A 56,692-nucleotide genomic window follows, 5' to 3' on the forward strand; every position below is an offset into this window, starting at 1 on the left:
AGCCCGCCCGCCCAGTCGTAGCTCTTCAGGTACGGGTCCGGCTTGATCGGGCCGGGGGAGGACCAGACCTCCTTGATCTGGCCGTCGGCCTGCACCAGGCCGATCCGCGCGGTCTTGGCCACGTGCTGGTTCTCGCCGTCGATGGTGGTGGTGCCCTCGGGCGCCTCGATCGTGATGCCGCCCGCGGCCTTGCGCACCGCCTCGACCTCGGTCGTGCCCGCCTTCTTCACCGCTTCGGCCCACAGGTGCACGGCGTTGTAGCCGGCCTCCATCGGGTCCGACGTCACCTTGTCCGCGCCGTACTTGGCCTTGAACGCCTTGACGAAAGCGTCGTTCGCGGGCGTCGTGGTGGTCTGGTAGTAGTTCCACGCCACCAGGTGCCCGGCGACGTTCTCCGGACCGATGCCCTTGACCTCCTCCTCGGCGACGCTCACCGACACCACCGGCGTGGTCTGCGGCGTGATGCCGGAACCGCGCAGCTGCTTGAAGAACGCCACGTTGCTGTCGCCGTTGAGGGTGTTGAACACCGCGTCGGGCTTGGCGTCGGCGATCTTGTTGACCAGCGTGCTGTACTCGGTGTGGCCCAGCGGCGTGTACTCCTCGCCCAGCACCTCGATGCCCTTGGCGGCGGCGTACGCCTTGATGATCTTGTTGGCGGTGCGCGGGAACACGTAGTCGCTGCCCACCAGGAACATCTTCTTCTTGCCCTGCGAGGCCAGGTAGTCCAGCGCGGGCACGATCTGCTGGTTCGTCGTCGCGCCGGTGTAGAAGATGTACGGCGAGCTCTCCAGGCCCTCGTACTGCACCGGGTACCACAGCAACGCCTTGTTGCGCTCGAACACCGGCAGCATCGCCTTGCGGCTGGCCGAGGTCCAGCCGCCGAACACCGTCGCCACCTTGTCCTGCGAGATCAGCTTCTGCGCCTTCTCGGCGAACGTGGGCCAGTCCGACGCGCCGTCCTCGGTGACCGGGACGACCTTCTTGCCCAGCACGCCGCCCTTGGCGTTGATCTCCTCGATGGCCAGCAGCTCCGCGTCGCGCACGGTCACCTCGCTGATGGCCATCGTGCCGCTCAACGAGTGCAGGATGCCGACCTTGATCTCGTCACCGGAGGCCCCCGCGGCGCCTCCCGGCTCGTCGACGCAGGCCGTGGCGAGCAGGGCGGGCAGCAGGAGGGCGAGCAGACCGCGCTGGAAGGTCCTGGGGCGGGGGGTTCTGGAACGCACCGGCGGCTCCTTTCGAGCAGGTGGAACCGAGAAGCTATGAACCGCGTGTTGCGTGCCGGGCGCGCAGGGTTACGTTCGTGTGGCCAAGTGCGCACGGTATGCACTTGTGACCTGGCCGGCTCACCTTGCGCGGTCGCCGTGTCATCCGTTCGGCCGCCGGTGTCGTCCGAAGGTGCGACATCGCCGGGCACCTTCGACCGACGACCGCGAACCGCCTCTCGTCCTACGTTCGGTGGCGAGCTGTCAGGGGGAGGAAGGTCATGGGTGGACGGATCGCGGCACTGGACGTGCTGCGCGGGGTGGCGATCCTGGGCACGTTCGGGACCAACGTGTGGGTCTTCACGCACCCGCAAGGGGTGCTGGGGTTCCTGGCCGGGTTCGGCGGGGGCGCGGGCGACACCGTGACGGCGTTGCTCCAGATGATTTCCAACGGCAAGTTCCTCGGGCTGTTGTCGATCCTGTTCGGGATCGGCCTGGCGATCCAGCACCGTTCCGCCGAACGGCGGGGGCTGCGCTGGCCCGGCTGGTACCTGTGGCGCTCGGCGCTGCTGTTGTTCGAGGGCTTGCTGCACTACGTGCTGGTCTTCGAGTTCGACGTGCTGATGTTCTACGCGGTGGTGTCCGTGCTGGTCGCCTTCCTCGTGGGCCGCAGCGCGCGTGTGCGGGTCGGCTGGATGGTCGCCACGGGCGCGCTGAACCTGGCGCTCGTCGGGTTGATCACGGTGGGGCTGCTGGTCGGTGACGCGACCGTCGGCGAGCCGGGGTTCGTGCCGTCCGGGGACGGCTGGTGGGACGGGGTGCGGGACCGGGTCGAGCACTTCGCGCTGTTCCGCGCCGAGGGGTTCCTGGTGCTGCCGTTGAGCACCCTGCTGTTCCTGGCCGGTGCGTGGCTGTTCGAGGCCGGGGCGTTGGAGGACTCCGCGCGGGGTGCGCGGATCCGGCGGCGGCTGGTGGTGTGGGGGTTGGGCGTCGGCGTGCCGCTCAACGTCGCCACCACGCTGGCCGGGCGGGAGTGGTTCGCCGTCGACCGGTACGTGTGCGCGCCGCTGGTCGCGTTCGGGCTGCTCGGCGCCATCACCGCGCTGGTGCACCGGGTGCGGGCCGAGGCCGGGCCGGTGCGCCGGGGTCTCACGGCGGTCGGCCGGTCGGCGTTGAGCTGCTACATCGCGCAGAACGTGCTCGCCTCCGCGCTGTGCTACCAGTGGGGACTCGGCCTGGCGCGACGGTGGGGGCACCTCGGCCCGTGGTTCACCGCCGGCGTGTGGCTGGTGGTCGCCGTGCTGCTGGTGGCGGGCGCGTCGTGGTGGATGCGGCGGTTCCAGCGTGGGCCCGTGGAGGCGCTGTGGGACAGGGCTTACCGTGCGCCACAACGACGTGCGGCGGCCAATACGCTGCGGGCATGAGTCCTCTCGACGTCGACACGAGGGTGCTGCGGTACTTCGTGGCCGTGGCCGAGCGGTTGAGCTTCACCGCGGCCGCGCGCGACCTGTACGTCTCGCAGCCCGCGTTGAGCAGGCAGGTCCGGCAGCTCGAGGCGGAGCTGGGCGTCGAGCTGTTCGTGCGGACCGGCCGGGAGATCCGGTTGACCGCGGCGGGCGGCGAGCTGCTGCCGCTGGCGCGCGCGGCGGTGGCCGGCTGGCGGGACGCGGTGCGGGTGGCGCGGTCGACGGCGGCGGCCGAGGCGAACGTGCTGCGGGTCGGGTTCGTCGCGTCGGGTGGGGGCAGCGTGGCGCGGCGGGCGCGGTCGGCGTTCGCCGCGCGGCGGCCCGACGTGACGATCGAGCCGAAGCGGTGCGACTGGGGCGGCGAGCCGGACGCCCTGCGGCAAGGGCTGGTCGACGTGGCGTTCGTGTGGCTGCCCGCGGACACCGACGGCCTGCGCGCCCGGGTGGTGGCGACCGAGCCGCGGTACGTCGCCCTGGCCCGCGACCACCCGTTGACGGCACGGGAGTCGCTGGTCATCGGGGACCTGCGCGACGAGCCGTTGATGTGGACGCGCAAGGCGCCGAAGCAGTGGGTGGACTGGTGGGCGGTGAACCCGCGGCCGGACGGCGGCGAACCCGTGTGGGGACCGGAGAACGACAACGCGGACGAGATGCTGGAGCACGTCGCGAGCGGTGCGGCGGTGTGCCTGGGACCCGAGTCCATGGCCGAGTACTACGCCCACCCCGACCTGGCGTGGCGGCCGGTCACGGACATCGAGCCGCTGCGGATCGCGGTCGCCTGGGCCGCGGAGCACCCGAGCCCGCTGGTGCGCGCGTTCGTGGAGACGACCGCGAGGGTGGGCGACCGGTAGCCGGTGCCGCGAAACGCTGTTGTCGTTCCGGTCGACGGACTGGGGGTGCCGTGGTGTCACAGCAGTAGCCGGTCGTGCGGGACGTGCCGGCCGACGCGACCGGGCGGTTCGCGGACCTCGTCCGGTCCGCCGGGCGCGCTCGCGACCCCCGACTGGACGGTGGCCGACACGACGGCGCACGTCGTGGCCATCGCCTCGATCTGCACCACCCTGCTCGCGCCCGACGGCGGCGAGGTGGCCGACCCGGCGCCGGCCGCGCGCATCCCCACCGTCACGGTGGAGACCGTCGTCGAGCTGAACGACCTGGCCCTGCGTCGCTTCACCCAGCGCGACCCGGTCGTGCTGGCGGCCGTGCTGCGGTCGATGGTCGACTCGGTGCTGGAGGTGACCGACGGGACCGACCCCGAGCGGACCGTGCCGTGGCTGGGCGCGTCCCGGGTGCCGGTCGCGGGCGTGCTCGCGCACCTGGTCAACGAACTGCTCGTGCACGGCAGGGACGTCGCCCGCGGCATCGGCGGCGTGCTCGACGGCCGACCGCCCGACGACCGCCGCACCGCCGTGGCGTTCCGCTCCCGCCACACCACCCCGGTGACGATCGTCCTGCACCGGGGCCGGGCCTGGGCCGAGGACCCCGGCGGCCCGGTCGACGTGCGCCTGGCGTTCGACCCGGCCGTGCTCAACCTGGTCCTGTTCGGCCGGGTGGGCCGGGTGCGCGCGGCGCTGACGGGGAAGCCGCGCGTCAGCGGGCGGCGGCCGTGGCTGCTGCCCGCCTTCCTGCGCACCGTCCGCCTGCCGACGAACTCCGTGCCCAGGTCGGCGGGTCAGCCGAGCGGCCGGACCCGCCAGACCCGGTCGTTGCCCTCGGAGGTCTTGTCGGAGTGCACCGCGTAGTCGGTCCCGTAGAGGTACTCGCCCTTCGCACCGCCGTCGGCGAGCGCGTACCGCCAGCCGCCCAGGGCGGGGATGCGGGTGAAGCGGGCGTTCCTGTCCGTGCACTCGATGTAGATGATGGTGTAGAGGTTGTCGTGGAAGTTCTTGGCACCGATGCACACGTCGTACGCGCGACTCTTGATCAGGTAGTACTTGTTCTCCGGTCGGAAGACGTCGTGGACCTGGGGTGCCGCGGCGGAACCGGTCAGGCAGGTCTTCATGTCGGGCGTGTAGTTGCCGGCCGCCGCCTTCTCCGGCGTGGCGCACTTGGACCGGCCGAAGTTGTAGAACTGGCCCACCTCGACCTGGTCGGCGGCGCCGGCGGGCGCGGTCAGGACGGACAGCAGCGCGACGGCCACCGCGCCGATCACGGTCCCTCGATCGAGCTTGCGCATCAGGCGGACCCCTTCCGTGCGTTTCCGCCGGGGTCGCCCGCTCCCGCGAGTCGAGACGTGCCGGGTGAGGGTTTCCCACGGTGGGATGACCCGGTGCACCCGCGCAGGTGGTGGCCGCGGCTGAGCCGGTGACCGACCGCCACGGGGTCGCCGGCTGACGCACGACCGCCCCGCCGAGGACGCGAGCCTCGGCGGGGCGGTCGTCACGCGATGTTCGTCACGGGTAGTTGACGACGTAACGCTGCTGCGTGGCCATGTTCGCCGCGCCGCCGATGCCGTTCACCACGTTGTCGATCGTGCCGACACCGCCGAGCGACACGGTGACGAGGTCGTGCAGCCGCACGCCCGACCGGTTGGGCACCTCGAAGCCGTTGGCCGTGTGGATGCTCGGGTCGGCCTGGTTGAACGAGTACACGCCCATGCCCCAGCCCTCGTGCGTGGTGACGTGGTCGGCCACGTTGTACCCCGCCCAGCCCGGCTGCGAGCCGTTCATCCACGACGCCTGGTTCGGCGGGTCGTACGGCAGCTCGTTCTGGAAGAAGTACGTGCGGCCGCCGTTGCCGTTCCACAGCACGTTGTACTGCTGGTAGTGCTCGACGAACAACCCGTACGCGGTCACGTTGTCGCCGTTGACGACCACGCCGTTGCGGCCGGTGTTGACCGTCCAGCCTACGCCCGCGCCGTGGTCGGCGCGCCACACCCACGTGTGGTCCACGATCACGTCATCGCTGTTGATCTCCAACGAGACCGTGGCCTTGCCCGCCTGCGAACCGCCCACGCGCAGGTACACGTCGTGCAGCGAGGTCGGGTTCGCCGCGTGCGAGGCCGCCGAGCCGGTCGGGCCGACCTGGAGCAGCACCGGGGAGTTCTGCACGCCGGCGTCGACCAGGAACCCGGCCAGCTTCACACCGTCCACATCGGACACCGCCAGCGCGGCCCTGCCCGTGTCGGGGGACAGCGTCGCCAGGCCGAGGCCCAGCACGACGGTGTTCGGCCGCGTCACGTTGATCGTGTCGCTGAGCCGGTGCACGCCCGGCGTCAGGAGCAGGTGCTTGCCCTGCGCCAGCGCGGCGTTGGTCGTCGCCACCGGGGTGCCCGGCTTGACGATGAAGAAGTCCGCCAGCGAGATCGACTGGCCGGCGGGCGTGCCCGCTTCCCAGCTCGTGCCGCGCGAGTTGGTGCGCAGCGCCGGGACGAACACCTTGTACTCGCCGTTCTCGAAGTACAGGAACGGCTTCTCGCGCACGACCGGCGTGGTGTCGACGGTGGTGTGAGAGGGGTTGGGGAAGTGCTGCGCGGGTGAGCCCGGCGAGCCGACGAACACCATGTTCCACACCGAGCCGTTCCAGCCGCCCGCGAGGTTGCTGTTGCGGGTCAGGAACTGCTGCTGCGAGCCGGACACCGTGACGCCGTCGATCTTGCTGTCCACGATGAGGCCGCCGGACGCCCAGCCGTCGCCGCCGTTCCACAGCTGGACCTGGCCGGACAGGTGCATGCGCCGGTAGGACGCGGCCTGCGACACCGCCCACCGCTCGATCTGGCCCGCGGGCAGGTTGACGAACAGGTTCTCGGCCTGGCGCCAGAAGTTCTGCGTGGCGTTGCCGAGGTTGTTCGGGTTGTCGCCCTGCTGCAACCAGTCGGCTTCGACGCGCACGTGGCCGTTGAGCCGCACGTCGTCCGGCCGCAGGCCCAGGCCGGCGACCTGGGTGTAGAAGCGGAGGTTGACGTCGGCGTCGTACACGCCCGGCTTGTACAGGATCGCGTACCGCTCCGGGCCGAACTGGTTGGTCTTCATCTGGGTGGAGATCTGGTCCAGTCGCGACTGCATCGCGGCGCGGTCGTAACCCGGGCCGTAGACGAGCACGTTCGGGCCGAAGTCGGGGTTGCGCGGGTCGGTCGGCGGTACGACCGGGCCGCCCGAGGTCTCGGTGTTGACTGCCAGCTCCCACAGTGAGTAGCCGTAGCCGGTGGCGCGTGCCGTGCCGTAGACCCGCAGGTAACGGCCGGTGCCCGTGACGGTCAAGGACTGCGTGCCGCCGGTGCCGGTGGTGGTGGAGTAGACGGTGTTCCAAGTGGACGCGTTGTCGGACAACTGCACCTGGAACGCCCGGCCGTACGCGGCTTCCCAGGTCAGCGTCACGCGGCACACCTGCTGCGTGGAGCCGAGGTCGACCTGGAGCCACTGGGGGTCGGCGAACGCGCTGGACCAGCGCGTGCCGGTGTTGCCGTCGACCGCGGCGGCGGCAGGGGTGCCGCCGTTCTCGACGGACGACGCGGTCGCCGGGCGGTTGAGCGCGGCGTTGGTCGTGCCGCACTCGGCGGCCTGCGCGGACTGGGTGATCACGGGGCTGAGCACCGCGGCGAGGCCGAGTGCCAGCGCGGCGGTCAGGACCCGTGACAGGGAACGGGGAGAGCTCATGGTCCTACCTGACGAGGTAAGGGGCGTGAGAAGGCCCGGAGCCGTGCCTCCGTGGCACCGGAGGCGCTGAGAGAGCGCTCTCTCGGAGCGTAACGCCGATGTTGCGAAGACGTCAACGACGGTTCAGGCGGCGGGTGCGGACAGGGGGTGCAGGGGTCACGAGGAGTCGCGCACGACCAGGGAAGGTTCGAAGATCACGGATTTCGGGCGCAGTCCCGGTTCTTCGACGTGGTCCAGCAACAACCGGGACATCCCGGCCGCCATGTCCTCGACCGGTTGCCGCACCGTGGTCAGGCGCGGGCGGCACGAGAGCGCCGGGCTGCTGTCGTCGAAACCCACCAGCGCCACGTCGTCCGGGATCCGGCGGCCGTGCTTTTGCAGCACCAGCAGCGCGCCTTGCGCCATCAGGTCGTTCGCGGCGAACACGCCGTCGAGGTCCGGGTGCTCGGCCAGCAGGCGTTCCATCGCGACCTCGCCGCTGGCCGAGGTGAAGCCGCCCTCGGCGATCGGGACGTACGGGAAACCGTGGCGCGCCATGGCGTCGCGGAAGCCCGTCAGCCGGTCCTGCGAGGCGGGCACGTCCAGCGGGCCGGTGATCGTCACGACGTGCTTGCGGCCGCGGTGGACGAGGTGGTCGGCGGCCAGCTTCGCGCCGGCCTGGTGGTCGAGGTCGACGTAGCTGATCGGGACGGGGCGGGCGGGGCGCGCGAACAGCACGGCGGGCAGTTCGGCTTGGACGAGGCGGGCCGGGAGCGGGTCCTCGGCGTGGGTGGAGACGAGCAGCGCGCCGTCCGCGCTGCCCTGGCGGAGGAAGGAGAGGACGTCCTCGCGGGCCGGTTCGGTGTCGGCGACCATCAGGACCGGGTGCACGCCGCGCGTGCGCAGGAAGCCCAGGACACCGCTCGCGACCCGGCCGAAGAAGGGGTCGGAGAAGACGCGTGCGGCGAACGTGTCCTCCTCGCCCGGGTCGCCCGCGCCGGAGACGACGAGCGCGACCGTGCCCGACCGCTTGGTGACGAGGGAGCGGGCGGCGCGGTTGGGCGCGTAGCCGGTCTTGGCGATGGCGGCGCGGACGACTTCCTGGATCTTGCGGTCGACGTTGCGGGTGCCGTTGATGACGCGGGAGACGGTGGCGCGGGACACGCCGGCGACCCGCGCCACGTCTTCCAACGTCGGCGGTGCGGTCGGCGGTCTGCTCATCCCCTCATTCTGCCACGGCCCGGAGAGCGCTCTCCCACGCGTGTCCTACGTTCAGAACGCGTGTGTCCTACGTTCGGGACCCTCGAGTTGAACGCTCAGGTGCGGTGGGTGCGGGTCCGGGGGGTGTAGGCCGGGGGCGGTTGGCTGTGCTTGCTTCCGGCTCGATTTGACATGGGGCCCTTACGGGCACTCCAGGCAGGCCAAAGCCGGCAGGCCCGGCGGGGAAGAGCGTCCCGCCAGGCCTGCCGGCTTCGACCAGCCTAAAGCACCCGAACCCATGTCAAATCGGGCCTCGGTGGGCTGGTTCCGGGTCCGTTGTGGGTGTTGGGGTGGGGGTGGTTTGGATTGTTAGGGGGGTGTTGGAGGAGGAGGGGCCGATGAGGAGGGTGAAGGGGCCCGGTTCGGTGGTCCAGCCCGTTGGGGTCCAGTGTTGGAAGGCGCGGGTGGGGATGGTGAGGTCGACGTCGGTCGTTTGGCCCGGGTTGGCGGTGGTGGTGGTCCAGGTGGCCAGCCAGCGGGATGGGCGGTCGATGGTGGTGGATTGGCGGGACACGTAGACCTGCACCACTTCGCGGCCGGGGCGGTTGCCCGTGTTGCGGAGGCGGACGCGGATGCCCGATTCGGTGGTGGTGGCGTCTTCGTAGGACCACGTCGTGTAGCCCAGGCCGTGGCCGAACCAGTAGGCCGGTGGGGTCGCGGAACGGTGCCACGCGCGGTAGCCCAGGTGGAGGCCCTCGGAGTAGTGGAGGGTGCCGTGGTGTGGTTGGACGGTCGAGACGGGGACGTCTTGTCCGGTGGCGGGCCAGGTGGTGGGGAGGCGGCCGCCCGGTTCGCGCACGCCGAAGAGGACGTCGGCCAGGCCGTGGCCCGCTTCCTGGCCCGGGAACCAGGTCAGCAGGACGGCGGACACCTCGTCGCGCCACGGCAGTTCCACCGGGCCGCCGGAGTTGACCACGACCACGGTCCGGTCGTTCACCGCGCGGATGGCGCGCACCAGGTCGTCCTGGCGTCCCGGCAGGGCCAGTGACGTCCGGTCGAAGCCCTCGCTCTCGATCTCGTCGGTGGTGCCCACGACGACCACGGCGACGTCGCTGGAGCGGGCCAGGTCGATGGCGCGGGACAGTTCGTCGGCGTCGCTCAGGCGTGGCGGGTCGGCGGCGAGGACGGTGGCCGTGCCGGTGTGTTCACGCAGTTCGCGGCGGGCGACGAGGTCGACGGTGGTGCCGGCTTCGAGGTGGGCGGTGGCCTGTCGGTGCGGCGGGGTCAGGTGGATGACGGCCGGGTCGTCGGTGTCGAGCGGGACGTCGGTGTCGATCAGGCGGACGCCCGCGACGTCGAGGGTGAGGCGGCCGAACCCGGCCACGGAGATCGTCCAGTCGCCGGTCACGTCGACGGTGAGCTCGCCGTGCAGCTCCACGGTGTGCGCGCGGTCGACCAGGGGGACTTCCAGGACGCGGCCGAGGAGGCGGTGGTCGGTGGTCAGCTCCGCGCCGTCGACGTCGAGGAGGCGGACCAGGAGGCCCGGTTCGCCGTGGTGCGGGTGGCGGCAGTTGGCGGTGGTCAGGGGAGCGGGGCGGTCCTGGAGGCGGACGCCGGGCGCGTGCACGACGGAGGCGACCTCGGCGATGCCCTCGACGAACGACACGACCGACTCGGGGTAGACGCCCGCGCTGCCGCCGCCCTGGATGCGGGTGGTGGCGGCGTTGGGGCCGAGGACGGCGACCTTCACGTCGGGTGACAGGGGGAGGACGCCGTCGTTGCGCAGCAGGACGGTGCTCGCGGCCACGGCTTCGCGCAGCAGGTCGTGCGGGGCTTCGACCTGCGGTGTCACGGGTGTGGAGCCGTTGAGCGCGCCGACCCGGGAGGCCAGGCGGAGCAGTCGTTCGAGCTTGAGGTCCAGCGCGCTCTCGGGCACCTCGCCGTTCTCGACGGCGGCGGCCAGGTCGTTCCACGGGCTCCGCGGGCCGGGCATGGCGAGGTCCTGGGCGGCCCGCGCGGACGGCGCGGTGGAGCGGACCGCGCCCCAGTCGGAGACGACCAGGCCGTCGAAGCCCCACGTGCCCTTCAGCGGTTCGTCCAACAGCGGGCTCTCCGACATGGTGACGCCGTTGACCCCGTTGTACGCCGACATCACCACCCACACGCCGGCGCGGACGGCGGCCTCGAACGGCACCAGGTAGACCTCGTGGAGGGTGCGTTCGTCCACCTCGGCGTTCAACGTCATGCGCTCGGTCTCGGAGTCGTTGGCCACGTAGTGCTTGGCCGTGGCCGCGACACCACCGCTCTGCACGCCGGTGATGTAGGCCGCGCCGATGCCCGCGGTCAGCACGGGGTCTTCGGAGAAGCACTCGAAGTGCCGACCGCCGAACGGCGTCCGGTGCAGGTTGAGCGTGGGCGCGAGCAGGACGTCCACGCCCTTGCGGCGCGCCTCGGCCGCCAGCAGGACGCCGAGCCGTCGCACGAGGTCGACGTCCCAGGTGGCGGCCAGCGCGGTGGGGGAGGGCAGGGCCAGTGACGTGCTGCGCTCGTCCCAGCCCTGGCCGCGCACCCCGATCGGGCCGTCGGACACCACGATCGACCGCAGCCCCACGTCGGGTTCGTCGTGCGTCCGCCAGCCCGTGGCACCGGTCAGCAGCCGAACCTTGCGCCTCACGTCCACACCGGGCCCCTTGTCTTGGAGAGCGCTCTCCCGTCAGCGTCGGGCTCGGCCGCCGGATCTGTCAAGGCGGTCAGGCGATGTCGACGCGGGGTGCGGGTTTGCGCGGGTCGGCGGCGCGGTCGAGGAGGGCGGCGACCGGGAGGGTGGCGGCGCCGACGGCGACGGCGTCCGGGCCCAGGCGGCCCAGCTCGATCGAGATCTGCTCGTACGGGTGCCGCAGCGCGTGGGCGCGGGTGGCGGCCACGATCCGGTCCAGCTGGTGCGACCCGAGGGCCAGGCCGGCCCAGCCGCCCAGCACGATCCGCTCCGGGTTGAACAGGTTGACCAGGTTCGCGATGCCCGCGCCCAGGTAGCCCGCGGTCTCCTCCAAGACGCGGGCGGCGGTCTTGGAGCGGGACGCGGAGTCGATCAACGCGGCCACGGTCGACTGCTCGTCGCCCGCGGCCAGTTCGCGCCCACGTGCCTTGCGGTACCGGTCGAGGATGCCCTCCGCGCCCACGTAAGCCTCCAGGCACCCCAGAGCACCGCACCGGCACGGCCTGCCGCCGTACACGATGGTCGTGTGCCCCCACTCGCCCGCCGAGCTGGTGGCACCGCGGTAGACCCCGCCGTCGGTCACCACGGCCGCGCCGACACCGGAGCCGATGAGGGCTATCACCACGTGCCGCGCGCCCCGGCCCGCGCCGAACCACATCTCCGCCTGGCCCTGCGTCTTGGCCCCGTTCTCCACGTACAGCGGCCACGCGGACTCCGACGCCGAGGCGACCAGCTCCTCCAGCCGCACGCCGTCCCACCCGATGGTCGGCGCGTGCACGACCGCGGTCGTGCCCTGCTCCACGGTCCCGGGCACGCCGATGCCGACGCCGAGCACGGTCGACGCCGGTACGCCCGCCGAGTCGACCACGTCCCGGACCGCCGCCGCGATCAACGAGGCCACGGCGGTGGGCGAGGACGGTGACAACGGGCGGTCGAACGCGGCCAGCTGGGTCAACGACAGGTCGAACAGCTCGACCTTGATCCCCGTCTCGCCCACGTCCACCCCGACCACGTGCCCGAACGCGGGGTTGACGCGCAGCAGCACGCGCGGCCGGCCGCCGTCGGAGTCCACCGAACCGGCCTCGACCACGAGCCCGTCGTCGACCAGCTCGCCGGTCACGTTGGACACCGTCGCCGCCGACAGCCCGGACCGCCGGGACAGCTCGTACCTGCTCAACGGCCCGTCGAAGAACAGCGTGGACAGCAGGGTCGAGCGGTTCTGCCGACGCAGGTCGCGGACGGTGGTGCGCTTCGGTGCCACGCCCCGACCTTAGTTTGCGACTTAAAATTAGCCTAAGTTTGTAACCTGTTCGTGATTGACGTGACTTGGCTCACCGGGGTTGAGTCTGCACCGACACGAGGACGCGCCCAGCGTCCCAGCCGCGATGGCACCCGCGGCCCGCACCACACGAGCGCTCGCCCTTCCCCCGCCCGACAAGGAGAACCCATGCGACTCAGGCGAACGTCCGCTCTCGCCGTCGCGGCAGCACTGCTGTTCTCGGCCGCCTGTTCCACCTCGAACCCCGGTGCGAACAGCACGAACGAAGGCGTGCTGAACGTGGGCATGCCGAATGGCCCGCAGACCGAGAACAACAACCCGTTCCTCAACACGTCGGCGGCCAGCTCGCTGGGCTACCGGCGGCTGATCTTCGAGCCGCTGGCCATGGTCAACGAGACCAAGCCGGCGGAGAAGCCCAAGCCGTGGCTGGCCACGGAGTGGGAGTGGTCGGACAACTACCACAAGTTGAGCCTGACCATCCGCGACGGGGCGACGTGGTCCGACGGCAAGCCGCTGACCGCCGAGGACGTGGCGTTCACCTTCGAGCTGCTGAAGAAGAACCCGGGCCTGAACGTCGACTCCGTGCCCTACGACGTGATCTCGTCGTCGGGCGACAAGGTCGACGTCGGCTTCCCCAAGTCGCAGTTCGTCAACCAGAAGAAGATCCTCGAGCAGCTGATCGTGCCCAAGCACATCTGGTCCACGATCGCCAACCCGAGCACGGACGCGGTCAAGACCCCCGTCGGCAGCGGTCCGTACACGCTCAAGTCGTTCACGCCGCAGACCGTGACGCTGACCGTGCGCGACTCGTACTGGCAGGAGCTGCCGAAGGTCAAGGAGGTCCGCTACACCTCCTACAGCGACAACAACGCGCAGACCACCGCCCTGGCGACCGGCGCGGCCGAGTGGAGCTTCGTGTTCATCCCGAACTACGAGGCCGTCTACACCTCCAAGGACCCCGAGCACTACAAGCTCTACTTCCCGCCGGTGCTCGGCATCCACGGCCTGTGGTTCAACACCAAGGTCGCGCCGTGGGACAACCCGGCCCTGCGCCGCGCGGTCAACATGGTGATCAACCGCGACGACATCTTCATGCAGGGCGAGGCGGGGTACTTCTACCCGAAGGTCGACAACATCACCGGCATCCCGACGCCCGCCGGTGACTCCTACATCGCGCCCGAGTTCCAGGGCAAGATCGTCACCGTCGACGTCGAGGCCGCGAAGAAGGAGCTGACCTCGGCCGGCTTCACCTTCGACGGCGACAAGCTCAAGGACCCGTCGGGTCAGCTCGTCACGCTGAAGATGACCGTGCCGTCCGGCTGGTCGGACTACGTGACGAACCTGGAGATCATCAAGGACAACGTGTCCAAGATCGGCATCGAGGCCACGGTCGACCTGCCCAACGCCGACGCGTGGAGCAAGGCGCTGGACACCGGTGACTTCCAGGCCGCGCTGCACTGGACCAACAACGGTCCGACGCCGTACGACATCTACGAGAACATCATGAACGGCGCGCTGTTCAAGCCGATCGGCGAGGGTGGCATCAACGGCAACTACGGCCGTTACGAGAACCCCGAGGCGACGACGCTGCTCAACGAGTACGCCAACGCCGCCGACGACACCGCCCGCAACGCGGCCCTGCACAAGCTCCAGCAGATCTTCGTGCGGGACATGCCGGTCGCCATCACCTCCGCGGCCAACGCGGGCGGCCAGTACAGCACCAAGAACTGGGTGGGCTGGCCCGACCAGTCCAACCAGTACGCGCCGCTGCAGCCCACGCTGGAGAACGCGCTCGACGTCGTCCTGCACCTGAAGCCGGCCGCATGACGACGAGCACCGCACCGTCGGCCTCCGGGACCACTGAGGTGGTCCTGGAGGCCGATGGCCTGACCAAGTACTTCCCGGTCCGCGAGCGCGGGCGAGAGCTGCTGTCGCGGACCACGCGCTCGGTGCGCGCGGTCGAGGACGTGACGCTGCGGTTGCACCGCGGCCGGGTCACCGCGCTGGTCGGCGAGTCCGGTTCGGGCAAGTCGACGGTGGCCCGGTTGCTGGCGCAGCTCTACCCTCGAACGTCGGGGGAGATCCGGCTGCACGGCGAACCGGTCGACGTCAAGGGCGGCAAGCGCTTCCGGGCGTACAGCAAGCGGGTCCAGATGATCTTCCAGGACCCGTTCGCCTCGCTGAACCCCGTGCACACCGTGCGCTACCACCTGACCCGCGCGTTGAAGATCCACGGCAACGCGGGCCGGACGCCGCAGGAGCTGGAGGACGCGCTCGCCGCCCTGCTCACCAGGGTGCAGCTCACCCCGCCGGAGCGGTACGTGGACAAGTTCCCGCACGAGCTGTCCGGCGGCCAGCGCCAGCGCGTGGCGATCGCGCGCGCCCTCGGCGCGGACCCCGAGGCGCTGCTGGCCGACGAGCCGGTGTCCATGCTGGACGTCTCGATCCGGCTCGGCGTGCTCAACCTGCTGCGCGACCTCAAGGAGCGCCTGCACCTGGCGATCCTCTACATCACGCACGACATCGCGTCGGCCCGCTACTTCGCCGACGAGACGTTCGTGATGTACGCCGGGCGCGTGGTCGAGGGCGGCGACAGCGAGACCGTCACCCAACGGCCCGCGCACCCGTACACGCAGCTGCTGATCGACTCCGCGCCCGACCCGGACCGGCCCGCCGTGCAGGAGAAGGACGGCGGCACGGGCGAGCCGCCGTCGCTGATCGACCCGCCCGAGGGCTGCCGGTTCAACCCCCGGTGCCCGCACGCGATGAAGGTCTGCGCGGAGAAGGTGCCGCCGCGCTTCGCCATCGGCGACGGTCCCGGCCACTTCGCCGCGTGCTGGCTCTACGGCGACGACCTGTCCGACGACGACAAGGTCCAGCTCCGCGGCGTGGAGGTGCGATGAGCTACCTCCTCAAGCGGATCGCGTTCTACCTGTTCACCGCGTGGGCCGCGATCACGATCAACTTCTTCATCCCGCGGGTCATCCCCGGCGACCCGGTGCAGGCGCTGATCACCCGGTCGCGCGGCCAGATGACCAGCGACGCCGTGCAGTCGCTCTACGTGCTGTTCGGGCTGGACAAGGACGCGAGCCTGGTCGAGCAGTACTTCACCTACCTGGGCCAGCTGCTGCGCGGCGACCTCGGCCTGTCGTTCACGTACTTCCCGTCGCCGGTGTCGCAGGTGCTCGGCGACGGCCTGCCGTGGACGCTGGGCCTGGTCGGGATCACCACCGTGCTGGGCTTCCTCATCGGCACGGCGCTGGGCACGGGCATCGGCTGGCGGCGCGGCTCGTGGGCCGACGCGCTGATCCCGGTGACCACGTTCGTGTCGTCCATCCCGTACTTCTGGCTCGGCCTGATCGCCATCGCGCTGCTGACCGGCCCGGACAGCTTCTTCCCGGCCTCCGGCGCCTACGACAACGGCCTGGTGCCCAACCCGGACCTGGAGTTCGTCGGCAGCGTGCTGCGGCACGGCCTGCTGCCCGCGTTCACCATCCTGATCTCGTCCATGGCGGGCTGGATCCTGTCGATGCGCAACATGATGGTCACGGTGGCCTCCGAGGACTACGTGACCGTCGCGCACGCCAAGGGCCTGTCCGACCGGCGCGTGATGGTGTCCTACGCGGCGCGCAACGCGTTGCTGCCCAACGTCTCCGGGTTCGCGCTGTCGCTGGGCTTCATCGTCGGTGGCACGCTGCTGGTCGAGATCGTGTTCTCCTACCCCGGCCTGGGCCTCCAGCTGTTCCAGGCCGTCGGAGCCAAGGACTACCCGCTCATGCAGGGCATCTTCCTGATCATCACGCTGTCCGTGCTGCTGGCGAACTTCCTCGCCGACGTGGCCTACCTCGCGCTCGACCCGCGCACCCGACGGGAGGGCTGAGCCGTGACCGTGGTTCCCACCACCGGGACGGCCACCCCGGTCGCCGCGCCGGTGAAGCGCCGCAGGCTGCGGTTCGTGGCCAACCCCAAGGCGACCACCGGCCTGGTGATCCTGGGCTTCTTCGCCCTGCTCGCGATCATCGGGCCGTGGATCGCGCCCTACGACCCCTCCGGGCGCGGCAACGACCTGCTCCAGGGCCCGTCGGCCGCGCACTGGTTCGGCACCACCCACCTCGGCCAGGACATCTTCAGCCAGGTCGTGGTCGGCACCCGCAGCGTCATGGTCGTCGGGTTCGTCGCGGGCCTGGTGGCGACGGTCCTGTCGATCCTGGTCGGCGTCACGTCCGGCTACCTGGCGGGCGCGGGCAGCGAGGTGCTGTCGGCGCTGTCCAACGTGTTCCTGGTGCTCCCCGCGCTGCCGCTGATGATCATCATCACGTCGACCCTGCCGGAGACCGGCACCCTCACCATCGCGCTGGTCATCGGCTTCACGTCGTGGGCCTGGGGCGCGCGGGTGCTGCGGGCGCAAACGCTGTCGCTGCGCGGGCGCGACTACGTGGAGGCCGCGCGGGCGACCGGCGAGAAGACGTGGCGGATCATCCTGTTCGAGATCCTGCCCAACCTCACCGCGGTCATCGCCTCCGGCTTCGTCGGCACGGTCATCTTCGCGGTGACGCTGGAGATCACGCTGGCGTTCATCGGCATCGGCGCGGGCGGCGACTGGAACTGGGGCACGGTCCTGTACTGGGCGCAGAGCCAGCAGGCCCTCGCGCAGGGCGCGTGGTGGTGGTTCGTGCCCGCGGGCCTGGCCATCGCCCTGCTGGGCACCGCGCTGTCGCTGGTGAACTTCGGCATCGACGAGTTCGTCAGCCCGCGGCTGCGCGGCGGGGGCAAGACGAACGTCAAGACCGCCGACGGCCACACGGTGCGGATGCGGGTCGGTTTCACGCCGGTGCTCGCGCACAAGACCCGGCCCGAGGGAAGGGAGACGCCGTGACCGACGCGGTGCTGGAGGTCCGCGGCCTCAACGTGGACTACGGCCTGGGCGACGACGCCGTGCACGCCGTCCGCGACGTGGACCTCACCCTGCACCGGGGCGAAGTCCTCGGCCTCGCGGGCGAGAGCGGCAGCGGCAAGTCGACGCTGGCCTACGGGCTGACCAGGCTCCTGCCGCCGCCGGGCGTGATCGCGGGCGGTGAGGTGCTCTACCACCCCGACGGCGGCGACCCGGTCGACGTGCTGCGGATGACCCTCCCGGAGCTGCGGAGGTTCCGCTGGGCCGAGACCGCGATCGTGTTCCAGGGCGCGATGAACTCGCTCAACCCGGTGCACCGGATCTCCACCCAGCTCACCGACGTGATCAAGGCGCACGACCCGCGCGGGTCGAGCGCGGCGCGCCTGGCCCGCGCCCGCGAGCTGCTGCGCCTGGTCGGCATCTCCGCCGACCGGCTGGACAGCTACCCGCACCAGCTCTCCGGCGGGATGCGGCAGCGCGTGATGATCGGCATGGCGCTGGCCCTGGAGCCCAAGGTCGTCATCATGGACGAGCCGACCACCGCGCTGGACGTGGTGGTGCAGCGGCAGATCCTGCGCCAGCTCGTCGAACTGCGCGAGCGGCTCGGGTTCTCGGTCGTGTTCATCACCCACGACCTGTCGCTGCTGGTCGAGTTCTCCGACCGGATCGCGATCATGTACGGCGGGCGCATCGTGGAGCAGGCGGACTCCGCCGACCTCTACCGCGACCCGCTGCACCCCTACAGCCACGGTCTGCTCAACTCGTTCCCCGCGCTGCGCGGGCCGAAGCGCGAGCTGACCGGCATCCCCGGCTCACCGCCGGACCTGCGCGCCATGCCCGCGGGGTGCTCGTTCCACCCGCGGTGCCCGCGCGCCCTGGAGCGCTGCGGTGCGGAGGTGCCGGTGCTCGGCAACCCCGCCGAGAAGAGGGACACCGCGCACGTCGCAGTGGGTCGACGCAGCCCCACCGACCGCACCGTGGCCTGTTGGCTGCACCCCGTTCACCACGACGGGCTCTGATCCCGTACACGACAACGGGATCCGAACTCCAGAGGAGATCAATGGACACCACGGCGCCGACCGTCGGGCTCGACCCCGCGATCGACACCCTGCCCGCCTCGTTCCGCTGGGGCGTGGCGACCTCCGCGTACCAGATCGAGGGGGCGCACGACGAGGACGGTCGCGGACCGTCCATCTGGGACACCTACTGCCGGACGCCCGGCATGGTGCACAACGGCGACAACGGTGACGTCGCGTGCGACCACTACCACCGGATGCCGGAGGACGTCGCGCTGATCGGCTCGCTCGGCGTGGACACCTACCGGTTCTCCGTGGCGTGGCCGCGCGTGCAGCCGGGCGGCAAGGGCCCGGCCAACGCGGCCGGCCTGGCGTTCTACGACCGCCTGGTGGACGAGTTGCTCGGCAAGGGCATCACCCCCTGGGTCACGCTCTACCACTGGGACCTGCCGCAGGAGCTGGAGGACGCGGGCGGCTGGCCGGCCCGCGACACCGCCCACCGGTTCGCCGACTACTCGATGCTCGTCTTCGACGCGCTGTCGGACCGGGTGCGCCACTGGACCACGCTGAACGAGCCGTGGTGCTCGGCGATGCTCGGCTACTACGAGGGCCGCCAAGCCCCTGGCAGGCAGGACTTCGGGGCGGCCATCCACGCCGTGCACCACCTGCTGCTCGGCCACGGCCTGGCCACGCAGCGGATGCGCGCGGTGGCCACCCGGCCGATGGAGTTCGGCATCACGCTGAACATGAGCCACGCGAGCCCGGCCACCGACAGCCCGGCCGACCGCGACGCGGCCCGCCGGGCGGACGGCTTGTCCCGCCGCATCTACCTCGACCCGCTGGTGCGCGGCCACTACCCGGCCGACGTGGTTGACGACCTGGCCGCGCGCGGGGTGGAGATCCCCGTGGAGCCGGGTGACCTGGAGATCATCAAGCAGCCCATCGACGTGCTGGGCGTGAACTACTACTCCAGCTCGAAGTTCTCCGGCGTGGACGAGGCGGGCAACACCGAGGACGCCGACGGCGTGCCGGTGTGCCGGGAGGTCCGCTACGGCCGCCCGGTGACCGCGATGGACTGGGAGATCGTGCCCGAGGGCTTCACCAACCTGCTGGTGCAGATCGGCGAGGAGTACCCGGGCGTGCCGATGGTCATCACGGAGAACGGCGCGGCGTTCGAGGACGAGGCCGACGAGACCGGGTTCGTGCGCGACGACGACCGCACCGCGTACCTGGAGTCGCACATCGCGGCCGTGGCCAAGGCCCGTTCGGCGGGCGCGGACGTGCGTGGCTACTTCGCGTGGTCGCTGATGGACAACTTCGAGTGGTCCTACGGCTACGACAAGCGGTTCGGCCTGGTGCACGTCGACTACGACACGCAGGTGCGGACCTTGAAGAGCAGCGCGTTGTGGTACCGGGACACGATCCGCCGCGTTCGCGGCAGCTGACCGGACGGACGAGGGGCGTGCCGGCGGGGTTCCGCGGCACGCCCCTCACCCGCGCGTCGTCGCCGGAGTGGCCGCACCCGGCGGCGCGACGACCGGAGGGCCGGGGGGAGCGCATCCCCCCGGCCCTCCGGCTTTCCCCGTCAGCGCCGGTAGACGCCGAACTCGTAGAGCGAGTAACCCCACCCGGTGCCGCGCTGAGTGGCGTGCAGGCGCACGTACCGGCCGGTGGCCGTGACGTCGATCGAGTCGACCCCGCCGTTGCCCGTCGTGGTGGCGTGCACCGACCGCCAGTTCGTGCCGTCGTCGGACACCTGGATCTCGTACGCCCGGCCGTACGCGCCCTCCCACACCAGTTGCACGTGCTGGAACGTGGTCACCGCGCCCAGGTCGACCCGCAACCACTGCGGGTCGGACCAGTCGGTGGCCCAGCGGGAGCCCGCGTTGCCGTCCACCGCGTTCGACGGCGGGAACGGCGCGCCGTCGCCCACCTGCTGGTAGGACGAGGCCGTGACGGGCTTGCCGAGGGCCACGTTCACGCCTGCCGGCTGCGGCGCGACGACCCGCACCGACTTCGTCTCGATGCCGATGTTGCCGCGGCCGTCCTCGGCCATCACGTACACCTTCCACACGCCGAGCCGGTCGGGCGCGGTCACGGTCAACCGGGTGCCGTCGACCCGCACGGGCGTGAACGCGAGCCCGCCGCTGTTGTCGACGTACTTGCTGTTGAACGCCGCCGACCAGGTGATCGGGTCGCCGTTGGGGTCGCTCACGGCCACGTCGACGTCCAGCCGCGCGCCGGCCGCGACGGTGGTGGGCAGGGACATCGCGGTGATCACCGGCGGGGTGTTGGCCGGCGTCGCGCCGCCGAACGCCCGCTGCACCGCGTAGAACGACAGCCGCTTCTTGCCCGCCGGGGTCAGGTTGAACCACACCGCGCCGAAGTCGTACTCCGTGCCGTAGTGGAACAACGTGCCGCCGAACGAGACACCCGTGTGCCCGGTGATGCAGTTCCACGCCCGCGTGTAGCCGTCCCGCTTCTGCACGTCCGTCGGCTCGCTCGGCACGCCGTTGACGTCGTTGGGCACCTCCCACTCACCCGCCGGGCCGGCCTCGGTCAGCAGGTACGGCTTGGTGTAGCCGCCGTTGACCCAGTCCTGCCGGACCTGGCAGACGTTGCCGTAGGAGTTCACCGAGTAGAGGTCGAGGTCGGGCGCGTGCGCCTTGAGGTAGACCCAGGCGCCGGTCCACGCGTCGGTGTTGGTCACCGGGTGGTTGGCGTCGATGGCGTGGATCGCCCGCGCGGCCTCGTTGACGTACTTGGCGTACGCGATCCGCTGGTTCTCCAGCTCCGTGCCCGAGTAGCAGTTCTGCAGGCCCAGGATGGACTCGTTGCCGACGTTCCACATGAGCACGCCGGGGTGGTCCTTGTAGGTGGTGACCCACTGCCGGATCGTGTTCAGCATGTCGGTCTTGTACGTGGTGTCGGTGACGTAGTTGACGCAGCCGCCGGAGCCGGGCCCGCCACCGGGCTGCAACCAGAAGCCGTTCATCACCTTGATGCCGTTGGCCGCGGCGGCGTCCAGCAGGGGCCGGGTCGAGGCGTCGGTGCCCCAGGTGCGCAGGGTGTTGACGCCCATGGACTTCAGCTCCGGCATGTACCGGGCCGCGTCGGCGGCCGGCGGTCCCCAGGTGAGGCCCTTCACCGTCCACGGCTGACCGTCGACCATCAGCTTCCAGTCGCCCTGGGAGCCGGTGACGCGCACGCCCGTGCCGGGCTGGGGAGTGCCGCCCCGGGTGCCGTAGACGCGGAACTCCCACAGCGAGTAGCCGTAACCGTTGGCGCGTTGGGTGCCGTGGACGCGGACGTACCGGCCGGAGCCCGTGACGTCGAAGCCCTGCCTGCCGCCAGTGCCGGCCGTCGTGGTGTGGACGGTGGTCCAGGCGGTGCCGTCGGGGGAGACCTGGAGCTGGAACGAGGTGGCGTAGGCGGCTTCCCAGTCGAGCTCGACGCGGCTGAGGGTCGAGGTGGTGCCGAGGTCAACCCGCAGCCACTGCGGGTCGCTCCACGCGCTGGCCCACCGCGTGCCCGGGTCGCCGTCCACGGCCGCGGACGCGGGTGTGCCCGCGCCTTCAATCGAGGACGCCGTGGCGGGCTTGCCCTGGGACAGCAGCACGGGCGCGGCGTTCGCGGTGCCCGGGACGACGGCGAGGCCGAGGAACAGGGCGAGCCCCAGGAGCGGGGCCAGCGCGGTGCTGGCGGATCGGAGGCGGTGCATGGCGTCTCCTGCCGGATTGTCGGGTCGAGGTGCGGGAGAGCGCTCTCTCAACCCGGCTCGAGTGTCGCGAACGACCACGGCCGTGTCAACGAACGTCCTCTTGACACCGTGGTGGCCCAGCGGGCAACCTCAGTCGGGAGAGCGCTCTCCCAGCCACGTTCCACGTCGGCAGGAGGACAACGGTGTCCCGAAAACCCCGCGCCAAGCACGGCCGGCGCATCCCTGGAGCACGAGCGGGCCGACTGCGAGACGCCGCACGACAAGTCGGCGTACTGCTCCTGCTGGTCGTGGCCGCCTGTGCGCCCGCACCGGACCCGGCCCCGTCGTCGTCGTTCAACGCCACCGACACCGCGTGGATCCAGCTGATGATCCCGATGAACGAACAGCTCTTGCCCGCGCTGGCCCTGGCTCCGCCCGAGCTCGCGCCGCTCGCCGCCGAGCTGGAGCGGTCGCACGAGCAGGAGTTGGTCCGGCTCAAGCGGTTGCGCGAACGGGCCGGGTTGCCCGAGGACAACCCGCACGCCGGCCACCAGATGCCCGGCCTGCTGTCGGAGGCCGACCTGGCGGGACTGCGCCTGGACCCGTCCGGCCTGCCCGGGAAGCTGCGCGAGCACCTGGACCAGTCGGCGTCGCTGGCGCGCGGCGAGCGGGACAGCGGCGCGGACCAGGAGACGCGTGACCTGGCGGCGTCGATCGCGACCACGCGCGCCGCGCAGATCGCGCGGTTGGGGGCGGTGTCGCCGTAGGGGCAAGACGTGTACCGGGCCGGTGGGGCAACGAGTGCGGGGAGGATGGCGAGAGGCAGGCAGCGGCCGGTTGCAAAGGGTGGTCCCGGGTGGTGGGCGGGCGTGCGAACCCGGGGGAGCGGCCCGCGGTGCGACCGTTGCCGCGGGAAGCGGGCTCCGACCCGGGGCGGCGGGTGGACGCCATCAAGACCGGGTTCACGGTGAGGCTGAGTGGTGGCGGCAGCATCGCGCTGTTCCTGGCCATGCGCCGCCAGTGGCACGAGGAAGCGGTCGCCGTGGTCACCACGCGGGACGCGGAGAGCGGCGGGTCACGCCGAGCCGCGGGCAGGATCCTCACCACCCACCTGCGCGACCCGCGCCCGATCGCCGCGGCATGCCCGCCAATCCCGAGTCCTGGGCCGTCACCCTCGACCTGACCGGCGCGACCCTGGTCGACTTCAACGCCGCCGGTGCCTGTCCCCGGGCGTGCCAGTCGGCCACGCTCGCGGGCACGGCCCGGTTCACCGGGGCGCGGTTCGCCGACGTCGACTTCCGTGGCACGGCCCGCTGCACCGACGTGACTTCGAGGGCGATGTGCTGTTCGCCGGCGTGAGCCGCAGCGAAGCCTGGTGGTTCCTCGGCGCGAAGGTCACGAGCCTCGACGCCGCGGTGGAGGTCCGGGGTTTCCGGATCCCTCCGGACGGGTCGATCGTCGCCGAGCCCCGGACCGGTCCCGGCGGGCTACGGCCGGACCGGTGAGACGCGGGCGACCAGGTGGTCGACGGCCTCCGGCAGGTCGGCGGGCCCCTCGACGGTGATGCCACCGCCGCCCAGCTCCCGCAGCGGCCGGATGTCGATGTCGTAGCGGTCGCCGACACCCCACACGTGGCGGGCGTCCACGCCGAACCGTTCCAGCAGCACGCGGAACGCGCCGGGGTCGGGCTTCGGCCTGCCGCCGACGTCGTCCGCGCTCACCACACCGGTGAAGCCCGCGACGCCGACCCCGATCCGGTCGAGGATCGCCGCGGCCGCGCCGGCGGTGTTGTTGGTGAGCAACGCGATCGGCACCAGGTCGCGCAGCCGCGCCAGCTCCCGCACCACCGAGTCGTCCGGGCGGACGCCGTCGACGATCGACAGGCGCGCCTCGCGGTACTCGCGCCACTCGTCCGCGGCGAAACCGTGGGCGAGCACGAACGAGGTGGTCGACGTGCGCGACCAGTCCGTCCGCATCCGCTCGCGCAGCTCGGCCACCCTGCGCGCGGCGTGCTCGGGCGTCTCGCCCCGCAGCTGCACGAACATCGAGCCGATGACGTCGAGGATCGGCCCGGTGTACAGCTCGCGGGGGTAGAGCGTGCCGTCGAGGTCGAAGACGACCAGCCGGGGCGCCGACCCGTTGTCGATCACTTCCACCATCAGCCGAGCATAGTGAGCCGTTGGGCAACACCGGAGAAACGCGGTGGCCCCCGACCCGTCGGGCGCGCGCGTAGCGTCGGAGCCATGAGTGCTGCGGAGCGCGGACGGGTGCGGGTGGAGACCGGGACCAAGCGGGTCCGGGCCTACCTGGCGGGCGAGCTGGTCGTGGACACCACGCGACCGGCGCTGGTGTGGGAGAAGCCGTACTACCCCACGTACTACTTCCCGGCGGAGGACGTGCGGGCGACCCTCGTGCCGACGGGCGAGGTGCGACGGTCACCCAGTCGGGGCAACGGTGAGCTGTTCGACGTCAAGACCGGCACGGCCACCGCGGCGGGCGCGGGCCTGCGCTACCCGGACTCGCCGCTGGAGGCGCTGCGCGAACTGGTCCGGCTGGACTGGGACGCGATGGACGAGTGGTTCGAGGAGGACGAGCCGGTCTACGTGCACCCGCGCGACCCGTACACCCGAATCGACGCGCTGCCCAGCAGCAGGCACGTCCGGGTCGAGGTCGGCGGCGTCGAGGTGGCGAACTCGCACCGGCCGGTGATCCTGTTCGAGACCGGCCTGCCCGCCCGCTACTACCTGCCGATGACCGACGTGCGGCTGGACCTGCTTCGGCCCACCGAACTGCGCACGAGCTGCCCGTACAAGGGCACCGCCGAGTACTGGTCGGTGGTGCTCGGCGACGAGGTGCACGAGAACGTCGTGTGGGGCTACCGCACGCCGCTGCCGGAAAGCGCGCGCGTGGCGGGTCTGGTCGCGTTCTACAACGAGAAGGTCGACACTTACGTCGACGGCGTTCTGGAGGAACGGCCGCGCACCCACCTGGGCTAGCAGTGCGTGCTCGCCGGGGCGCCGCCCGGACGGCGGATGGTAGTGCCTGATCAAGACGGGAACGCTAGCCAACCATGGACGTCTTCCCCTCCACCCCGAGGGCACACCGGAACCCCGTGGTCGTCGCTCGGAAGATGGCTCTGCTCAAAGCGCCCCACATGGCGAAGCTGACGGAGTTCGCCCAGCGCATCGCCACCGAGCGCAAGGCCGACGTGCCGCTGTTCGACCCGGCGAGCGGCGGCGTGAAGTCGAAGGTCCTGCTGCTGCTCGAGTCGCCCGGACCCGCGTCGTCGGGCTCGGGCTTCAACTCGCCGGACAACGACGACCCGACCGCCGCCAACGTGTTCGCCGCGATGGCCGAGGCGGGCCTGTCGCGGCGGGTGAGCCTGAGCTGGAACGTGGTGCCGTGGCACCTGAACAACCGCGAGCCCTCGCCCGCGGACCTGCGTGCCGCCGTGCCGTACCTGGTGGAGTTGCTGCGGATGCTGACCGAGCTGAAGGCGGTCGTGGTGCTGGGCAGGCCCGCGGGAACCGGCTGGACGCTGTCCGGCCGCGGCCACAAGCTGAAGGTGTTCAACGCACCCCACCCCTCGCCGCTGCACATCAACCGCGACCGGGCCAACCGGTGGCCGCAGCTCGTGGAAGCCTGCCGGGAGGCCGCCAAGGCGGTCGAGTGAGCCAGTCCACCGGGATCCGCCGGTCCGGCCGTGTCGGTCCGGGCGGGCACGCTGCTGGTCGACGGCATCGGTCGCGGCGACCAGTTCGTCGGGACGACGTTGGCGCGGGCGGGCCTGATCGCCTCGCGGTCGGGGCCCGCCCGGCTGACCGGGCACGGCCGGGAGCTGCTCGCCGCCGCCTGATCCGTCGTGCGGGCGGCTGCCGGCGTTCCTAGGCTCGACGCATGGCTCACCTCGCGGTGCGACGACCCCTGGCCGGACTGGCGGTGTTCGCGGCCGCCGTCGCCGCGACGGCGGTCATCGGCTCCCTGTCCGCCGTGTCCTCCGCGGCCGAGTACGAGCAGCTGCGCACGCCGTCGTGGGCCCCGCCGTCCTGGCTGTTCGGCCCCGTCTGGACGACGCTGTACGCGATGATCGCGGTGTCGGGCTGGCTGTTCTGGAAGCGGTACGGCGCGCGCCGCGAGCTGGTGCTGTTCGCCGTGCAGCTCGTCCTCAACGCGGCGTGGACGCCGTTGTTCTTCGCCGCCGGCCGGTACGGGCTCGCCCTGGTGGACATCATCGCGCTGCTGGTGTCGATCATCGCGCTGATCGTGCTGTTCGGCCGCGAGCACCGGCCGGCGGCCCTGCTCCTCGTGCCCTACCTGGCCTGGGTCTGCTTCGCGACCGCGCTGAACGCGAGCATCGTCAGCCTGAACTGATCGCCCGGCCGATCCGGTCGTGCAGGTCGCGCAGGTGCCGGACCAGCTCGGGCGGCTCGTGCACCTCGAACTCGCAGCCCAACTGCACCAGGTGGAACGCCAAGTACTCCACCGTGTCACCCAGCCCGCTCACCCGGCAGGTCCGCTCGTCCACCTCCTGCACCGCCGCGCCCGGCAGCCGCGCGCGCACGTCCCGCGCGGGCAGGTGGACCGTCGCCACCACCGGGTAAGTCGGAGCCCGGCTGAGCATGTGCTCCTTCAAATACGTCGCCGGGTCGTCCGCGGGCAGCGCGCGCGGCGCGAACCGTGCACCGGTGGGGGACAACGCGGTCATCCGGTCGACGCGGAAGAACCGCCAGTCGTCCCGTCCCGGGTCGAACGCCACCAGGTACCACCGCCGCCCGGACGGCACCAGGTGCAGCGGCTCGACGTGCCGCCCGCTGGGCGTGCCGTCCGCCGCCGAGTACCGGAACCGCAGCCGTTCCCGGTTCGCGATGGCCGACGCCAGCACGGTCAGGTGCTCGGGGTCCACCGTCACCCCGTCCGCGCCCAGCACCACCGGCACGGTCGCCGCGCCCAACGCGCTCACCCGCCGCCGCAGCCGTGCCGGCAACACCTGCTCCAGCTTCGCCATGGCCCGCACCGACGCCTCCTCGATGCCCGCCACGGTCTGCCGCGCCGCCGTCCGCAACCCGACCGCGATCGCCACGGCCTCCTCGTCGTCGAGCAGCAACGGCGGCATGGCCGTGCCGGCGACCAGCCGGTAGCCGCCCTCCGCGCCCATCGTCGCCTCGACCGGGTACCCGAGGTCGCGCAGCCGGTCCACGTCACGCCGGATCGTGCGCGGGCTGACCCCCAGCCGGCGCGCCAGCTCGCTGCCCGGCCACTCGCGCGGCGACTGGAGCAGCGACAGCAGGGACAGCAGCCGGCCCGCGGTGTCGGTCACGCCGACCAGCATGCCCGATCGGTGGACAGGCCCGGTCCTACTCGCCGAACAGCTCCCGCAGCTCCGCCGGCGGGACCTCTTCGAGCTGGGCGTACGTGCACGACTCGGGCGTGCGGTCGGGCCGGAAGCGGACCAGGCGGCTCGTGTGCCGGAACCGCCGTGCCTGGAGGTGCTCGTAGCGCACCTCGGCGACCAGTTCCGGCCGCACCGGCTCCCACGACAGCGTCTTGGTCGGGTTCCACCGGCTCTGCGCGCCCGGCGTGGCCGCGTCCATCCCGGCCCACTCCTCCCACGGGTGGCCGACCAGCGCGTCCCGCCGGTACGGGGCCAGCTCGTCCAGCAGCTCGCGGCGACGGGCGGCGGTGAAGCTGCTGGCCACGCCGACGTGGTGCAACGCCCCCGCGTCGTCGTACAGCCCGAGCATCAGCGACCCGACGCCCTCGCCGTCCTTGTGCGGCCGGAACCCGGCCACCACGCAGTCGGCCGTCCGCTCGTGCTTGACCTTCCACATCACCCGCTTGTCCTGCTCGTACGGCAGGTCCGTGCGCTTGGCCACCACGCCGTCGAACCCCGCGCCCTCGAACCGGGTGAACCAGTCCTCGGCCTGGTCCGGGTCGTCCGTCGCGGGCGTGAGGTACAGCCCCGGCACGTCCCGCAGCACGCCCTCCAGCAGTCGGCGGCGCTCGCCGAACGGCGTCGCGGTCAGGTCCCGGTCGTCCAGCGCGAGCAAGTCGAACGCCACGAACCCGGCCGGCGTGTCGACCGCGAGCTTGCGCACCCGCGAGGCGGCCGGGTGCAGCCGGAGCTGGAGCAGGTCGAAGCTCAGGCCCTCGGGCGTGACGATGACGATCTCGCCGTCCACCACGCACCGCGGCGGCAGCCCGGCCAGCAGCACCTCGACCACCTCGGGGAAGTACCTGGTCAACGGCCGGTCGTTGCGCGAGCCCAGCTCCAACTCGGCCCCGTCGCGGAACACCACGCACCGGAACCCGTCCCACTTCGGCTCGTAGACCAGGCCGGGCTCGCGCGGCACCGAGTGCACGGCCTTGGCGAGCATCGGCCGCACGGGCGGCATCACGGGCAGGTCCACGTCGCCGAGCGTAGATCCGGCGGGGGAATTTCACCGTGGATCGGAATCGAGGGCGGGAACTGTCCGCATTCGGTCGTAGCGTGGTGCCAACACCGAAACGGAAGGCAGCATCCACCATGAGCGCCACCACCACCTCCGCCGAGCTCGCCGACCTGCTGTCGACCCTGGCCACGCACCGCGGGTTCCTCCGCTTCACCGTGCGCGGGCTCAGCGACGAGCAGGCCCGCCAGACGCCCACCGCGAGCGCGCTGTCGCTCGGCGGCCTCATCAAGCACGTCCGCACCGTGGAGGAGGCATGGATGCGCTTCGCCGTCGGCGGCGCGGAGCTGATGGAGAGCGTGGAGGCCGACTGGGTGAACGGCTTCCGCGTGCTGGAGCACGAGACCCTCGAAGGGCTGCTGGCCGACTACGAGGAGACGGCCGCGAAGACCGAGCGGCTGCTCGCGGACCTGGACCTCGACACCACCCACCCGCTGCCCGTGGCCCCCTGGTTCGAGCCGGGCGGGACGCGGTCGGTCCGCCGGGTGGTGCTGCACCTCATCGCCGAGACCGCGCAGCACGCGGGCCACGCGGACATCCTCCGCGAGACCATCGACGGCCAGAAGACGATGGGCTGAGGCCTCAGCGCCGGCAGAGGCGGCGGACCAGGTCGGCGTGCGAGGGGTAGCGCGGGGCGAGGGTGTCGGCCTCACCGAACGTGACGACGTCGTCGGTGTAGGGCGGCACCACGACCGTGCCGACCAACGACCAGCCGCCGTCCGGCTCGCTCGCCTGCCACACCCCGGCGGGCACCACCACCTGCGGGCGTTGTCCCGCGGCGAGATCGGGGCCGAGCACCGGCGTGGTCACCGTGCCGTCCGGGTGCAGCAGCAGCATCCGCAACGGCGCGCCGACGTGGTGGGCGTAGATCTCCACGTGGTCGAGCTTGTGCACGCCGGAGAACTCGCCCTCGCGCAGCAGGTAGTGGATCGCCGAGACCTCGGGTGAGCGCCACGACTGGCCGAACCACCCGCCCTCCACCGGCAGCTCGACCAGCCCCAGCTCCGCGATGACCTGTTCGGCCGTCAACGCAGGCACCCCGTTCACGACAGCTCCGCCTCCACCGATCCGTGCACCACGACGATCCCCTTGCCCAGCCGCTTGGCCGTGTACATCGCCGCGTCGGCCGTGCCGATCAGGTCGTCGGCGGTCAACGACGGGTCGAACGCCTCGCGGTGCGAGATGCCGACCGACGCGCGGATCACGTGCGAGCCGTGCGCGGTCCGGTGCGGCTCGTGCAACGCGGCCAGCACCCGCCGCCCGATCTCCTCCGGCGGCTGCGAGTAGCCGTCGACCAGCACGCCGAACTCGTCACCGCCCAGTCGCGCCACCACGTCCTGCGACCGGACGCACGCCTGCAACCGCGACGCCACGATCCGCAGCACCGCGTCGCCCTCGGCGTGGCCGTAGTTGTCGTTGACGTCCTTGAACCCGTCCACGTCGATGAACAGCACCACCACCGGCGACGTGCCGGCCAGCGCCGCGTCCAGCCGTTCCCGGAACAGCACCCGGTTCGCCACCCCGGTCAACGGGTCGTGGTAGGCCTGGTGGCGCAGCCGTTCCCGGCTGTCGCGCAGCTGCTCCAGCAGCCGCACGTTGTCGATCAGGGTCAGCAGCTGCCGGGCGATCACCAGCAGCACCACGCCGAGCCCGACGTAGATCTCCAGCGGGTTGAGCCGCACGCCGGTCGCCGTGCCGACCACGATGAACAGGCCCGTGACCAGCATGGGCAGGTACGGCACCAGCAGGTGCAGCAGCTCGCCCGCGCGCAGCCTGGTCGCGCCGACCCGTTCCCGCGCGGTGTTGCCGGGTGCGACGGAGCTGAGGAAGAACAACGCCGGGCACACCATGAACCCGATGTCCGCGGCGGTCGGGATGGCGGTCGCGCCCTTGCTCACCAGGTACGCGAACACCCAGCCCGACGCCGACTGCGCCAGCCCTGCCAACGCGATGAACAGCACCGGGAGCTGCCGCACCGACCGGTGCGTCCACGACGACACCAGCAGCACGACGAGCATCACCAGGTAGGCCGCCGGGTGCGCCACCACGGTCGCGAAACCGGGGCCGGAAGTGGCCCACGCGCGGACCATCGACTCCAGCAGCGACACCCACGTGAGCACGAACAGCGAGCCGACGACGATCAGGCCGTCCAGCGCCACCACCAGCTTGCTGCGGTGGCCGGGCAGCTTGCCCGAGCCGCCGTGCGCCAGCACGAGGATCGCGCACAGCGTGAGCACGGGCACGAGCATGAACCCGATGGGCGCGAGCGTGGACGAGGGCAGCGACACCCCGAGGAACACCTGGCCCCAGATCCACACGGCCAGCCCGACGACCAGGCTCGCCATCGCCGCGACCATCCACAGCCGCCAGCGCCGCGCCACGCCCTGCCGCCGCCGTGCGGCCCGCCAGTACGACACCATCGCCGCGGTCGAGGCCAGCAGCTGGGTGAACTTGTCGATCGCGACCGACGCGGGCCGGTCGAACACCCCGGAAACGACGAGGCAGACGAGGACGACGACCAGGGCGCAGACGGCACCGGAGATGATGCCGAACCGCCTCAGGGTCATGGCACCCCGCTCATGCCGCCACTGGAGTCGATCAGCTGACCGAGCCACTGTAATGACCCGGTGACGCTGTGTCGATCTGGGGGTGTCTGTTGGTCACCGTGCGCGTGTCACTGGGACGGCCCGCCCTGATCACCCTCTAAGGTTTCGAACTGGTGTTCGCCGGCGATGGAGGGGACCAGCGTGCGCGTGTTCGGAGTCGACCCCGGCCTGACCCGGTGCGGGTTCGGCGTGGTCGACGGCGGTGCCGGTCGGACCGTGCGGCCGGTCGCCGTGGACGTCGTGCGCACCCCCGCGGACGCCGACCTGGCGTTGCGGCTGCTCCAGCTCTCCGACGCCGTCGAGCAGTGGCTGGACCGCTACGAGCCGCAGGTGGTGGCCATCGAGCGGGTGTTCAGCCAGCACAACGTGCGCACCGCGATGGGGACGGCGCAGGCGGGCGGCGTGGTCGCCCTGTCGGCCGCGCGGCGCGGGCTGCCGGTGGTGTTCCACACGCCGAGCGAGGTCAAGGCCGCCGTGACCGGCTCGGGTCGGGCGGACAAGGCGCAGGTCACCGCCATGGTGACCAAGCTGCTCGGCCTGAAGACCGCCCCGAAGCCCGCCGACGCCGCCGACGCGCTCGCCCTGGCCATCTGCCACCTGTGGCGCGCGCCGATGCGGTCGAGGCTGGAGGAGGCCCGGGCCAAGGCCGCCGAGATCGCCCGCACCCACCGCGCGCGGCTGGCGCAGGCCGAGGTGAAGGCGACGGCCACCCCGACGCGCGGCCGAGGTGCGCGGATGGGGGCCGGCCCGGCGGGGACGGCGAAGGGCGCGGTGTCGGCCACGAGCGCGGCTGCGGCGACAGGCGCGGCTGCGGCGACAGGCGGGGCTGCGGCGGGGGAGGGCGCGGTTCCGGCTGAGGCCGCGGTGCGGGTAAGGGCAGCGCGGGCAGGGGAGGGCGCGGGGTCGGCCGGTGAGGTGGCGGCGGCGCGGGGTGCGGTGTCGGCCACGAGTGCGGATGCGGTGACAAGCGCGGCGGCTGCGGCGCGGGGTGCGGTGTCTGCCACGAGTGCGGATGCGGTGACAAGCGCGGCGGCTGCGGCGCGGGGTGCGGTGTCTGCCACGAGTGCGGATGCGGCGCGGGGTGTGGTTGCGGCTCGGTCCGCGGTGTCGGGCGCGGCGGCGAAGGCGGCTGCGGCGGCAAGCGCAGGTGCGGCGGCGAAGGGCGCGGCTGCGGTGCGGGCGGGGAAGAACGTGCCGGCCGCTGAGGTGGAGGCAGCCGTGCAAGCCGGGCCGGAGGCGGCACCGGTGAGGGCGGGGTCGGCGCGGCCCGCGAGGGGCAAGGCCATGCCGGTTGAGGCCGGGTCGGCGGGGGCGGCCAAGATTGGGGCCCGGTCGAAGTCGGCCGGAGCTGGGAAGACCGGAGGTAGGGGTCAGTGATCTCGTCGCTGCGCGGGCAGGTGCTGTCCATCGGGCTCGACCACGTCGTCGTCGAGGTCGGCGGCGTCGGCTACGCCGTGCAGGCCACCCCGGCCACGCTCGCCACCCTGCGCCGGGGCGAGGAGACCCAACTGGCCACGGCGCTGGTCGTGCGCGAGGACTCGCTGACCCTCTTCGGCTTCGCCGACACCGAGGCGCGGGAGCTGTTCGGGCTGTTGCAGACGGTGTCCGGCATCGGGCCCCGCCTCGCCCTGGCCACGCTGGCCGTCCTCGAACCGGACAAGCTGCGCGCCGCCCTCGCCGAGGGCAACATCACCGTGCTCACCCAAGTGCCCGGCATCGGCCGCAAGGGCGCCGAGCGCCTCATCATCGAGCTGCGCGACAAGGTCGGCCAGCTCGCGCCCGCCCCGAGCGCCACCGGCGACACCGGCCAGGTCCGCGCCCAGGTCACCGAGGCCCTGCTCGGCCTCGGCTTCCCCGCCAAGCAGGCCGAGCAGGCCGTGGACGCGGTGCTGGCCGCCGACGGCGCGCTGGGCACCTCCGAGGTCCTCCGCCGGTCCCTGGCCGCCCTGGGTCGCAAGCGATGAACTACGAAGACGACACCCTCAACCCGCTGCCCGACCCGACCGAACGGGATCTCGAGACCACGCTGCGGCCGAAGGACCTGCACGAGTTCGTCGGCCAGCCCAAGGTCCGCGAACAGCTCGAACTGGTCCTGCGCGGCGCGATGCAACGCGGCGCGCCGCCCGACCACGTGCTGCTGTCCGGCCCGCCCGGCCTGGGCAAGACCAGCCTCGCCATGATCATCGCCGCCGAGCTGGGCGCGTCACTGCGCATCACCTCCGGCCCCGCCCTGGAACGCGCGGGCGACCTCGCCGCGATGCTGTCCAACCTGGTCGAGGGCGACGTGCTGTTCATCGACGAGATCCACCGGATGGCCCGGCCCGCCGAGGAGATGCTCTACCTGGCGATGGAGGACTTCCGCGTCGACGTGGTCGTCGGCAAGGGGCCCGGCGCGACCAGCATCCCCCTCGACATCGCCCCGTTCACGCTGGTCGGGGCCACCACCCGGTCCGGCGCGCTGACCGGGCCGCTGCGCGACCGGTTCGGCTTCACCGGGCACATGGAGTTCTACAGCGCCGACGAGCTGGAGCTCATCGTCCGCCGGTCGGCCCGCATCCTCGGCGTCGACCTGCGCGAGGACGGCGGCCGGGAGATCGCCGGCCGCTCCCGCGGCACGCCCCGCATCGCCAACCGCCTGCTCCGCCGGGTTCGGGACTACGCAGAGGTGCGGGCGGACGGCGCGGTGACCCTGGAGGTCGCCCGCGACGCCCTGCGCGTCTACGACGTGGACGAGCTGGGCCTGGACCGGTTGGACCGGGCGGTCCTGGGCGCGCTGGTCCGCTCGTTCGGTGGAGGCCCCGTCGGCGTCTCCACGCTGGCCGTCGCGGTGGGTGAGGAGCCGACCACGGTCGAGGAGGTCTGCGAGCCCTACCTGGTGCGCGCGGGCATGCTGGCCCGCACGCCGCGTGGTCGGGTCGCCACCGCCGCCGCCTGGTTGCACCTCGGCCTCCAGCCCCCGTCGCACGCGCCGGGGGAGGCCACCCGATCCCTGTTCGACGACGCCACCGAGTGATCGGGACAACTCACCTGGCACAATCGGCAGCGGCACCCCAGAAATTCGGACGTACCGGGCGCTGATCGCACCCGCCCGTCCGGTTGATCGGAGAATGATGGACCTGTCCTCCTTGATGTTCCCGCTGCTGCTCGTGCTGCTCGCGGTGCCGCTGTTCCTCAGCGCCCGCAAGCAGAAGCGGGCCGTCGCCGAACAGCAGGCGCTGCTGAACTCCCTGGAGCCGGGTGACCGGGTCATGACCACCTCCGGGCTGTACGCGACGGTGGCCGGCGTGAACGACGAAGACAACACGATCGACCTCGAGATCGCCGACGGCGTGGTGACCACTTGGCTCCGCCAGGCCATCCGCGAGAAGGTTGTCGTGGACACCGAGACCGACGCGGTCGTGGACGACGTCGAGGACGCCGACGCCGTCGACGAGACCGCCGACGTCGCCCGCGCACAGCAGGAGAGCAAGAAGTAACCCGCAGTAACCAGCGAACCCCTCGGCCTGGAGCCGGCAACTGTCAACGTGCCGACTCCAGGCAGTGACGCGCAGCTCACACCATCAGGGGTACGCTGCGGCCTCGCTGACCTTGTCAACTATCAGGAGACGGACGGACCGTGGCACCTCCGGCCGGGCAAATCCGCCCCGCGAAGTACCTGGGCGCATTTGTCCTCATCGTGGTCGCGCTGTACTCCCTGGTGTTCTTCACCGGGAACGGCAAGGCGACACCCAAGCTCGGCATCGACCTCCAGGGTGGCACCCGTGTCACGCTGACCGCCCGGGCTCCTGATGGGAAAACGCCCTCGGAAGAGTCGCTCAACCAGGCGCGCGCGCTCATCGAGACGCGCGTCAACGGTCTGGGCGTGGCCGGTCCCGAGGTCATCCGTGACGGCACCAACCTGGTCATCACGGTCCCCGGCTCGGACAGCGAGGGCGCCAAGCGCCTCGGCCAGACGGCGAAGCTGAACTTCCGCAAGGTCATCGGCTCGCCGGTGCCCAACGCGCCGGAGCCCGCGCCGAGCAGCACCCCGTCCACCTCGGGTTCCGCCGCGCCGTCCACGTCGGGTTCGGCCGCGCCGACCGAGACCGCGGGTTCCGCCGCGCCGACCACGACCGCCCAGGGCCGCCCGGCCCCGGCGCTCGAAGGCCAGCCGGAGACGACGACCCCGCCGGCCGAGACGACGACGCCGCCCGCCGACCCGTCCGCGCCCGCGGAGCAGCCGCCCGCCCAGTCGCAGGTCGACTGCCGCGCGGTGTTCCAGGGCCAGTACTCCGACGACCCGACCAAGGCCATCGAGGAGTCCCGCACCTGCCGGCAGGACCCGCAGCTGACGACGCTGGACGCGCAGACCGTGTCCCAGGCGCTCGGCGCGTTCACCTGCCCCACGGTCGACCCGCTCATCGGCAACGACGACCCGGCGCTGCCGCTGCTGACCTGCAACCAGGACCGCACCGAGAAGTACGTGCTCGCGCCCGTCACCCCGCCCACCGACGGCAGCGTGAAGGACGACGACTTCAGCCTGTACTCGCGGCTGACCGGTGAGGACATCGACAACGCGGTCGCCGGCACCGACCCGCAGGGCGCGGGCTTCGTGGTCGACCTCACCTTCAAGGGCGAGGGCGGCAAGAAGTGGGGCCAGTTCACCTCGGCGAACGTCTCGCAGCAGGTCGCCGTCGTGCTCGACAGCCAGGTCGTGTCCGCGCCGAACATCAACGAGCCCATCCTCGGCGGTTCGACGCAGATCAGCGGCAAGTTCAGCCAGGCGGACGCCACCAGCCTCGCCAACGTGCTCAAGTACGGCTCGCTGCCGCTGTCGTTCGAGGCCTCCGAGGCCGAGACGGTGTCCGCGACGCTGGGCCTGGCCTCGCTGGAGGCCGGTCTGATCGCCGGCGGCATCGGCCTGCTGCTGGTGTTCATCTACTGCCTGTTCTACTACCGCCTGCTGGGCGTGCTGACGATCCTGTCGCTGGCCCTGTCCGGTGTGGTCGTCTACGCCGTGCTGGTGCTGCTGGGTCGCTTGATCGGCTTCACCCTCGACCTCGCGGGCATCGCCGGTTTCATCGTGTCGATCGGTATCACCGCGGACTCGTTCGTGGTGTTCTTCGAACGGCTCAAGGACGAGATGCGCGAGGGCCGGTCGTTCCGGTCCGCGGTGCCGCGCGCCTGGGTCCGCTCCCGCCGCACGATCCTGTCCGCGGACGCGGTCAGCTTCCTGGCCTCGGCCATCCTGTACGTGATCGCCGTCGGCCAGGTGAAGGGCTTCGCGTTCACCCTCGGCATGTCGACCGTGCTCGACCTGGTCGTGGTCTTCCTGGTCACGCACCCGCTGGTCAGCATGATCTCCAAGTCGAAGCGCCTGTCGAACCCGAGGCTCGTGGGTCTGGGCGGCGCCGTCCAAGCGGCGGTCGACGACCGCGCGCTGTCGGGTGCGAAGAGCACCGCTGTGAAGGAGGTCTGACGTGGCCGAGACGAAGAAGGCAGGCGTCTTCCATCGCCTCTACGTCGGCAACGGCGCGTTCGACATCGTCGGCAAGCGCAAGCGCTGGTACGTGATCTTCGGGGTCATCCTGCTGGTCTGCGTCCTGTCGATCGTGTTGAAGGGCTTCAACCGCGGCATCGACTTCACCGGTGGCACGCGCATCCAGATGCCCGCCACCAGCTCGTCGGGCACGATCAGCGTCGAGGCGGCCAAGGAGTCGTTCGAGAAGGCCCTCGGCAAGGAGCCCGCCGCCACGCAGACCGTGGGCACGGGCGACTCGGCGACCATCCAGATCCGGTCGGAGACGCTGAACGCCGACCAGGTCGCGACGCTCAAGACCGCGCTCAACGACGACCTCAAGCCCAACGGCGGCACGCAGGCGATCAGCGACAGCGCCGTCTCGGCCTCGTGGGGCGGTGAGATCACCAGCCAGGCGTTGATCGCGCTGTTGGTGTTCTTCGTCGCCGTGATGATCTTCCTGGCGCTGTACTTCGAGCTGTCGATGGCGATCGCCGCGCTCGTCGCGGTGCTGCACGACGTGCTGATCACGGCGGGCGTGTACTCGCTGGTCGGCTTCGAGGTCTCGCCGGCCACGGTCATCGGCCTGCTCACCATTCTCGGCTTCTCGCTGTACGACACGGTGGTCGTGTTCGACAAGGTCCGGGAGAACACCCGCGGCCTGCTCGGCCTGACCCGCCGCACCTACGGCGAGGCCGCGAACCTGGCGGTCAACCAGACCCTGATGCGGTCGATCAACACCTCGTTGATCGCGCTGCTGCCGGTGCTGGGCCTGCTCGCGATCGGCGTCGGCCTGCTCGGCGTCGGCACGCTGAAGGACCTGGCGCTGGTGCAGCTCACCGGTATCGCGATCGGCGCGCTGTCCTCGATCTTCATCGCGACCCCGGTCGCGGTGGACCTGAAGATGCGCGACGCCCGTTACAAGGCGCAGGCCGCTCGGGTGCAGGCGCGCCGGGCGAACCTGGCCCGCAAGGCCGCCGCCGGTGAGGCCACCGCGGGCGAGGTCGCGGGCGGTGACGTCGTGGAGTCGACCGACGACGAGTCGTTGCAGGCCGAGTTGCGCAAGGAGAAGGCCATGGCGGCCGCGGCGGGCGTGCCCACGCGGACCGGCAAGGCAAGCGACGCGCGGCGTCGTCCGACGGGCAAGAAGCACCGTTGAAGCTCGATCGCGCCCTAGGGCTGCTGCGTGAGGTCCCGGACTTCCCCCTGCCGGGGGTCGTGTTCCGGGACCTCACGCCGGTCCTCGCCGACCCGGACGCGCTGCGCTCCGTGGTCGACGCCCTGCAGGACAAGATCCACCCCGACACCCAGGTGGTGGCCGCGATCGAGTCGCGCGGCTTCCTGCTGGGCGCGGCGCTCGGCTACGGCTGGCACTACGGCGTCGTGCCGCTGCGCAAGCCGGGCAAGCTGCCGGCCGTGGCGCACCGGGTCACCTACGACCTGGAGTACGGGACGGCCACCCTGGAGCTGCCCGCGGAGGCCATCGTGCCCGGTCAGCACGTCGTCGTGGTGGACGACGTGCTGGCGACCGGCGGGACGGCCGCGGCGGCGTGCGAGCTGGTCGAGCGGGCCGGTGGTGTGGTGACGGGTGTGTCGGTGGTGCTGGAGATCCCCGGGCTGGGCGGGCGTGAACGGCTGGTCGGTCGAGAGGTCAACGCCCTGCTGACGGTGTGACGACGTCCTGCTGACGGCGTGACCCGGTCCCGGCAGGCCCGCTGACCTGGTTTTCGACACCTCCGGCCGGTGGCCACAGGTCGGCCGTTGGGGGCGTTCAGCCTGGTGGGCGGCGATTGGTCGGGCTGATTCACAACTGCTGCTCGTCGTGTGAACCGCACCGCTCATCGGCTCGTTGCCGAGGCAGGCCCCGCAACGGAGTTATCCTCGGTTCCTAGACCCGAGGAGCGTGGTTGAGCCAGGACACCGAACCCGCCCAGACGTCGCAGCCCGTGCCCGCACGGCCGCCGTCGGCGACGAGGCGCGTGCGCGCGCGGCTGGCACGTCGGATCACCGCCCAGCGCGCCGCGCCGGTCAAGCAGGTGCTCGAACCGCTGGCCGCCGTCCACCGCGACCTGCACCCGAAGGCCGACCTGGCGCTGCTCCAGCACGCCTACGACGTCGCGGAGGAGAAGCACCGACCCCAGCGGCGCAAGTCCGGCGACCCCTACATCACCCACCCGCTGGCCGTGGCGACCATCCTGGCCGAGCTGGGCATGGACACGACCACGCTGGTCGCGGCCCTGCTGCACGACACGGTGGAGGACACCGACTACTCGCTGGACCAGCTGCGGGTCGACTTCGGCAACGAGGTCGCGCTGCTGGTCGACGGCGTCACGAAGCTGGACAAGGTCAAGCTCGGCGCGGCGGCCGAGGCCGAGACCATCCGCAAGATGGTCATCGCCATGGCCAAGGACCCCCGGGTGCTGGTCATCAAGCTCGCCGACCGCCTGCACAACATGCGCACCATGCGGTTCCTGCCGCCCGAGAAGCAGGCCCGCAAGGCGCGCGAGACGCTGGAGGTGCTGGCCCCGCTGGCGCACCGGCTCGGCATGGCGACGGTGAAGTGGGAGCTGGAGGACCTGGCGTTCGCGATCCTCCAGCCCAAGAAGTACGACGAGATCGTGCGCCTGGTGGCCAACCGCGCCCCGTCCCGCGACACCTACCTCGGCGGCGTGATCAAGGAGCTGTCCCAGCAGTTGGCCGGTGCGCAGATCACCGCCAAGGTCGAGGGCAGGCCCAAGCACTACTACTCGATCCACCAGAAGATGATCGTGCGCGGTCGGGACTTCGACGACATCCACGACCTGGTCGGCGTGCGCATCCAGGTGGACGAGGTGCGCGACTGCTACGCGGCCATGGGCGTGGTGCACGCGCTGTGGCAGCCCATGCCCGGCCGGTTCAAGGACTACATCGCGCAGCCCCGGTTCGGCGTCTACCAGTCGTTGCACACGACCGTCATCGGACCGGACGGCAAGCCGCTGGAAGTGCAGATCCGGACCTACGACATGCACCGGACCGCCGAGTACGGCATCGCGGCGCACTGGCGGTACAAGGAGACGCGCGGCACGCACAGCGGCAAGGGCGTCGAGGTCGACGAGATGGCCTGGATGCGGCAGCTGCTGGACTGGCAGCGGGAGGCCGCCGACCCCGGCGAGTTCCTGGAGTCGCTGCGGTTCGACCTGGCCGCGCGGGAGATCTTCGTCTTCACGCCGAAGGGCGACGTGGTGACGTTGCCGACCGGGTCGACGCCGGTGGACTTCGCCTACGCCGTGCACACCGAGGTGGGTCACCGGTGCATCGGGGCACGGGTGAACGGCCGGCTGGTCGCGCTGGAGCGCAAGCTCGAGAACGGCGAGGTCATCGAGATCTTCACCTCGAAGGCCGAGGGCGCGGGGCCGTCCCGCGACTGGCTGTCGTTCGCGGCGTCGCCCAGGGCCAAGGCGAAGATCAAGCAGTGGTTCGCGAAGGAGCGCAAGGAAGAGGCCATCGAGGTCGGCAAGGACGCCATCGCGAAGGAGGTCCGACGCGTCGGGCTGCCCTTGCAGCGGCTGGTCTCGGCCGATTCGATGGGCGCGCTGTCGAAGGAGCTGCACTACCCCGACGTGTCGGCGCTGTACGCGGCCGTGGGGGAGGGCCACACCTCCGCCCGGCACGTCGTGCAGCGGCTGGTGGCGCAGCTCGGCGGGGTCGAGCACGCCGAGGACGAGCTGGCAGAGCGCTCGACGCCGTCCACGGTGGCTCGGCGACGGGTCACCGGTGACGCCGGCGTCATCGTCAAGGACGCGGCCGACGTGTGGGTGAAGCTGGCGCGGTGCTGCACGCCGGTGCCGGGGGACGACATCCTGGGTTTCGTGACGCGTGGCGGCGGGGTGTCCGTGCACCGGACCGACTGCACGAACGCGGACGAGCTGCTGAAGACGCCCGAGCGGTTGCTGGACGTCGAGTGGGCCCCGTCGTCGTCCTCGGTGTTCCTGGTGGCGATCCAGGTGGAGGCGCTGGACAGGCACCGGTTGCTGTCGGACGTGACGAAGGTGCTCGCCGACGAGAAGGTCAACATCCTGTCGGCGTCGGTGACGACGTCGCGGGACCGGGTGGCGGTGTCGCGCTTCTCGTTCGAGATGGGCGATCCGAAGCACCTCGGTCACGTGTTGAAGGCGGTGCGGAGTGTTGAGGGCGTGTACGACGTGTATCGGGTGACGTCGGCGTCGTAGGGCGCAGGTAAAAGATTAAAAGAGGAAGATCAAAAGAGTCCTCGCCGGACGGGCAGATCAGCAGGATGACCCCGACTACTGCGGGATGTTCCTGTTGCGTTGTGGGTCGGGTTTCGTGTCATCCCGCCGACCTCCACAAGGGCTACCACACGCGTCAAGGGGGGCGCGGGCCATCAGTGAAGGCCGTGGGTATCGGTGAACCCGCGCCCCCCTTGACACGTGCGGTAGGGCTGCGCCAGGTCGGCGGGATGACACGAAGCCCTCCTTTTGCGATGGCTCGCAGGTTGCGATGGCTCGCAGGGACGGCGCGGCTAGCGGTTCCGTCGGGTGGTGCGGACGGATTTCACCGTGTAGGCGATCGCGCCGAGGATGAGCAGGAGCCCGATGCCCTGGAGGCCCGGTGAGTCGTCGGCCCCTCCGAGGATGACACCGGCGATGCCCAGCACGGTCATGAAGCCTGCGACGAAGAAGGTCATATATCGAGTGTCGCGCGATATCTATCGAAAATCAACAGGTCGGGTCGCGTCAGTGATACGTCATCGGGGGATGTCACGATCCGGGACGTCGGCCTGGTGGTCGACGGGGAAGACGCAGGGGCCCGCTACTCCTCTCCCGAGTAGCGGGCCCCTGGTGTTCGCGTGGCGGGTCAGGCGATGGTGACGGACTCGAACTTGACTTCCTTGTTCGGCTTGCCGCCGCCGGGGGAGGGGTCGAAGGAGCCGTCGTGGCCGGCGCGGGCGACCTCGTCGATCAGCTTGAGACCGTCTTCGTCCAGGCTGCCGAAGACCGTGTAGTCGGGCGAGAGCTGGGCGTCGCCGTAGACGATGAAGAACTGGCTGCCGTTGGTGCCCTTCTGGGTCTCCGGGTCGGCGCCGGCGTTGGCCATGGCCAGGTAGCCGCGGCCGTAGGTCAGTTCCGGCCAGGTCTCGTTGTCGAACGTGTAGCCGGGGCCGCCGGTGCCCGTGCCGGTCGGGTCGCCGCACTGGAGCATCTGCAGGCCCTCGGTGCCGATGCGGTGGCAGGTGCTGCCGTCGTAGTAGCCCTGCTTGGCCAGGTTGACGAAGCTGTTCACCGCGCACGGCGCGAGGGCGCGGTCCAGGGTCAGCTTCAGGTCGCCGATGTTGGCCTTGATGGTGGCGGTGGCGGTGCCGGTCGCGGGGGCGCTGCCCTCGGGGGCCTTCGTGCCCTCCTTGGACGCGGGCTCCTTCGACGGCCGGTACTCGCAGGTCGCCGGGTCCGCGATGGGGGTCGGGCGCGTCGGCAGCGCCTTGACCTCGGTCGGGATCTGGATCGGGGCGGCCGAGGTGGAGCTGGCCGCGGCGGTGTCGTCGCCGGTGCTGCTGAAGTCGGTCGTGGCGAGGAAGTACACACCGCCCGCGACCACGACGACGGTGACCGCCGTCGCGACCACGGCGATCACCCGGCGCCGCTTCGCGCGCTCCGCCCTGCGGACGAGCTGGCGTTCCAGCTTCCGCTTGGCCTGCTCGCGGCGCTGCACGTTGGTCGGCACCTGCAACCTCCCTGATCTCTGCGTCGACGGCGACGATCGGTCAGCAGTCTAGGGGGCACGCATGTGACTGGTGTATGCCGGATAGGCTGGCGAACGGGGTCCACCGGGATCCGTTGTCGATCCGTTGCCGTCGAGAGGTAGTCCCGTGCTCGTGATCGGGTTCCCGACCGGCGCCCTCCAGGCCAACTGCTACGTGCTGGCCGCGGGCGCGGGGGAGGCGTGCGTGGTGGTCGACCCCGGCCAGGACGCGGCCGAGCCGATCGCCGAGGCGCTGCGCGAGCACCGGCTGTCCCCGGTCGCCGTGCTGCTGACCCACGGCCACTTCGACCACGCGTTCTCCGTCGCGCCGGTCTGCGACGGCAACGACATCCCCGCGTGGATCCACCCCGACGACCGCGGGATGCTGGCCGACCCGCTCAAGGGCATCAGCGCCCAGTCGATGGCGTTCTTCGGCGGCAACCTGGAGATGCGGGAGCCGCGCGAGGTGCGCGAGCTGGCCGACGGCGTCGAGCTGGACCTGGCCGGCCTCCGGCTGACCGTCGACCACACACCGGGCCATACCGGCGGGTCGGTGATGTTCCGCGCCGGCACCGAGGAGGGCGGACGGCTCGTGCTGTCCGGCGACACCCTCTTCGCCGGCTCCATCGGACGCACCGACCTGCCGGGCGGCAACCACCGCGAGATGCTGACGTCGCTGCGCACGAAGGTGCTGACGTTGGCCGACGACACGGTGGTCCTGCCCGGCCACGGACCGACGACGACCATCGGCCGCGAGCGCGCGAGCAACCCGTTCCTGCTGGAACTGGGCTCACCGGACGCGCCGGCCGCCCCTCACCGAGGACTGTAGAACCGTGACGACGTTTGCCGCGCCCAAGGGCGTGCCCGACTACTTCCCGCCGACCTCCGCGCAGTTCCTGGCGGTGCGCGACACGCTCGTGGCGTCCGCCCGCCGCGCCGGCTACGGCTACATCGAGCTGCCGGTCTTCGAGGACACCTCGCTGTTCGCGCGCGGCGTCGGCGAGTCGACCGATGTGGTCAGCAAGGAGATGTACACCTTCACCGACCGCGGCGGGCGGTCGATCACGCTGCGGCCCGAGGGCACCGCCGGCGTGATGCGGGCCGTCATCGAACACGGCCTGGACCGCGGCCAACTCCCGGTCAAGCTGGCCTACGCCGGCCAGTTCTTCCGCGCCGAACAACCCCAGGCCGGCCGCTACCGCCAGTTCCACCAGGTCGGCATCGAGGCGATCGGCGTCGACGACCCCGCCCTGGACGCCGAGGTCATCGCCGTCGCCGACGCCGGCTTCCGCGCCCTGGGCCTGACCGGCTTCCGCCTCGAACTGACCTCACTCGGCGACTCCACGTGCCGCCCCCAGTACCGCGAGAAGCTCCAGGCCTTCCTCGCGAAGCTGCCGCTGGACGACGAGACCAGGCGACGTGCCGAGCTGAACCCCCTGCGCGTGCTGGACGACAAGCGCCCCGAGGTCCGCGAGCTCGTCGCCGACGCCCCGCTCATGGTGGACAACCTGTCGGCCGAGTCCCTCGCCCACTACGAGCAGGTCAAGGGCTACCTCAACGACCTGGGCGTGAAGTTCGTGGAGAACCCGCGGATGGTGCGCGGCCTGGACTACTACACGAAGACGACGTTCGAGTTCGTGCACGACGGCCTCGGCGCGCAGTCCGGCATCGGCGGCGGGGGCCGTTACGACGGCCTGATGGAGCAGTTGGGCGGCCAGCCGCTGTCCGGTGTCGGCTTCGGCCTCGGCGTCGACCGGGCACTGCTGGCCTGCCAGGTCGAGGGCGTGACCCCGGGCGACGAGACCCGCTGCGACGTCTACGGCGTGCCGCTCGGCGAGGCCGCGAAGTCCCGTCTGGTCGCCCTGTCCGCCCCGCTGCGCGCCGCCGGCGTCCGGTTCGACCTGTCCTACGGCGGCAAGGGCCTCAAGGGCGCGATGAAGGGCGCTGACCGCTCCGGCGCGCGCTTCGCCCTCGTCCTCGGCGAACGCGACATCGAGGCCGGCGTCGTGCAGGTGAAGGAGTTGGCGTCGGGCGACCAGCGCGAGGTGCCGCTGGCGGACGTGGTGACCTCGGTGCTGGAGGCGTTGGGCCGGTGAGCGAGCGGATTGCCCTTGACCTGCTCGACCCGAAGGCGGTGCGCAAACGCGCCCGGACGGTCGCCATCGGCGCGCTGATCGTCGCCGCCGCCTTCGGCGGGTTGCTGGGCCTGCTCGCCGGCCGCACCGCGGGCCTCGTCACCGCCGCGATCTTCGCCGTCCCCCTGCTCCTGCTGGCCTGGTCGGAAGCCCGCCGCCGAGTCTGGCTGGAAGGCCACGTCCTCTCGGTCCGCGCCTTCGGCACCCGCTCGGTCGACCTGCACACCGCCGACCAACTGGACCTGCTCGTCACCGACGTCCGCGGTACCCGCACCGTGGGCCTCTTCGTCCGCGGCGGCGGCAAGGCGATCAACCTGGCCCTGGCCATCTACGCCGGCACGGGAGGCCGCGAACAGGGCGTCCTCCCGCTCCGCAAGCTGGCCGACGTCCTGGCCGGCCGCGGCGACGCCCCGGGCCTGGTCTTCTCCGAACTGCTGGTCGCCCAACTCCGCGCCGAAGCCAGGGGCCTCGCCGCCGCCGACCGCCCCCTCTACAAACTGGGCTCCCTGGCCCCTACCGGCCGCCTCGCCCAAAAACTGAACCCCGAAGCCATCTCCCGCTTCGTCGCCACCCTCGACCAATCCTGACGCGTCCACTGGCCCTCCCTTCCCCAAAGGGAGGGCTTCGTGTCATCCCGCCGACCTGGCGCAGCCCTACCGCACGTGTCAAGGGGGGCGCGGGTTCACCGATACCCACGGCCTTCACTGATGGCCCGCGCCGCACTTGACGCGTGTGGTAGCCCTTGTGGAGGTCGGCGGGATGACACGAAACCCGACCCGCAACGCAACAGGAACATGCCGGAGTATTTGGGTCATCCTGCTGATCTGCCCGTCCGGCGAGGGCTCTTTAATCCTTCAATCTCTTACTTCTCACGCATCACTCATCCGGCAACCCCCACGTCCCCTTGGGCGGCGGCGGCGACTGCGTGGCCGTCGCATCCGTCATCGCCGGCACGCCACCGATGAACCGGACCAGCGACTCGTCGTGCTCCACCCGCCCCGGGAACGGGTCACCGGCCGTCAACCGCGTCAACGCCGCCACCGGCAACTCCACGTGCGACCCGACCAGCACGAAGTTGCCGAACCTGCGCCCCCGGAACACCGCCGGCTCCGCCAGCACGCACACGTGCGGGAACACCGCCCGAACCGTCGCCGCCTGGGCCTTGGCGAACGCCAACTTCCCCCCATCACCGATGTTCGCCGCGTACACGCCCGCGCCCCGCAACGCCCGAGAGGCCAACGACACGAACTCCACCGACGTCAGGTGCGCGGGTGTCCGCGCCCCGGCGAACACGTCCGTCACCACCAGGTCGAACGCACCCTCAGGCGCTTTCTCCAGCACCGCCCGCGCGTCCCCGTTGCGAATCCGCAACCGCCAGTTCCGGTCCAACGGCAGGACGCCCCGGACCAGGTCGATCAACGCCGCGTCGATCTCCACCACCTGCTGGCTGGACCGCGGCCGCGTCACCGCGATGTACCGGGGCAGCGTGAGCGCGCCCCCGCCCAGGTGCAGCGCCCGGATCGGCTCGCTGCCCGGCGCGACGAGGTCCGCCACGTGGCCCAGCCGCCGCAGGTACTCGAACTCCAGGTGCGTCGGGTCGTCCAGGTCGACGTGCGACTGCGGGGTGCCGTTCAGGCGCAGCATCCACGCCCTGGGCACGTCGGGATCGGGGATCAGTTCCGCGATGCCCGAGTCGACCTCCCTGCTGATGGTCTCGTCGGCTTTCCGGATCCGTCCCACCTTCTGATTATCCCCGACGGTCGCTCACGTATCCGCGACGGCCGACCCGGGCAGCACCCGCGCGCTCTCACCGCTCGGCAGCTCGCGGTCCGGCGGCTTGCGGTTCGGCAGGCGGTCGACCAACCGCCCCAACCGCTCCGCCGTGCCCTGCAACGGCCCGAGCGCGCCCGCCAGCACCTGGATCGACTCGTCGAGCTTGCCGGTGCTGCCCGCCAGCGCCGCGATCTCGGGCGAGAGCTGCGCCAACTGCCGGTGGGCCGCCTCCAACTGGTGCAACGCCTCGGGCATCTCGTTGGCCAGGAACGTGGCGAGCTGCTCCAACCGCTCCAACGTCCCGCGCAGCTCCGCGAGCTGCGGCAACTCCCGCGCCAACGGGGTCAGCCGCTCCAGCGCGTCGGCGATCCGCGGCAACGCCGCCACGCCCGACACCAACCCGGTGGCGACCCGGGCCGCCAACCCCAGCACGGTCCGCAGCATGCCGGTACGGTACCGATCCGTGCAGATCGCCGCTGACGTCCTCACCGCGCTCGTCGCGGCCATCCACCTCTACATCGTCGTGCTGGAGATGTTCCTCTGGAACACCCCGCGCGGGCGTGCGACGTTCGGCACCACGCCGGAGTTCGCCGCCGAGTCGAAGGTGCTCGCCGCCAACCAGGGCCTGTACAACGGGTTCCTCGCCGCCGGCCTGATCTTCTCCTTGATCGCCCGCGGCACGACCGGGTTCGCGTTCGCCGTGTTCTTCCTGATCTGCGTGATCATCGCGGGCCTGTACGGCGCGGCGACGGTCAGCCGTCGGATCCTGGTCGTGCAGTCCGTCCCCGCCGCGATCGCGTTGCTGCTGGTGGTGCTTGCCCGGTAGCCGGACGCCGCCACGGCCCCTTGGCCGGGTCGTACCCGGTGCGCAGGTCCCCCCGGACGTGCCGCCGCCACAAGGCCCGCGGCTCACCGGCTTCACCCTCACCAGCTTCACCCTCATCGGCCTCGATCACCCCACCGGCCTCGACCGACTCGGGCACCGGCTCCTTCCCCGCGACGAACGCCGCCACCGCCGTCGTGATCGGCACCGCCGCGACCAACCCGATGCTGCCCACCAACGTCCGCACGACCTCCTGCGCCACCTCCTGCGCGGTCAGGATCTCGCCCAGCGTCCGCCCCGACAGCGTGAACGCCAGCAGCAACGGCAGCGCCGCGCCCGCGTACGCCATGACCAGCGTGTTGACCACCGACGACAGGTGGTCGCGCCCGATCCGCGACCCCGCCGCGTACAGCTCCCGGAACCCCAGTGACGGGTTGGCCCGCCGCAGCTCCCACACGGCGCTGGTCTGCGTCACCGTCACGTCGTCCAGCACGCCCAGCGCGCCGATGATCGTGCCCGCCAGCAGCAGCCCCCGCGTGTCGATGCCGTGCCCGAGCAGCGACACCAGGTTCGCCGTCTCCTGGTCCAACCCGGTCAGCTTGCCGAACGCCGAGAACACCGCACCCAGCACGCCGATCAGCGCCAGGCTCGTCAACGTGCCCAGCACCGCCGTGGACGTGCGGGCGCTCAACCCGTGCGTCAGGTACAGCACCACGAACATGATCAGCCCCGCGCCGACCACCGCCACGGTCAGCGGGCTCTCCCCGGCCAGGATGGCCGGCAGCACGAACAGCACCAGCACCACGAAGCTCAACACCAGCGCGCCCAGCGCCGCCAACCCCTGCCAGCGCCCCAGCAGCAGCACCGCCGCCGCGAACAGCACCGCCAGCAGCAGCAACGGCACGCCGCGCTGGAAGTCGGCGAGCTGGTAGGAGGTGCTGTCGTTCGGGTCGCCGCCGCCGTAGGACAGCACGACCGCGTCACCCACGGCGAACTTCGGCGTGCCCGGCTGGTCGGGCACCGGCACCCGGACTTCCCGACCCGCCGCCGCGCCGTCGCTCATCTTCACGGTGACCAGCACGCACCCGGTGGCCCCCGGCTCGCCCTGGTCGGGACCGCACCCGCCCTGCGCCACCGCGGTCACGTCGCCACGCACCGGCACCTGTGCCAGCCCGGCCTGCGCGCCCGTGCGCTGCTCGTGCCCGAACGGGTACAGCACCAGCGCGCCGACCACGGTCGCCAGCACGAACGGCAGCAGCAGGACCAGCAGGAGCTTGCGCACAGGTCGGGAAGCGGGCTCGACGGGGCCGTGCCCATGACCGTGTCCATGGGCGGCGATGAGATCCTTTGCGCGCACGCGCACATCCTGCCCGTCCACCCCGTACGTCCGCATGTCGGACACTTCAGTGCGAATTCCGGGGTGAACCCTTCAGCCGCGTCCCCTTCGGTGCCACGCTCGCCGCGTGACCACGAACTGGACACCCATCCACGGCCGGTCCTTCGAGCCGGTCCCGTACCGACCGGCCAGGATGCCGGTCGACGAATCCCTGCGCACGGCCGCCGACCTGCGCGCCCGGATGCGGGAACGCCGCACGGTCCGCATGTTCTCGCCCGACCCGGTGCCCGAGCAGGTGGTGCTCGACGCCATCGAGGTCGCCTCCACCGCGCCCAGCGGTGCCCACCAGCAGCCGTGGACGTTCGTCCTGGTCAAGAACCCGGAGGTGCGTCGGCGCATCCGCGAGGCGGCCGAGCACGAGGAGCGCGTCTCGTACGCGGGCAGGCTGGGCGAGGAGTGGCTGGAGGCGCTGCGCCCGCTCGGCACCGACGACGTCAAGCCGCACCTCACCGACGCGCCGGAGCTGGTCGTCGTGTTCCAGCAGCGGTACTACGAGGAGCCCGACGGCGGCCGCCGCAAGCACTACTACGTGGACGAGTCGGTGGGCATCGCGGTCGGCATGCTGCTGACCGCGCTGCACCTGTCCGGGCTCGCCGCGCTGACCCACACGCCCTCGCCGATGAGGTTCCTCGGCGAGGTGCTGGGCCGCCCGCGCAACGAGAAGGCGTTCGCGGTGATCCCGATCGGCTACCCGGCCGACGACTGCGTGGTGCCCAACCTGGTCCGCAAGTCACTGGACCAGGTCGTGGTCCGGGTCTGACCGGTCCACCGGCGCCGGCGGGTCGGCGAACCGGAAGTGCGCCGCCACCGCCTCCTCGCAGGCCGCCAGGGCCTGCCGCAGCCGCTCGTCCCGCGACCCGGTGACCAGTCGCCACGGCACGCCCCGCGCCGCCAGCCCGGCCCGGAACCGCTCGGTCATCCACGCCCGCAGGTGCTCACCGTCCCGCCACCCGTCCTGCTCGAACGGCACGCCGACGTGATCGGTCAGCAGGTACAGGGCGGGGCGGTGGGCGTCCGGCGCGATGTCCGGGTGCGGCGCGCCGAGGTAGCGGTGGCCCCACACGGTCGCCGCCCACGAGTCGTTGTCGCACACCAGGACCGGGCCGTCGACCGCCGCGTCGGCCAGCTCCCGCTGCCGGCGCGCCACGTCCTGGAAGTCGCCGACCGTCCACACCAGATCCTCGATCCCGGCGTCCGGGTCGAACGCCCGCGCGGCCGCCAGCTTCAGCTCCGTGTGCTCACGCCCGTACTCGGCCACCCACGGCGCACCCAACGCCTCCGCCAGGTCGCGCGACAACGTCGTGGTGCCCGTGCTCTCCGCCCCGACCACCACCACCCGTGCGCACAATCCGACCTGCGTCGCCCGCGCCAACCGGCCCCACTGCCCGCGTGGATCGGCCCGCACCGCCGTCCCCGACACGGGGAACGCACCCCGCTCCAGGTCCACCAGGACGTGCCGCGCGCCGAGCCGCTTGGCCATCTCGTCGCCGTAGTGCTCGCTGGAGAACACCGCGTCGACCGCCGCCGACGCGGGGTCGCCGTCCAGGATGGCCCGCCGCGCCAGCACCGCCCGCGCCACGCCCATGTGCAGCTCCCACACCCGGTCGCTGCCGAAGTCCATCTCGTGGTCGTCGACGTCACCGAGCACGACGAGACCGGGCGTGCCCGCGTGCTCGGCGCGCAGCCACGCCACCCGGTCGGCGACCGGGATGGACTCCGCGCTCGACGCCAGCACGGTCACGGTCGTCCGCGCGCTGCGCGCCGAGGCCGTGCGGATCAGGTGGTGGTGACCGGCGTGCGGGGGGTAGAACTTGCCGAGCACCAACGCGTGGTCGAACTCCGTCACGCTACGACCACCCGGTCCCGCTCGTCCTCGCGCAACGACCTCGTCCAGTTGCGCAGGCCCAGCACGCACAGCGCCATGAACCCGACGTAGAGGATCGCGGTCAGCCACAGGTCCTTGTAGGCGTACAACGGGACGTAGATCACGTCGGCGGCGATCCACAGCCACCAGCACTCGACCTTCTTGCGCGTCTGGCCCCACGTGGCCAGCAGGGAGAGGACGGTGGTCACGGCGTCCGCCCACGCCACGGTCGAGTTGCTGAACGTGGTGAGCACCCACACCAGCAGCACGGTGCCCGCCACGCCGGCCGCGAGGAGCCACCACCACTGCGCGCGCGTGGTGCGACTGACCGGCAGCGCGGTGTGCTCGGCGCCGCCCCGCAGCCACGCCCACCAGCCGTACAGCGCGAGCGCCACGTAGACGACCTGGAGGCCCGAGTCCGCGTACAGCTCGCTGGTCGCGAACAGGACGAGGAAGGCGAGGTTGTTGAGGATGCCGATCGGCCAGTTCCACGCGTTCTGCCGCGCCACCAGCCACACGCAGAGCGCGCCGGTGATGAAGCCGGCCACCTCGCCCCAGCTCGTGGGGACGCCGGCGAACGTGAACGCGGGTGTGTTGAAGGGCCACACGATGATGTCGAGCACTGACACAAGCACTCCGATTGACCGTTGTTCGAACGCGTGTTCGAATGTGGACATGCGATGGGACGGGCAGAAGGACGGGGCGGACCGACAGCAGGCTCTGCCGGGATTGCCGGGGCTGGTGCGCAGCGTACGAACTCCCGACTTCGCCGACGTCGTGTTCCACGAGGTGAACGCCAAGTCCGTGCTGAACAAGGTGCCCGGTGACGGCCTGCCGTTCAACTGGACGGTCAACCCGTACCGCGGCTGCACGCACGGGTGCACGTACTGCCTGACGGGTGACACGCCCGTGCTGCTGGCCGACGGCCGCACCAAGCCCATCGCCGACCTGGCCGTGGGCGAGGAGGTGTTCGGCACGTCCGAGGGCCGGTACGTGGTCACCCGCGTGCGGGCGCACTGGGAGACGGTCAAGCCCGCCTACCGGGTCACGTTGAGCGACGGCACGCAGGTCGTGGCGGGCGGTGACCACCGGTTCCTCACCGATGAGGGCTGGAAGCACGTTACGCCAGGCCGGTGCGACGACTTCGAGGAGCGGCCGTACCTGGTCAAGGGCGCGAGGCTGGTCGGGACGGGCCGGTTCGCCGCGCCGCCCGCGCAGGGCGAGCCGTACCGCGCGGGCTACCTGTGGGGCGCGGTGCGCGGCGGCCTGCCCAGCCACCCGGACGTGCTGGCGCGCGTGCGCGAGTACGCGGGCGGGCGGGTGCCGCGGGAGAACGAGCTGGTCCAGTGGCCGACCACGCCGGACGAGGAGTGGTCGAAGGGCTTCCTGGCCGGGCTGTTCGACGCGCGGGGCAGCTCCACCGGCGGCGAGCTGGTCCTGTCCAGTTCGGACAGCGCCGTGTTCGAGGCCGCCGTGCTGGCGTTGACGCGGTTGCGCGTGTCGCACGTGGTCGAGGTGCGCGGGGTGCGGATCGTCGGCGGGCTGGCCGAGCGGCTGCGGTTCCTGCACCTGGTGTGCCCGGTGATCCCGCGCGGCACCGCGGTGGAGGGCATGGCGGTGCCCGTGACGTCCCGGCTCGCGGTGGTGTCGGTGGAGTCGCTGGGCGTGACGCGGACGCTGTACGACATCACCACCGGCACCGGCGACTTCGTGGCCAACGGCCTGGTCAGCCACAACTGCTTCGCCCGCAACACGCACACGTACCTCGACCTCGACGCCGGGCGCGACTTCGACACCCAGGTCGTGGTCAAGGTCAACGCGGTCGACGTGCTCAAGTCGCAGCTGCGGTCCAAGCGGTGGCGGCGCGAGCACGTGGCGATGGGCACGAACACCGACCCGTACCAGCGGGCCGAGGGCCGCTACCGGCTCATGCCGGGCATCATCCGGGCGCTGGCCGACTCCGGCACGCCGTTCTCGATCCTCACCAAGGGCACCGTGCTGTCGCGGGACGTCCCGCTGCTGGCGCAGGCCGCGTCGCAGGTGCCGGTGGGCATCGGCGTGTCGTTGGCGTTGCTGGACCGCGAGCTGCAATCGGGGCTGGAGCCCGGCACGCCCAGCCCGCAGGCCAGGCTGGAGCTGGTGCGCCGGGTGCGTGACGCGGGGTTGCCGTGCGGGGTGTTCGTCGCGCCGGTGCTGCCGAAGCTCACCGACTCCGAGGAGGGCCTCGACGCGCTGCTGGCCTCGATCGCGGACGCGGGCGCGACGGGCGTGACGGTCCTGCCGCTGCACCTGCGGCCGGGCGCGCGCGAGTGGTTCGCCCGGTGGCTGGTGCGGGAACGGCCGGACCTGGTCGACGACTACCGCGGGCTGTACGCGCGGGGCTCCTATGTGGACGCCCGGTACCGGCGGTGGCTGACCGAGCGCATCACCCCGTTGTTGCGGCGGCACGGCTTGGACGCGCGCGGCAAGCGCGACGCCGTCGGGGTGCCCGGCGACGACGAGGGGTTGTGGCCGGAAGGCAGCCTGCCGTCCTCGGCCCCACCGGCTCCGGTCGTCCAGGAACAGTTGACGCTCCTCTGAGTGATGGCGGTGCGGGTTGACGGGGCACCTCGGCGAGCCGGTCGGCGCCGTGTCCGGCCGGCGGCCCGGGATCGGCATGCCGCATCGGCCGCTCGGGGTTCGGCTGTCGACGGCGGGCGAGCCGGGCCGGCACGGTGGGGGCACGCGGTCCGAGGAGGAGGCGCACATGCGTGGTGCCCTGCTGGGTTTCGTGACAGCGGCGGCCGTCGTGGTGGGTGGCGTGACGGTTCCGGCGTCGGCCACGGAGATCGGCGAGTGGGTCGGGCCCTACGACGTGTTCGAGCAGTGCGAGGCCGACCGGAAGCAGGACGTCCGCAGCTCGGGCCAGGTCTGCCAACCTCGGGTGGTGGCCGGCGCGGTGCGGCAGGGTGACGAGGGCTGGTGGGACTACGAGTGCCGGCCCGACGGGTCGGGCACTTACTCGCTCTACGCCGTCTACTGCCCGTAGTGCCGGGTTTCTCCGCCTGTGCGGCCCGTCGACGGATGCCCTCCGCGGGGTGACGACTGCGGCCGTCACCGCGCCGGCCGTCACCGCGCTCCGACCGACTGCGGGAACCGCAGCACGCCGTCCGGGTCGTAGCGGCGGGCCACGGCGCGCAGTCGGCGCAGGTTGTGGCGGTAGGCGGTCTCGGCCCAGTCCTCCTGCTCGGGGTCCAGGTAGTTGATGTAGGTGCCGGAGCCGATCAGGCGCGCCAGCTCCACCTGCGCCTGGTCCACCTCCCGCGTGACGTGCTCGGGCGGCAGGGCGCCGACCGTGCCGAAGACCTCGACCGACGTGGGCGCGCCGCGGTGCGGGTAGGCGGTGTCGGTCGGGCGCAGCCGGTCGATCGCACCACCGAGCGCACCGACGATGAGCAGCGCGCTGTCCATGCCGCGCACCGTGCCCGCCACCGCCGCCGGGTCGTCCCACAGGCCGTCGGAGATGCGCGAGGAAGCCCGGAACGCGTTGCGGGGCGGGTGCCCCTGGGTCATGATCGCCGTCGCGGTCGGGTAGTCGACCTCGGCGTGCTCCAGCGGCCCGTCGACGCCGAGGCGGGCCAGTTCCGCGTGCAAGAGCGCCTCGGGGCCGATCGAGCAGCCGGTGAGGTCCACCGAGCCGTCCGGCAGCACCACGCACGTGCTGGACAGGTGGTCGGGTGCCGCGGCGCTCCACGGCTGCCACGCGCCGAGCACGTCCGCCGCCGACCCGGCCGGGAACCTGATCCGGAACACGGTCAGCACCTCCGGCGCGGGCACGGTGGCGAACTCGAACGACGTCACCACGCCGAAGTTGCCGCCACCGCCGCCGCGCAGCGCCCAGAACAGGTCCGGCGAGCGGTCCTCCGCGGCGGTGATCACCCGGCTGTCCACCGTGACCACGCGGGCCGCGCGCAGCCGGTCGCAGGTGAGGCCGAACGCGCGGTCGACCCAGCCGAGCCCACCGCCCAACGTGAACCCGGCGATGCCGACGGACGGGCAGTTGCCCAGCGGCAGGCACCGGCCGGCGGCGGCGAGCGCCGCGTAGACGTCGCCGAGGCGGGCACCCGCGCCGACCACGGCGGTGCCGTCGGGGCGCACCTCGATCCGGTTCATCGGCCCGAGGTCGATCACCAGGCCGTCGTGCGGGGTGGAGTAGGCGGCGTAGCTGTGCCCGCCGCCGCGCGCGGCCACCCGGATCCCGCGCCGCCGCGCCTCCTCCAGGCTGCGCTGCACGTCCTCCGGTCGCACGCAGCGGGCGATCGCGGCCGGCCGCTGGTGGTCGAACAGCGAGTTGAACGGCAGCCGCGCGGCCTCGTAACCGTCGTCTCCGGGCAAGAGCAGTTCACCGGCCAGGCGGGCACGCAGCCGCGCCCACCTCCCAGCGCCGCCGGCCGCGGCCGCCGCCACACCACCCGCACCGGCCACCGCGCCACCCGCGACCGCCGCCGCACCGGCCCACCGGAACACGTCCCGCCGCGAAACCGCCACACCGACCTCCTCGTCAGCGAACCCCGACCGCCCCGTTGCCCGATTCCATCCAACAAGGCGCTGAATCGGAGCAGAACCGCTGTTCGGACGTGCGGGCGGCGAACTTCGTACGGCGTACGGTATACTGTACGGCATGAGTGCTGTGCCGGGTAGTGGAGCGGGTTTCACGCCGACCGACGAAGACGTGGCGGGCGTGCTCGCGTGGTTCGAGCAGTGGGACGCCCTGGCCGTGGCCAAGGACGTCGAGGCCATGGCGGACATGGCGTTGTTCCCGGTGAACGCGGTGACCGACGGGTCGGCGCAGTCGTGGGACCGGGCGCGGTTCCTGACCGACATGGCGGCCACGCTGGGGGACGGCGACGTGCACATGGAATCGGTCCGCACGCCGGTGTTCATCAACGCCGACCTGGTGTTCGTGGTGACCGACGCGACCATCACGGCGGGCGACTTCTCGCAGGTCGTGCGGTACGGCGACCTGCTGGTGAAGGCCGACGGCAAGTGGCTGTTCCAGACGATGGTCCAGGGCGGGTGGTAGCCGGGAGGCAGGGCATGTGACGACCGCGTGACCGATCCGCGCCACTAACAATCAGTCTTGACTGTTTGTTAGTGGCGCGGAACACTCGACCGCATGTCCACCGAAACCGGGCAGCGGGAGTCCCGGCGGCAGGCCGACCGCAGCCGCGAGACCCGGCGCAAGCTCATGGAGGCCACCGTCGAGTGCCTGGTCGAGCACGGCTGGGCGGGCACGACGACGACCGTGGTCGCCGAACGCGCGGGCGTCTCCCGCGGCGCTCAGCTGCACCACTTCCGCACCCGCGGCGAGCTGGTCGCCGCCGCGGTCGAGCACCTGGGCGCGGAGAGCGTCCTGGACCTCAAAGAACGCGCACGGCAGGTCGACGAGAGCTCGCCACGAGGTCGCATCGCCGCCGTGGTCGAGCTGATCGCCGACTTCTACGCCAGCGACCTGTTCACCGCCGCCCTCGAACTGTGGGTCGCCGCGCGCACCGACCCGGACCTCAAGACCGTGGTGGTGCCGCTGGAGGTCCGCCTGGGCCGGGAGACGCACCGCCTGGCCGTCGAGCTGCTGGGCGCGGACGAGGGCAAGCCCGGCGTCCGCGAGACCGTGCAGCTCACCCTGGACCTGGTGCGCGGCCTCGCGCTGGCCAACCAGCTCACCGACGACGGCAAGCGGCGGAGCCGGATTGTCCGGCACTGGGCGAAGATGCTGGAGGACTCGCTGTGATCGACGAGATCCTGATCGACCTGCACACCGAGAGCGAGGTGCTGGACGCCCTCGTCGCCCCGCTGGACGACTGGTCGGTCCCCACCCCCGCGCCGGGCTGGACGATCGCCCACCAGATCAGCCACCTGCACTGGACCGACCGCATCTCCGTGCTCGCCGCGCGCGACGCGGAGGCGTTCGCCGAAGCGGCGAAGCGGGCCACGCAGGACATGGTGGACGAGGGCGCGCGCGAACCCGTCACCCTGGAGCAGTGGCGGGAGGGCCGCAACGAGCTGGCGGAGGCGCTGCGGGCCGTGCCGCCGGGCGTGAAGGTGCCGTGGTTCGGCCCGCCGATGAGCCCCGTGTCGATGGCCACCGCCCGGTTGATGGAGACCTGGGCGCACGGCCAGGACGTGGCCGACGCGCTCGGCGTCACCCGTGAGCCGACCAACCGGCTCAAGCACGTCGCGCACCTCGCGGTCCGCGCGTTCGGCTGGTCGTTCCTGGTCAACGGCCTGCCGGCGCCGCAGGTGCCGCTGCGGGTCGAGCTGCTCGGACCGGACGGCGACCGGTGGACCTGGGGCCCGGCCGACGCCGAGGACCGGATCACCGGTCCC

The 56,692-nt window shown here is 71.6% G+C and carries 55 protein-coding genes and 1 pseudogene (2 of these 56 only partly in view); 36 read left to right on the plus strand and 20 right to left on the minus strand.

Going from position 1 to position 56,692, the window contains the following annotated elements:
- Positions 1–1,226, minus strand: the 5' portion of a protein-coding gene (gene urtA, locus LZG04_RS17670; protein ID WP_233818328.1) for an urea ABC transporter substrate-binding protein. 7 nt of this gene lie to the left of the window's left edge; only the first 1,226 of its 1,233 coding nucleotides appear in the window; it begins with the start codon at positions 1,224–1,226; its stop codon lies beyond the left edge, outside the window.
- 260 nt (positions 1,227–1,486) lie between these two features.
- Here urtA and LZG04_RS17675 point away from each other — a divergent pair, with 260 nt between their 5' ends.
- The 3 genes from LZG04_RS17675 to LZG04_RS17690 all read left to right on the plus strand — a co-directional run bounded on the left by LZG04_RS17675 (position 1,487) and on the right by LZG04_RS17690 (position 4,413).
- A complete protein-coding gene (locus LZG04_RS17675; protein ID WP_233818330.1) occupies positions 1,487–2,629 on the plus strand; it encodes a DUF418 domain-containing protein in 1,143 nt (380 codons plus the stop codon).
- Positions 2,626–3,522, plus strand: coding sequence for a LysR family transcriptional regulator (locus LZG04_RS17685; RefSeq protein WP_308199149.1), 897 nt, complete (start codon positions 2,626–2,628; stop codon positions 3,520–3,522). The genes LZG04_RS17675 and LZG04_RS17685 overlap by 4 nt, the downstream gene beginning before the upstream one ends.
- A 159-nt stretch (positions 3,523–3,681) precedes the next feature.
- Positions 3,682–4,413: a maleylpyruvate isomerase N-terminal domain-containing protein gene (locus LZG04_RS17690; protein WP_233818332.1), complete on the plus strand. Its 732-nt coding sequence runs from the start codon at positions 3,682–3,684 to the stop codon at positions 4,411–4,413.
- Here the strand turns inward: LZG04_RS17690 and LZG04_RS17695 are convergent.
- From LZG04_RS17695 to LZG04_RS17715, 5 genes are all read right to left on the minus strand, one after another.
- Positions 4,344–4,847: a hypothetical protein gene (locus tag LZG04_RS17695; RefSeq protein ID WP_233818335.1), complete on the minus strand. Its 504-nt coding sequence runs from the start codon at positions 4,845–4,847 to the stop codon at positions 4,344–4,346. The genes LZG04_RS17690 and LZG04_RS17695 overlap by 70 nt on opposite strands.
- Before the next feature lie 217 nt (positions 4,848–5,064).
- On the minus strand, positions 5,065–7,266 hold the full coding sequence (locus LZG04_RS17700; RefSeq protein ID WP_233818337.1) for a discoidin domain-containing protein: 2,202 nt from the start codon (positions 7,264–7,266) through the stop codon (positions 5,065–5,067).
- A 156-nt stretch (positions 7,267–7,422) separates the two neighbouring features.
- A complete protein-coding gene (locus LZG04_RS17705; RefSeq protein WP_233818339.1) occupies positions 7,423–8,466 on the minus strand; it encodes a LacI family DNA-binding transcriptional regulator in 1,044 nt (347 codons plus the stop codon).
- Positions 8,467–8,746: 280 nt separating this feature from the next.
- A complete protein-coding gene (locus tag LZG04_RS17710) occupies positions 8,747–11,119 on the minus strand; it encodes a glycoside hydrolase family 3 C-terminal domain-containing protein (protein ID WP_233818341.1) in 2,373 nt (790 codons plus the stop codon).
- 76 nt (positions 11,120–11,195) lie between these two features.
- On the minus strand, positions 11,196–12,422 hold the full coding sequence (locus tag LZG04_RS17715; RefSeq protein ID WP_233818343.1) for an ROK family transcriptional regulator: 1,227 nt from the start codon (positions 12,420–12,422) through the stop codon (positions 11,196–11,198).
- A gap of 186 nt (positions 12,423–12,608) precedes the next feature.
- Here LZG04_RS17715 and LZG04_RS17720 point away from each other — a divergent pair, with 186 nt between their 5' ends.
- Genes LZG04_RS17720 through LZG04_RS17745 form a run of 6 tightly spaced genes read left to right on the plus strand, consistent with a single transcriptional unit; the run spans position 12,609 to position 19,795 of the window.
- Positions 12,609–14,267 carry an ABC transporter substrate-binding protein gene (locus tag LZG04_RS17720; RefSeq protein ID WP_233818345.1) on the plus strand — a complete coding sequence of 553 codons (1,659 nt, stop codon included), beginning with the start codon at positions 12,609–12,611 and terminating at the stop codon, positions 14,265–14,267.
- Positions 14,264–15,343 (plus strand): ABC transporter ATP-binding protein, encoded by a 1,080-nt coding sequence (locus tag LZG04_RS17725; RefSeq protein ID WP_233818347.1) that lies wholly within the window; start codon positions 14,264–14,266, stop codon positions 15,341–15,343. The genes LZG04_RS17720 and LZG04_RS17725 overlap by 4 nt, the downstream gene beginning before the upstream one ends.
- Entirely contained in the window at positions 15,340–16,320 is a 981-nt protein-coding gene (locus tag LZG04_RS17730) for an ABC transporter permease (protein ID WP_233818349.1), read from the plus strand. Before LZG04_RS17725 ends, LZG04_RS17730 begins: the two co-directional genes overlap by 4 nt.
- 3 nt (positions 16,321–16,323) lie before the next feature.
- Positions 16,324–17,316 (plus strand): ABC transporter permease, encoded by a 993-nt coding sequence (locus tag LZG04_RS17735; RefSeq protein ID WP_233818351.1) that lies wholly within the window; start codon positions 16,324–16,326, stop codon positions 17,314–17,316.
- The gene (locus LZG04_RS17740; protein WP_233818353.1) at positions 17,313–18,353 is read left to right on the plus strand and encodes an ABC transporter ATP-binding protein; all 1,041 of its coding nucleotides are present in this window, start codon (positions 17,313–17,315) and stop codon (positions 18,351–18,353) included. The genes LZG04_RS17735 and LZG04_RS17740 overlap by 4 nt, the downstream gene beginning before the upstream one ends.
- 41 nt (positions 18,354–18,394) lie before the next feature.
- On the plus strand, positions 18,395–19,795 hold the full coding sequence (locus tag LZG04_RS17745) for a GH1 family beta-glucosidase (protein ID WP_233818355.1): 1,401 nt from the start codon (positions 18,395–18,397) through the stop codon (positions 19,793–19,795).
- Positions 19,796–19,935: 140 nt separating this feature from the next.
- Here LZG04_RS17745 and LZG04_RS17750 read toward each other — a convergent pair whose 3' ends face one another.
- Entirely contained in the window at positions 19,936–22,071 is a 2,136-nt protein-coding gene (locus LZG04_RS17750) for a discoidin domain-containing protein (RefSeq protein WP_233818357.1), read from the minus strand.
- Positions 22,072–22,253: 182 nt separating this feature from the next.
- On the opposite strand from LZG04_RS17750, the gene LZG04_RS17755 reads away from it, so the two are divergent.
- From LZG04_RS17755 to LZG04_RS17770, 4 genes are all read left to right on the plus strand, one after another.
- Positions 22,254–22,817, plus strand: coding sequence for a DUF305 domain-containing protein (locus LZG04_RS17755; RefSeq protein WP_233818359.1), 564 nt, complete (start codon positions 22,254–22,256; stop codon positions 22,815–22,817).
- Between the two features lie 128 nt (positions 22,818–22,945).
- The gene (locus LZG04_RS17760; RefSeq protein WP_233818360.1) at positions 22,946–23,233 is read left to right on the plus strand and encodes a hypothetical protein; all 288 of its coding nucleotides are present in this window, start codon (positions 22,946–22,948) and stop codon (positions 23,231–23,233) included.
- Positions 23,191–23,409, plus strand: coding sequence for a hypothetical protein (locus LZG04_RS17765; protein ID WP_233818361.1), 219 nt, complete (start codon positions 23,191–23,193; stop codon positions 23,407–23,409). Before LZG04_RS17760 ends, LZG04_RS17765 begins: the two co-directional genes overlap by 43 nt.
- A complete protein-coding gene (locus tag LZG04_RS17770; protein ID WP_233818362.1) occupies positions 23,406–23,555 on the plus strand; it encodes a hypothetical protein in 150 nt (49 codons plus the stop codon). Before LZG04_RS17765 ends, LZG04_RS17770 begins: the two co-directional genes overlap by 4 nt.
- Here LZG04_RS17770 and LZG04_RS17775 read toward each other — a convergent pair.
- Positions 23,538–24,209, minus strand: coding sequence for an HAD family hydrolase (locus tag LZG04_RS17775; protein WP_233818363.1), 672 nt, complete (start codon positions 24,207–24,209; stop codon positions 23,538–23,540). The genes LZG04_RS17770 and LZG04_RS17775 overlap by 18 nt on opposite strands.
- An 84-nt stretch (positions 24,210–24,293) precedes the next feature.
- Between LZG04_RS17775 and LZG04_RS17780 the strand changes: the two genes are divergently transcribed.
- The 4 genes from LZG04_RS17780 (at position 24,294) to LZG04_RS17795 (ending at position 26,421) form a co-directional block, all read left to right on the plus strand.
- A complete protein-coding gene (locus tag LZG04_RS17780) occupies positions 24,294–25,046 on the plus strand; it encodes a DUF427 domain-containing protein (protein WP_233818364.1) in 753 nt (250 codons plus the stop codon).
- Between the two features lie 158 nt (positions 25,047–25,204).
- Positions 25,205–25,723, plus strand: coding sequence for a uracil-DNA glycosylase (locus LZG04_RS17785; RefSeq protein WP_233818365.1), 519 nt, complete (start codon positions 25,205–25,207; stop codon positions 25,721–25,723).
- 30 nt (positions 25,724–25,753) lie between these two features.
- Positions 25,754–25,906, plus strand: coding sequence for a hypothetical protein (locus tag LZG04_RS17790; protein WP_233818366.1), 153 nt, complete (start codon positions 25,754–25,756; stop codon positions 25,904–25,906).
- Positions 25,907–25,947: 41 nt separating this feature from the next.
- Positions 25,948–26,421 (plus strand): TspO/MBR family protein, encoded by a 474-nt coding sequence (locus LZG04_RS17795; protein WP_233818367.1) that lies wholly within the window; start codon positions 25,948–25,950, stop codon positions 26,419–26,421.
- Here the strand turns inward: LZG04_RS17795 and LZG04_RS17800 are convergent.
- On the minus strand, positions 26,408–27,367 hold the full coding sequence (locus tag LZG04_RS17800; protein WP_233818369.1) for a YafY family protein: 960 nt from the start codon (positions 27,365–27,367) through the stop codon (positions 26,408–26,410). The two genes, LZG04_RS17795 and LZG04_RS17800, sit on opposite strands and share 14 nt — an antisense overlap.
- A gap of 37 nt (positions 27,368–27,404) precedes the next feature.
- A complete protein-coding gene (locus tag LZG04_RS17805) occupies positions 27,405–28,457 on the minus strand; it encodes an ATP-dependent DNA ligase (RefSeq protein ID WP_233818371.1) in 1,053 nt (350 codons plus the stop codon).
- Positions 28,458–28,573: 116 nt separating this feature from the next.
- Between LZG04_RS17805 and LZG04_RS17810 the strand changes: the two genes are divergently transcribed.
- Positions 28,574–29,074 (plus strand): DinB family protein, encoded by a 501-nt coding sequence (locus LZG04_RS17810; RefSeq protein ID WP_233818373.1) that lies wholly within the window; start codon positions 28,574–28,576, stop codon positions 29,072–29,074.
- Between the two features lie 4 nt (positions 29,075–29,078).
- On the opposite strand, the gene LZG04_RS17815 is transcribed toward LZG04_RS17810, so the two are convergent.
- Both LZG04_RS17815 and LZG04_RS17820 read right to left on the minus strand, forming a co-directional pair.
- The gene (locus tag LZG04_RS17815) at positions 29,079–29,543 is read right to left on the minus strand and encodes a cupin domain-containing protein (RefSeq protein ID WP_233818375.1); all 465 of its coding nucleotides are present in this window, start codon (positions 29,541–29,543) and stop codon (positions 29,079–29,081) included.
- Positions 29,540–31,063, minus strand: coding sequence for a GGDEF domain-containing protein (locus LZG04_RS17820; RefSeq protein WP_233818377.1), 1,524 nt, complete (start codon positions 31,061–31,063; stop codon positions 29,540–29,542). The genes LZG04_RS17815 and LZG04_RS17820 overlap by 4 nt, the downstream gene beginning before the upstream one ends.
- Before the next feature lie 180 nt (positions 31,064–31,243).
- On the opposite strand from LZG04_RS17820, the pseudogene ruvC reads away from it, so the two are divergent.
- The 8 genes and pseudogenes from ruvC to LZG04_RS17860 form a co-directional block, all read left to right on the plus strand.
- A pseudogene (gene ruvC, locus LZG04_RS17825) lies at positions 31,244–31,810 on the plus strand (crossover junction endodeoxyribonuclease RuvC); the annotation flags it as partial.
- Positions 31,811–32,475: 665 nt separating this feature from the next.
- Positions 32,476–33,066 (plus strand): Holliday junction branch migration protein RuvA, encoded by a 591-nt coding sequence (gene ruvA, locus LZG04_RS17830; RefSeq protein WP_233818379.1) that lies wholly within the window; start codon positions 32,476–32,478, stop codon positions 33,064–33,066.
- Positions 33,063–34,115: a Holliday junction branch migration DNA helicase RuvB gene (gene ruvB / locus LZG04_RS17835; protein ID WP_233818380.1), complete on the plus strand. Its 1,053-nt coding sequence runs from the start codon at positions 33,063–33,065 to the stop codon at positions 34,113–34,115. The genes ruvA and ruvB overlap by 4 nt, the downstream gene beginning before the upstream one ends.
- A gap of 97 nt (positions 34,116–34,212) precedes the next feature.
- On the plus strand, positions 34,213–34,578 hold the full coding sequence (yajC, locus tag LZG04_RS17840) for a preprotein translocase subunit YajC (protein WP_233818382.1): 366 nt from the start codon (positions 34,213–34,215) through the stop codon (positions 34,576–34,578).
- A gap of 140 nt (positions 34,579–34,718) precedes the next feature.
- Positions 34,719–36,560, plus strand: a complete 1,842-nt coding sequence (secD, locus tag LZG04_RS17845) for a protein translocase subunit SecD (protein ID WP_233818384.1) — start codon at positions 34,719–34,721, stop codon at positions 36,558–36,560.
- Between the two features lies 1 nt (position 36,561).
- A complete protein-coding gene (gene secF, locus LZG04_RS17850; RefSeq protein WP_233818386.1) occupies positions 36,562–37,758 on the plus strand; it encodes a protein translocase subunit SecF in 1,197 nt (398 codons plus the stop codon).
- Complete coding sequence (locus LZG04_RS17855; protein WP_233818388.1) at positions 37,755–38,273, plus strand: adenine phosphoribosyltransferase; 519 nt, start codon at positions 37,755–37,757, stop codon at positions 38,271–38,273. The genes secF and LZG04_RS17855 overlap by 4 nt, the downstream gene beginning before the upstream one ends.
- Positions 38,274–38,506: 233 nt before the next feature.
- On the plus strand, positions 38,507–40,807 hold the full coding sequence (locus tag LZG04_RS17860; RefSeq protein ID WP_233818390.1) for a bifunctional (p)ppGpp synthetase/guanosine-3',5'-bis(diphosphate) 3'-pyrophosphohydrolase: 2,301 nt from the start codon (positions 38,507–38,509) through the stop codon (positions 40,805–40,807).
- Positions 40,808–41,118: 311 nt separating this feature from the next.
- On the opposite strand, the gene LZG04_RS17865 is transcribed toward LZG04_RS17860, so the two are convergent.
- Together LZG04_RS17865 and LZG04_RS17870 are read right to left on the minus strand one after the other, a co-directional pair.
- Positions 41,119–41,283 carry a hypothetical protein gene (locus LZG04_RS17865; RefSeq protein WP_233818392.1) on the minus strand — a complete coding sequence of 55 codons (165 nt, stop codon included), beginning with the start codon at positions 41,281–41,283 and terminating at the stop codon, positions 41,119–41,121.
- Positions 41,284–41,453: 170 nt separating this feature from the next.
- Positions 41,454–42,317: a peptidylprolyl isomerase gene (locus tag LZG04_RS17870; RefSeq protein ID WP_233818395.1), complete on the minus strand. Its 864-nt coding sequence runs from the start codon at positions 42,315–42,317 to the stop codon at positions 41,454–41,456.
- Positions 42,318–42,462: 145 nt separating this feature from the next.
- Here LZG04_RS17870 and LZG04_RS17875 point away from each other — a divergent pair, with 145 nt between their 5' ends.
- Genes LZG04_RS17875 through LZG04_RS17885 form a run of 3 tightly spaced genes read left to right on the plus strand, consistent with a single transcriptional unit; the run spans position 42,463 to position 45,057 of the window.
- Positions 42,463–43,164 (plus strand): MBL fold metallo-hydrolase, encoded by a 702-nt coding sequence (locus LZG04_RS17875; RefSeq protein WP_233818397.1) that lies wholly within the window; start codon positions 42,463–42,465, stop codon positions 43,162–43,164.
- A 4-nt stretch (positions 43,165–43,168) separates the two neighbouring features.
- Positions 43,169–44,431: a histidine--tRNA ligase gene (gene hisS / locus LZG04_RS17880; protein WP_233818398.1), complete on the plus strand. Its 1,263-nt coding sequence runs from the start codon at positions 43,169–43,171 to the stop codon at positions 44,429–44,431.
- Positions 44,428–45,057: a hypothetical protein gene (locus LZG04_RS17885; RefSeq protein ID WP_233818400.1), complete on the plus strand. Its 630-nt coding sequence runs from the start codon at positions 44,428–44,430 to the stop codon at positions 45,055–45,057. The genes hisS and LZG04_RS17885 overlap by 4 nt, the downstream gene beginning before the upstream one ends.
- 289 nt (positions 45,058–45,346) lie before the next feature.
- On the opposite strand, the gene LZG04_RS17890 is transcribed toward LZG04_RS17885, so the two are convergent.
- Complete coding sequence (locus tag LZG04_RS17890) at positions 45,347–46,210, minus strand: spermidine synthase (RefSeq protein ID WP_233818403.1); 864 nt, start codon at positions 46,208–46,210, stop codon at positions 45,347–45,349.
- A 24-nt stretch (positions 46,211–46,234) separates the two neighbouring features.
- The gene (locus tag LZG04_RS17895; RefSeq protein ID WP_233818405.1) at positions 46,235–46,687 is read right to left on the minus strand and encodes a hypothetical protein; all 453 of its coding nucleotides are present in this window, start codon (positions 46,685–46,687) and stop codon (positions 46,235–46,237) included.
- 19 nt (positions 46,688–46,706) lie between these two features.
- On the opposite strand from LZG04_RS17895, the gene LZG04_RS17900 reads away from it, so the two are divergent.
- The gene (locus LZG04_RS17900; protein ID WP_233818407.1) at positions 46,707–47,069 is read left to right on the plus strand and encodes a DUF1304 domain-containing protein; all 363 of its coding nucleotides are present in this window, start codon (positions 46,707–46,709) and stop codon (positions 47,067–47,069) included.
- Here the strand turns inward: LZG04_RS17900 and LZG04_RS17905 are convergent.
- A complete protein-coding gene (locus tag LZG04_RS17905) occupies positions 46,996–48,348 on the minus strand; it encodes a YibE/F family protein (RefSeq protein WP_233818409.1) in 1,353 nt (450 codons plus the stop codon). The two genes, LZG04_RS17900 and LZG04_RS17905, sit on opposite strands and share 74 nt — an antisense overlap.
- A gap of 247 nt (positions 48,349–48,595) precedes the next feature.
- Between LZG04_RS17905 and LZG04_RS17910 the strand changes: the two genes are divergently transcribed.
- Complete coding sequence (locus tag LZG04_RS17910; RefSeq protein WP_233818669.1) at positions 48,596–49,222, plus strand: nitroreductase family protein; 627 nt, start codon at positions 48,596–48,598, stop codon at positions 49,220–49,222.
- Here LZG04_RS17910 and LZG04_RS17915 read toward each other — a convergent pair.
- A complete protein-coding gene (locus LZG04_RS17915) occupies positions 49,193–50,308 on the minus strand; it encodes an AAA family ATPase (RefSeq protein ID WP_233818411.1) in 1,116 nt (371 codons plus the stop codon). The two genes, LZG04_RS17910 and LZG04_RS17915, sit on opposite strands and share 30 nt — an antisense overlap.
- A complete protein-coding gene (gene pnuC, locus LZG04_RS17920; protein WP_233818413.1) occupies positions 50,305–50,955 on the minus strand; it encodes a nicotinamide riboside transporter PnuC in 651 nt (216 codons plus the stop codon). The genes LZG04_RS17915 and pnuC overlap by 4 nt, the downstream gene beginning before the upstream one ends.
- Positions 50,956–51,001: 46 nt before the next feature.
- On the opposite strand from pnuC, the gene LZG04_RS17925 reads away from it, so the two are divergent.
- Positions 51,002–52,906 carry an intein-containing Rv2578c family radical SAM protein gene (locus LZG04_RS17925; RefSeq protein ID WP_233818415.1) on the plus strand — a complete coding sequence of 635 codons (1,905 nt, stop codon included), beginning with the start codon at positions 51,002–51,004 and terminating at the stop codon, positions 52,904–52,906.
- Positions 52,907–53,072: 166 nt separating this feature from the next.
- A complete protein-coding gene (locus LZG04_RS17930) occupies positions 53,073–53,354 on the plus strand; it encodes a hypothetical protein (RefSeq protein ID WP_233818417.1) in 282 nt (93 codons plus the stop codon).
- Positions 53,355–53,434: 80 nt separating this feature from the next.
- Here the strand turns inward: LZG04_RS17930 and LZG04_RS17935 are convergent, their stop codons facing one another.
- Positions 53,435–54,853 (minus strand): FAD-binding oxidoreductase, encoded by a 1,419-nt coding sequence (locus LZG04_RS17935; RefSeq protein WP_233818419.1) that lies wholly within the window; start codon positions 54,851–54,853, stop codon positions 53,435–53,437.
- A gap of 133 nt (positions 54,854–54,986) precedes the next feature.
- Here LZG04_RS17935 and LZG04_RS17940 point away from each other — a divergent pair, with 133 nt between their 5' ends.
- From LZG04_RS17940 to LZG04_RS17950, 3 genes are all read left to right on the plus strand, one after another.
- Positions 54,987–55,388, plus strand: coding sequence for a nuclear transport factor 2 family protein (locus tag LZG04_RS17940; RefSeq protein WP_233818421.1), 402 nt, complete (start codon positions 54,987–54,989; stop codon positions 55,386–55,388).
- A 93-nt stretch (positions 55,389–55,481) separates the two neighbouring features.
- A complete protein-coding gene (locus tag LZG04_RS17945) occupies positions 55,482–56,096 on the plus strand; it encodes a TetR/AcrR family transcriptional regulator (RefSeq protein ID WP_233818423.1) in 615 nt (204 codons plus the stop codon).
- On the plus strand, positions 56,093–56,692 hold the 5' portion of the coding sequence (locus LZG04_RS17950) for a TIGR03084 family metal-binding protein (protein WP_233818425.1). The gene runs 150 nt beyond the window's last position; 600 of the gene's 750 nt are visible here — the first part of the coding sequence; its start codon is at positions 56,093–56,095; the stop codon falls past the right edge of the window. Before LZG04_RS17945 ends, LZG04_RS17950 begins: the two co-directional genes overlap by 4 nt.

The organism is Saccharothrix sp. S26 (assembly GCF_021390395.1).
Classification (GTDB): Bacteria; Actinomycetota; Actinomycetes; order Mycobacteriales; family Pseudonocardiaceae; genus Actinosynnema.

What these genes read in the sequence shown, in the direction of transcription:
- LZG04_RS17675 (WP_233818330.1), top strand. Translation starts at nt 1,487, where the DNA reads ATGGGTGGACGGATCGCGGCACTGGACGTGCTGCGCGGGGTGGCGATC.
- LZG04_RS17685 (WP_308199149.1), top strand. Translation starts at nt 2,626, where the DNA reads ATGAGTCCTCTCGACGTCGACACGAGGGTGCTGCGGTACTTCGTGGCC.
- LZG04_RS17695 (WP_233818335.1), bottom strand. Translation starts at nt 4,847, where the DNA reads ATGCGCAAGCTCGATCGAGGGACCGTGATCGGCGCGGTGGCCGTCGCG.
- LZG04_RS17700 (WP_233818337.1), bottom strand. Translation starts at nt 7,266, where the DNA reads ATGAGCTCTCCCCGTTCCCTGTCACGGGTCCTGACCGCCGCGCTGGCA.
- LZG04_RS17705 (WP_233818339.1), bottom strand. Translation starts at nt 8,466, where the DNA reads ATGAGCAGACCGCCGACCGCACCGCCGACGTTGGAAGACGTGGCGCGG.
- LZG04_RS17720 (WP_233818345.1), top strand. Translation starts at nt 12,609, where the DNA reads ATGCGACTCAGGCGAACGTCCGCTCTCGCCGTCGCGGCAGCACTGCTG.
- LZG04_RS17725 (WP_233818347.1), top strand. Translation starts at nt 14,264, where the DNA reads ATGACGACGAGCACCGCACCGTCGGCCTCCGGGACCACTGAGGTGGTC.
- LZG04_RS17730 (WP_233818349.1), top strand. Translation starts at nt 15,340, where the DNA reads ATGAGCTACCTCCTCAAGCGGATCGCGTTCTACCTGTTCACCGCGTGG.
- LZG04_RS17745 (WP_233818355.1), top strand. Translation starts at nt 18,395, where the DNA reads ATGGACACCACGGCGCCGACCGTCGGGCTCGACCCCGCGATCGACACC.
- LZG04_RS17750 (WP_233818357.1), bottom strand. Translation starts at nt 22,071, where the DNA reads ATGCACCGCCTCCGATCCGCCAGCACCGCGCTGGCCCCGCTCCTGGGG.
- LZG04_RS17765 (WP_233818361.1), top strand. Translation starts at nt 23,191, where the DNA reads ATGCCCGCCAATCCCGAGTCCTGGGCCGTCACCCTCGACCTGACCGGC.
- LZG04_RS17775 (WP_233818363.1), bottom strand. Translation starts at nt 24,209, where the DNA reads ATGGTGGAAGTGATCGACAACGGGTCGGCGCCCCGGCTGGTCGTCTTC.
- LZG04_RS17780 (WP_233818364.1), top strand. Translation starts at nt 24,294, where the DNA reads ATGAGTGCTGCGGAGCGCGGACGGGTGCGGGTGGAGACCGGGACCAAG.
- LZG04_RS17785 (WP_233818365.1), top strand. Translation starts at nt 25,205, where the DNA reads ATGGCGAAGCTGACGGAGTTCGCCCAGCGCATCGCCACCGAGCGCAAG.
- LZG04_RS17795 (WP_233818367.1), top strand. Translation starts at nt 25,948, where the DNA reads ATGGCTCACCTCGCGGTGCGACGACCCCTGGCCGGACTGGCGGTGTTC.
- LZG04_RS17810 (WP_233818373.1), top strand. Translation starts at nt 28,574, where the DNA reads ATGAGCGCCACCACCACCTCCGCCGAGCTCGCCGACCTGCTGTCGACC.
- LZG04_RS17820 (WP_233818377.1), bottom strand. Translation starts at nt 31,063, where the DNA reads ATGACCCTGAGGCGGTTCGGCATCATCTCCGGTGCCGTCTGCGCCCTG.
- ruvB (WP_233818380.1), top strand. Translation starts at nt 33,063, where the DNA reads ATGAACTACGAAGACGACACCCTCAACCCGCTGCCCGACCCGACCGAA.
- yajC (WP_233818382.1), top strand. Translation starts at nt 34,213, where the DNA reads ATGGACCTGTCCTCCTTGATGTTCCCGCTGCTGCTCGTGCTGCTCGCG.
- LZG04_RS17865 (WP_233818392.1), bottom strand. Translation starts at nt 41,283, where the DNA reads ATGACCTTCTTCGTCGCAGGCTTCATGACCGTGCTGGGCATCGCCGGT.
- LZG04_RS17895 (WP_233818405.1), bottom strand. Translation starts at nt 46,687, where the DNA reads ATGCTGCGGACCGTGCTGGGGTTGGCGGCCCGGGTCGCCACCGGGTTG.
- LZG04_RS17910 (WP_233818669.1), top strand. Translation starts at nt 48,596, where the DNA reads ATGCCGGTCGACGAATCCCTGCGCACGGCCGCCGACCTGCGCGCCCGG.
- LZG04_RS17925 (WP_233818415.1), top strand. Translation starts at nt 51,002, where the DNA reads ATGCGATGGGACGGGCAGAAGGACGGGGCGGACCGACAGCAGGCTCTG.
- LZG04_RS17930 (WP_233818417.1), top strand. Translation starts at nt 53,073, where the DNA reads ATGCGTGGTGCCCTGCTGGGTTTCGTGACAGCGGCGGCCGTCGTGGTG.
- LZG04_RS17940 (WP_233818421.1), top strand. Translation starts at nt 54,987, where the DNA reads ATGAGTGCTGTGCCGGGTAGTGGAGCGGGTTTCACGCCGACCGACGAA.
- LZG04_RS17945 (WP_233818423.1), top strand. Translation starts at nt 55,482, where the DNA reads ATGTCCACCGAAACCGGGCAGCGGGAGTCCCGGCGGCAGGCCGACCGC.